The 49432-nt window shown below is 71.6% G+C and carries 46 protein-coding genes; 24 read left to right on the forward strand and 22 right to left on the reverse strand.

What is annotated here, in order from left to right; genetic code table 11:
* Positions 1-43: 43 nt before the first annotated feature.
* Positions 44-3073 (reverse strand): excinuclease ABC subunit UvrA, encoded by a 3030-nt coding sequence (uvrA, locus tag ACFWPS_RS42930; protein ID WP_383716516.1) that lies wholly within the window; start codon positions 3071-3073, stop codon positions 44-46.
* 224 nt (positions 3074-3297) lie between these two features.
* Between uvrA and ACFWPS_RS42935 the strand changes: the two genes are divergently transcribed.
* The 5 genes from ACFWPS_RS42935 (at position 3298) to ACFWPS_RS42955 (ending at position 7606) form a co-directional block, all read left to right on the forward strand.
* Positions 3298-3987: a maleylpyruvate isomerase family mycothiol-dependent enzyme gene (locus ACFWPS_RS42935; RefSeq protein ID WP_383716519.1), complete on the forward strand. Its 690-nt coding sequence runs from the start codon at positions 3298-3300 to the stop codon at positions 3985-3987.
* Positions 3988-4042: 55 nt separating this feature from the next.
* Entirely contained in the window at positions 4043-4699 is a 657-nt protein-coding gene (locus tag ACFWPS_RS42940; protein ID WP_089100942.1) for an MBL fold metallo-hydrolase, read from the forward strand.
* Positions 4700-5040: 341 nt separating this feature from the next.
* Complete coding sequence (locus ACFWPS_RS42945) at positions 5041-5925, forward strand: ABC transporter substrate-binding protein (RefSeq protein WP_383716521.1); 885 nt, start codon at positions 5041-5043, stop codon at positions 5923-5925.
* Positions 5922-6857 (forward strand): amino acid ABC transporter permease, encoded by a 936-nt coding sequence (locus ACFWPS_RS42950; RefSeq protein WP_383716524.1) that lies wholly within the window; start codon positions 5922-5924, stop codon positions 6855-6857. The genes ACFWPS_RS42945 and ACFWPS_RS42950 overlap by 4 nt, the downstream gene beginning before the upstream one ends.
* Positions 6854-7606, forward strand: a complete 753-nt coding sequence (locus ACFWPS_RS42955; protein ID WP_383716527.1) for an amino acid ABC transporter ATP-binding protein — start codon at positions 6854-6856, stop codon at positions 7604-7606. The genes ACFWPS_RS42950 and ACFWPS_RS42955 overlap by 4 nt, the downstream gene beginning before the upstream one ends.
* Before the next feature lie 4 nt (positions 7607-7610).
* Here the strand turns inward: ACFWPS_RS42955 and aroQ are convergent, their stop codons facing one another.
* The gene (gene aroQ / locus ACFWPS_RS42960) at positions 7611-8084 is read right to left on the reverse strand and encodes a type II 3-dehydroquinate dehydratase (RefSeq protein ID WP_383716530.1); all 474 of its coding nucleotides are present in this window, start codon (positions 8082-8084) and stop codon (positions 7611-7613) included.
* A gap of 158 nt (positions 8085-8242) precedes the next feature.
* Between aroQ and ACFWPS_RS42965 the strand changes: the two genes are divergently transcribed.
* Positions 8243-9547: an MFS transporter gene (locus ACFWPS_RS42965; RefSeq protein WP_383716533.1), complete on the forward strand. Its 1305-nt coding sequence runs from the start codon at positions 8243-8245 to the stop codon at positions 9545-9547.
* A gap of 15 nt (positions 9548-9562) precedes the next feature.
* On the opposite strand, the gene ACFWPS_RS42970 is transcribed toward ACFWPS_RS42965, so the two are convergent.
* The 7 genes from ACFWPS_RS42970 to ACFWPS_RS43000 form a co-directional block, all read right to left on the reverse strand.
* Positions 9563-10663, reverse strand: a complete 1101-nt coding sequence (locus ACFWPS_RS42970; protein WP_383716536.1) for a calcium:proton antiporter — start codon at positions 10661-10663, stop codon at positions 9563-9565.
* Positions 10664-10773: 110 nt separating this feature from the next.
* The gene (locus ACFWPS_RS42975) at positions 10774-11076 is read right to left on the reverse strand and encodes a hypothetical protein (RefSeq protein WP_383716539.1); all 303 of its coding nucleotides are present in this window, start codon (positions 11074-11076) and stop codon (positions 10774-10776) included.
* 130 nt (positions 11077-11206) lie between these two features.
* A complete protein-coding gene (locus tag ACFWPS_RS42980; RefSeq protein ID WP_383716542.1) occupies positions 11207-12208 on the reverse strand; it encodes a TerC family protein in 1002 nt (333 codons plus the stop codon).
* A 222-nt stretch (positions 12209-12430) separates the two neighbouring features.
* Entirely contained in the window at positions 12431-14521 is a 2091-nt protein-coding gene (locus ACFWPS_RS42985) for a TerD family protein (RefSeq protein ID WP_383716545.1), read from the reverse strand.
* Between the two features lie 49 nt (positions 14522-14570).
* On the reverse strand, positions 14571-15149 hold the full coding sequence (locus tag ACFWPS_RS42990; RefSeq protein ID WP_383716548.1) for a TerD family protein: 579 nt from the start codon (positions 15147-15149) through the stop codon (positions 14571-14573).
* A gap of 157 nt (positions 15150-15306) precedes the next feature.
* Complete coding sequence (gene uvrB / locus ACFWPS_RS42995; RefSeq protein ID WP_383716551.1) at positions 15307-17445, reverse strand: excinuclease ABC subunit UvrB; 2139 nt, start codon at positions 17443-17445, stop codon at positions 15307-15309.
* A 40-nt stretch (positions 17446-17485) separates the two neighbouring features.
* On the reverse strand, positions 17486-18352 hold the full coding sequence (locus ACFWPS_RS43000) for an MHYT domain-containing protein (protein WP_383716554.1): 867 nt from the start codon (positions 18350-18352) through the stop codon (positions 17486-17488).
* A 277-nt stretch (positions 18353-18629) separates the two neighbouring features.
* Here ACFWPS_RS43000 and ACFWPS_RS43005 point away from each other — a divergent pair, with 277 nt between their 5' ends.
* Positions 18630-19499 (forward strand): glycerophosphodiester phosphodiesterase, encoded by an 870-nt coding sequence (locus ACFWPS_RS43005; protein ID WP_383716557.1) that lies wholly within the window; start codon positions 18630-18632, stop codon positions 19497-19499.
* Between the two features lie 50 nt (positions 19500-19549).
* The gene (locus tag ACFWPS_RS43010; protein WP_383716560.1) at positions 19550-20104 is read left to right on the forward strand and encodes a methylated-DNA--[protein]-cysteine S-methyltransferase; all 555 of its coding nucleotides are present in this window, start codon (positions 19550-19552) and stop codon (positions 20102-20104) included.
* 89 nt (positions 20105-20193) lie between these two features.
* On the opposite strand, the gene ACFWPS_RS43015 is transcribed toward ACFWPS_RS43010, so the two are convergent.
* Entirely contained in the window at positions 20194-20622 is a 429-nt protein-coding gene (locus tag ACFWPS_RS43015; RefSeq protein WP_383716562.1) for a VOC family protein, read from the reverse strand.
* A gap of 97 nt (positions 20623-20719) precedes the next feature.
* On the opposite strand from ACFWPS_RS43015, the gene ACFWPS_RS43020 reads away from it, so the two are divergent.
* Both ACFWPS_RS43020 and ACFWPS_RS43025 read left to right on the forward strand, forming a co-directional pair.
* Positions 20720-21628, forward strand: a complete 909-nt coding sequence (locus ACFWPS_RS43020) for a pseudouridine-5'-phosphate glycosidase (RefSeq protein ID WP_383716564.1) — start codon at positions 20720-20722, stop codon at positions 21626-21628.
* Between the two features lie 224 nt (positions 21629-21852).
* Positions 21853-22743: a carbohydrate kinase family protein gene (locus ACFWPS_RS43025; protein ID WP_383716630.1), complete on the forward strand. Its 891-nt coding sequence runs from the start codon at positions 21853-21855 to the stop codon at positions 22741-22743.
* 127 nt (positions 22744-22870) lie between these two features.
* On the opposite strand, the gene ACFWPS_RS43030 is transcribed toward ACFWPS_RS43025, so the two are convergent.
* On the reverse strand, positions 22871-23665 hold the full coding sequence (locus ACFWPS_RS43030; protein ID WP_383716567.1) for a methyltransferase domain-containing protein: 795 nt from the start codon (positions 23663-23665) through the stop codon (positions 22871-22873).
* 290 nt (positions 23666-23955) lie between these two features.
* Between ACFWPS_RS43030 and ACFWPS_RS43035 the strand changes: the two genes are divergently transcribed.
* A complete protein-coding gene (locus ACFWPS_RS43035; protein ID WP_383716569.1) occupies positions 23956-25083 on the forward strand; it encodes a magnesium and cobalt transport protein CorA in 1128 nt (375 codons plus the stop codon).
* Positions 25084-25106: 23 nt separating this feature from the next.
* On the opposite strand, the gene ACFWPS_RS43040 is transcribed toward ACFWPS_RS43035, so the two are convergent.
* Both ACFWPS_RS43040 and ACFWPS_RS43045 read right to left on the reverse strand, forming a co-directional pair.
* The gene (locus ACFWPS_RS43040) at positions 25107-25520 is read right to left on the reverse strand and encodes a PPOX class F420-dependent oxidoreductase (protein WP_383716571.1); all 414 of its coding nucleotides are present in this window, start codon (positions 25518-25520) and stop codon (positions 25107-25109) included.
* A 113-nt stretch (positions 25521-25633) separates the two neighbouring features.
* Entirely contained in the window at positions 25634-26266 is a 633-nt protein-coding gene (locus ACFWPS_RS43045; RefSeq protein ID WP_383716574.1) for a uridine kinase, read from the reverse strand.
* 179 nt (positions 26267-26445) lie between these two features.
* Between ACFWPS_RS43045 and ACFWPS_RS43050 the strand changes: the two genes are divergently transcribed.
* The 6 genes from ACFWPS_RS43050 to ACFWPS_RS43075 all read left to right on the forward strand — a co-directional run bounded on the left by ACFWPS_RS43050 (position 26446) and on the right by ACFWPS_RS43075 (position 33906).
* Positions 26446-27147 (forward strand): DUF2293 domain-containing protein, encoded by a 702-nt coding sequence (locus ACFWPS_RS43050; protein ID WP_383716576.1) that lies wholly within the window; start codon positions 26446-26448, stop codon positions 27145-27147.
* A 202-nt stretch (positions 27148-27349) separates the two neighbouring features.
* Positions 27350-27829 carry a DUF1772 domain-containing protein gene (locus ACFWPS_RS43055; protein WP_383716632.1) on the forward strand — a complete coding sequence of 160 codons (480 nt, stop codon included), beginning with the start codon at positions 27350-27352 and terminating at the stop codon, positions 27827-27829.
* 212 nt (positions 27830-28041) lie between these two features.
* Positions 28042-29529: a glutamate synthase subunit beta gene (locus ACFWPS_RS43060; RefSeq protein ID WP_383716579.1), complete on the forward strand. Its 1488-nt coding sequence runs from the start codon at positions 28042-28044 to the stop codon at positions 29527-29529.
* Between the two features lie 494 nt (positions 29530-30023).
* Positions 30024-32144: a PEP/pyruvate-binding domain-containing protein gene (locus ACFWPS_RS43065; protein WP_383716582.1), complete on the forward strand. Its 2121-nt coding sequence runs from the start codon at positions 30024-30026 to the stop codon at positions 32142-32144.
* Positions 32144-33079: a hypothetical protein gene (locus tag ACFWPS_RS43070; protein ID WP_383716586.1), complete on the forward strand. Its 936-nt coding sequence runs from the start codon at positions 32144-32146 to the stop codon at positions 33077-33079. Before ACFWPS_RS43065 ends, ACFWPS_RS43070 begins: the two co-directional genes overlap by 1 nt.
* Positions 33080-33201: 122 nt before the next feature.
* On the forward strand, positions 33202-33906 hold the full coding sequence (locus ACFWPS_RS43075) for a dual specificity protein phosphatase family protein (RefSeq protein ID WP_383716589.1): 705 nt from the start codon (positions 33202-33204) through the stop codon (positions 33904-33906).
* 151 nt (positions 33907-34057) lie between these two features.
* On the opposite strand, the gene ACFWPS_RS43080 is transcribed toward ACFWPS_RS43075, so the two are convergent.
* Entirely contained in the window at positions 34058-34333 is a 276-nt protein-coding gene (locus ACFWPS_RS43080) for a DUF397 domain-containing protein (protein ID WP_089100964.1), read from the reverse strand.
* The gene (locus tag ACFWPS_RS43085; protein WP_383716591.1) at positions 34334-35194 is read right to left on the reverse strand and encodes a helix-turn-helix domain-containing protein; all 861 of its coding nucleotides are present in this window, start codon (positions 35192-35194) and stop codon (positions 34334-34336) included. It lies immediately after the preceding gene.
* Positions 35195-35604: 410 nt separating this feature from the next.
* Here ACFWPS_RS43085 and ACFWPS_RS43090 point away from each other — a divergent pair, with 410 nt between their 5' ends.
* From ACFWPS_RS43090 to ACFWPS_RS43100, 3 genes are all read left to right on the forward strand, one after another.
* Positions 35605-36315 carry an ATP-binding protein gene (locus ACFWPS_RS43090; RefSeq protein WP_383716594.1) on the forward strand — a complete coding sequence of 237 codons (711 nt, stop codon included), beginning with the start codon at positions 35605-35607 and terminating at the stop codon, positions 36313-36315.
* On the forward strand, positions 36312-36749 hold the full coding sequence (locus tag ACFWPS_RS43095) for a hypothetical protein (RefSeq protein WP_383716597.1): 438 nt from the start codon (positions 36312-36314) through the stop codon (positions 36747-36749). The genes ACFWPS_RS43090 and ACFWPS_RS43095 overlap by 4 nt, the downstream gene beginning before the upstream one ends.
* A gap of 274 nt (positions 36750-37023) precedes the next feature.
* Positions 37024-38898: an ABC transporter ATP-binding protein gene (locus ACFWPS_RS43100; protein WP_383716635.1), complete on the forward strand. Its 1875-nt coding sequence runs from the start codon at positions 37024-37026 to the stop codon at positions 38896-38898.
* 7 nt (positions 38899-38905) lie between these two features.
* Here the strand turns inward: ACFWPS_RS43100 and ACFWPS_RS43105 are convergent, their stop codons facing one another.
* Together ACFWPS_RS43105 and ACFWPS_RS43110 are read right to left on the reverse strand one after the other, a co-directional pair.
* On the reverse strand, positions 38906-39085 hold the full coding sequence (locus ACFWPS_RS43105; RefSeq protein WP_383716600.1) for a hypothetical protein: 180 nt from the start codon (positions 39083-39085) through the stop codon (positions 38906-38908).
* A gap of 154 nt (positions 39086-39239) precedes the next feature.
* A complete protein-coding gene (locus ACFWPS_RS43110) occupies positions 39240-39884 on the reverse strand; it encodes a DUF899 domain-containing protein (protein WP_383716603.1) in 645 nt (214 codons plus the stop codon).
* A 258-nt stretch (positions 39885-40142) separates the two neighbouring features.
* Here ACFWPS_RS43110 and ACFWPS_RS43115 point away from each other — a divergent pair, with 258 nt between their 5' ends.
* Complete coding sequence (locus ACFWPS_RS43115; protein WP_383716606.1) at positions 40143-41099, forward strand: endonuclease/exonuclease/phosphatase family protein; 957 nt, start codon at positions 40143-40145, stop codon at positions 41097-41099.
* Positions 41100-41200: 101 nt separating this feature from the next.
* Here ACFWPS_RS43115 and ACFWPS_RS43120 read toward each other — a convergent pair whose 3' ends face one another.
* The 3 genes from ACFWPS_RS43120 to ACFWPS_RS43130 all read right to left on the reverse strand — a co-directional run bounded on the left by ACFWPS_RS43120 (position 41201) and on the right by ACFWPS_RS43130 (position 45188).
* The gene (locus ACFWPS_RS43120) at positions 41201-43057 is read right to left on the reverse strand and encodes an FUSC family protein (protein ID WP_383716609.1); all 1857 of its coding nucleotides are present in this window, start codon (positions 43055-43057) and stop codon (positions 41201-41203) included.
* Positions 43058-43625: 568 nt separating this feature from the next.
* Positions 43626-44357: a hypothetical protein gene (locus ACFWPS_RS43125; protein ID WP_383716611.1), complete on the reverse strand. Its 732-nt coding sequence runs from the start codon at positions 44355-44357 to the stop codon at positions 43626-43628.
* Between the two features lie 63 nt (positions 44358-44420).
* Complete coding sequence (locus tag ACFWPS_RS43130) at positions 44421-45188, reverse strand: nucleotidyltransferase domain-containing protein (RefSeq protein ID WP_383716614.1); 768 nt, start codon at positions 45186-45188, stop codon at positions 44421-44423.
* A gap of 185 nt (positions 45189-45373) precedes the next feature.
* On the opposite strand from ACFWPS_RS43130, the gene ACFWPS_RS43135 reads away from it, so the two are divergent.
* Together ACFWPS_RS43135 and ACFWPS_RS43140 are read left to right on the forward strand one after the other, a co-directional pair.
* A complete protein-coding gene (locus ACFWPS_RS43135; RefSeq protein ID WP_383716616.1) occupies positions 45374-45787 on the forward strand; it encodes a RidA family protein in 414 nt (137 codons plus the stop codon).
* Entirely contained in the window at positions 45784-46236 is a 453-nt protein-coding gene (locus tag ACFWPS_RS43140) for a GNAT family N-acetyltransferase (RefSeq protein WP_383716618.1), read from the forward strand. The genes ACFWPS_RS43135 and ACFWPS_RS43140 overlap by 4 nt, the downstream gene beginning before the upstream one ends.
* A gap of 36 nt (positions 46237-46272) precedes the next feature.
* Here ACFWPS_RS43140 and ACFWPS_RS43145 read toward each other — a convergent pair whose 3' ends face one another.
* Complete coding sequence (locus ACFWPS_RS43145) at positions 46273-47001, reverse strand: aspartate/glutamate racemase family protein (protein WP_383716621.1); 729 nt, start codon at positions 46999-47001, stop codon at positions 46273-46275.
* 5 nt (positions 47002-47006) lie between these two features.
* Positions 47007-48476: an NCS1 family nucleobase:cation symporter-1 gene (locus tag ACFWPS_RS43150; RefSeq protein WP_383716624.1), complete on the reverse strand. Its 1470-nt coding sequence runs from the start codon at positions 48474-48476 to the stop codon at positions 47007-47009.
* A gap of 200 nt (positions 48477-48676) precedes the next feature.
* Between ACFWPS_RS43150 and ACFWPS_RS43155 the strand changes: the two genes are divergently transcribed.
* A complete protein-coding gene (locus ACFWPS_RS43155) occupies positions 48677-49345 on the forward strand; it encodes a GntR family transcriptional regulator (protein ID WP_383716627.1) in 669 nt (222 codons plus the stop codon).
* Positions 49346-49432: the final 87 nt, after the last annotated feature.

Here is a 49432-nt window from a genome sequence, read left to right on the forward strand (position 1 = left end):
ACGCCGCTCGTTCTGGATCTGCCGGAGCAGGTGCCTCGGGGCCTCAGGCCTTGCGGGCCCGCGTCGTCTTCTTCGCGGGCGTCGCCTTCTTCGTGGCCCCGGCCGCCTTCTTCGTGGCCGTGTTGTTGGCGGTCGTGGCGGTCGCCGTCTTCCTCGCCGTCGACTTGGCCGCGACCGTCTTCTTCGCCGCTGTCCGGCGCGGTGCCTTCACCGAGCTGGCGTCGCTGATGCGGTCGGCGCCGAGGATCTCGCGCAGGAACTTGCCGGTGTGGCTGGCCGGGATGCCCGCCACCTCCTCGGGCGTGCCCTCCGCGACGACGAGTCCGCCGCCGGCGCCGCCCTCCGGACCCATGTCGACGACCCAGTCCGCGGTCTTGATCACGTCGAGGTTGTGCTCGATGACGATGACCGTGTTGCCCTTGTCGACAAGGCCCCCGAGGACCTTCAGCAGCTTGCTGATGTCCTCGAAGTGCAGACCGGTGGTCGGCTCGTCGAGGACGTAGACCGTGCGCCCGGTGGAGCGCTTCTGCAGTTCGCTGGCGAGCTTCACACGCTGCGCCTCGCCGCCGGACAGGGTGGTGGCGGACTGGCCGAGGCGGACGTAGCCGAGGCCGACGTCCTTCAGCGTGTTCAGGTGGCGGGCGATCGACGGGACGGCCTCGAAGAACCCCGTGGCCTCCTCGATCGGCATGTTCAGGACCTCGGAGATGGACTTGCCCTTGTAGTGGACCTCCAGGGTCTCCCGGTTGTACCGGGCGCCGTGGCAGACCTCGCACGGGACGTAGACGTCCGGGAGGAAGTTCATCTCGATCTTGATGGTGCCGTCGCCCGCGCAGTTCTCGCAGCGGCCGCCCTTGACGTTGAAGGAGAAGCGGCCCGGCAGGTAGCCGCGGACCTTCGCCTCGGTGGTCTCGGCGAACAGCTTGCGGATGTGGTCGAAGACGCCGGTGTACGTCGCCGGGTTCGAGCGCGGGGTGCGGCCGATGGGCGACTGGTCGACGTGCACGACCTTGTCCACGAGGTCGTCGCCGTCCACGCGCGTGTGCCGGCCGGGGACGTTCCGCGCGCCGTTCAGCTCGCGGGCCAGGTGCGTGTACAGGATGTCGTTGACCAGCGTCGACTTGCCGGAGCCGGACACGCCCGTGACTGCCGTGAACACGCCCAGCGGGAAGGACACGTCGATGTCCTGGAGGTTGTTCTCCCGGGCGCCGTGCACGGTGAGCCGGCGAGACGGGTCCTGCGGGCGTCGGATGTCGGGCAGCGGGATCGACTTCCTGCCGGACAGGTACTGGCCGGTCTGCGACTCGTCGTTGGCGAGCAGCCCCTTCAGGGAGCCGCTGTGCACGACCTTGCCGCCGTGCTCGCCGGCGCCGGGGCCGATGTCGACCACCCAGTCGGCGACCTTGATGGTGTCCTCGTCGTGCTCGACGACGATGAGCGTGTTGCCCATGTCGCGCAGCCGGACCAGGGTCTCGATCAGCCGGTGATTGTCGCGCTGGTGGAGGCCGATCGACGGCTCGTCGAGGACGTACAGGACGCCGACGAGACCGGAGCCGATCTGGGTGGCCAGGCGGATGCGCTGGGCCTCGCCGCCGGAGAGGGTGCCGGCCGCGCGGTTCAGCGAGAGGTAGTCCAGGCCGACGTCGACCAGGAACCGCAGTCGCTCATTGACCTCCTTCAGCACCCGCTCGGCGATCTTCTTGTCGCGATCGTTGAGCTTGAGCTCGCCCAGGAACTCCGCGCAGTCGCTGATGGACATCGCGGAGACCTCGGCGATCGACTTCTCCATGATCGTGACCGCGAGGACGATCGGCTTGAGGCGGGTGCCCTGGCAGGTCGGGCAGGGCACCTCGCGCATGTAGCCCTCGAAGCGCTCGCGGCTGGCGTCGCTCTCGGACTCGCTGTGCCGGCGCTTGATGAACGGCACGGCGCCCTCGAAGGGCGTGGTGTACACGCGCTCGCGTCCGTACCGGTTGCGGTAGCGGACCTCGATCTGCGTCTTGTGGCCGTAGAGCAGGGCCTTCCTGGCGCGCTGCGGCAGCCCGGCGAACGGGATGTCGGTGCGGAAGCCCAGCGCGTCCGCGAGGGCGCCGATCAGACGGCCGAAGTAGTCCTTGGTGTGGCCGTGCGACCAGGGGTGGATGGCGCCCTCGTCGAGCGACTTGTCCTCGTCCGGGACGATCAGCTCCGGGTCGACCTCCATGCGCGTGCCGATGCCGGTGCACTCGGGGCAGGCGCCGAAGGGCGAGTTGAAGGAGAAGGAGCGGGGCTCCAGCTCCTCGAAGGACAGGTCGTCGTACGGGCAGTACAGGTGCTCCGAGTACATGCGCTCGCGCTCGGGGTCGTCCTCGGGGAGGTCGACGAAGTCGAGCACGACCATGCCGCCGGACAGGCCGAGCGCGGTCTCCACGGAGTCGGTGAGACGGCGCTTCGCGGTGTCCTTCACCGTGAGACGGTCGACGACCACCTCGATGGTGTGCTTCTCCTGCTTCTTCAGCGCCGGCGGGTCGGAGAGCTGGACGGTCTCGCCGTCCACGCGCGCGCGTGAGTAGCCCTTGGTCTGGAGGTCGGCGAAGAGGTCGACGAACTCGCCCTTGCGCTCGCGCACCAGCGGCGAGAGCACCTGGAAACGGCTCCCCTCCGGGAGCTCCAGGACCTTGTCCACGATGGCCTGCGGCGACTGGCGCGAGATCGGCCGGCCGCACTCGGGGCAGTGCGGCTTGCCGATGCGCGCGAAGAGCAGCCGCAGGTAGTCGTAGACCTCGGTGATGGTGCCGACCGTCGAGCGCGGGTTGCGCGAGGTCGACTTCTGGTCGATGGACACCGCCGGGGACAGGCCCTCGATGAAGTCCACGTCCGGCTTGTCCATCTGCCCGAGGAACTGGCGGGCGTACGAGGAGAGCGACTCCACGTAGCGCCGCTGGCCCTCGGCGAAGATCGTGTCGAAGGCCAGGGAGGACTTGCCCGACCCGGACAGGCCCGTGAAGACGATGAGCGAGTCACGAGGCAGGTCGAGCGAGACATTCTTGAGGTTGTGCTCGCGCGCGCCACGGACGATGAGACGGTCGGCCACAGCCGGTCCGCACCTTTCTTGAGAGAAGTGACAGGGGCAGGGCCCCGTGCTTCTTCAGACTAGGGGGAGCCACTGACAACGCCGGTCGGATTCCTGGATGCATCAACAATCCCGGACCATCCAGCATGCCCGACGCCGCCACCGACGATATAGCACGCGCATTCGATTTACGGAGCTCGTGCGAAACCTTCACCCGAAGGTGTGGCGGGGCTACTGTCAGCCCCATGATTGATCACGCTCATGACCTGGCGTCTGTACACGAAGCGACCGAACGGCTCCTCACCGCAGTCGCCGTACTGGACAACGCGGCCGGCGTGCGACCGTCACGGCTGCCGGGCTGGACGGTCGGCCATGTCCTGGCCCACCTCGCCCGTAACGCGGAGGCGCTCGCCAACGTCCTGGACGGACGTCCCATGTACGCCTCCGCCGAGGCACGGGACGCCGACATCGAGCGTGACGCACCGCGCGCGCTCGGCGTACAGCTCGACGACCTGCGCGAGAGCCACGCCGGATTCCGGGCCCGGGCGGCCGAGCCCGCGGACTGGACGCGCACGGTGGAGCTGCGCAACGGGGTCACCGACAGCGCGGCCCAGGTGCCGTTCCGCCGCTGGGCCGAGGTCGAGCTGCACCATGTCGACCTCGGGATCGGGTACGAGCTGGAGGACCTGCCGGAGGAGTTCACGGAGCGGGAGATCGACTTTCTCGCGGAACGCTTCGGCGGGCACCAGGAGATCCCGTCGACCGGTCTGCGCAGCGACAGCGGCCGGGTCTGGACGACGGGCGGCGGCGCGCCAGGGGGTCCGGTGGCCGTCGAGGGGTCCGCCGCCGACCTGCTGGGCTGGCTCGCCGGCCGCCGCGACGGCTCGGCCCTGGTCGTGAAGGGCGGCGCCCTGCCCGCGCTTCCGCCGCTGTAGCGCGCGTGCAGCGCACGGCACATCGGCGCCCACTCCCCGCTATAGGCTGATCGCCATGACGTACAGCGGAGAGGTGACGGTCGGCGGACCGGCGGACGTGCACGAGCTCAAGGACCTGATGATCACCAAGATCGCGGTCGGGCCGATGGACAACAACGCCTATCTGCTGCGCTGCCGCGCCACCGACGAGCAACTGCTGATCGACGCGGCCAACGACGCGGAGACACTCCTCGGCATGATCGGTGACGACGGCATCGCGTCCGTCGTCACCACGCATCAGCACGGCGACCACTGGCAGGCGCTGGCCGAGGTCGTCGCCGCCACCGGTGCGCGGACGTACGCGGGCCGGGAGGACGCCCCGGGCATCCCGGTCACCACCGACGTCCTCGTCGGCGACGGCGACGTGATCCGGGTCGGCCGTGTCGAACTGACCGCCCGCCATCTGGTCGGCCACACCCCGGGCTCCATCGCCCTGGTCTACGACGACCCGCACGGCCATCCGCACGTCTTCACCGGGGACTGTCTCTTCCCTGGCGGCGTCGGCAACACGCGCAAGGACCCGAAGGCCTTCGCCAGCCTGATCCACGACGTGGAGACGAGGATCTTCGACGTCCTGCCGGACGAGACCTGGGTGTACCCGGGGCACGGCAACGACACCACGCTGGGCACGGAGCGCCCGCACCTGCCGGAGTGGCACGCGCGCGGGTGGTGAGCGCGGGCGCGAATGATGAGCACAGGCGTGGGTGGTGAGCGCAGGCGCGCGTGCCTTCACGCGCGCCCCGTGTGAACGGTTCGCACGCGCCGGCCTCCAGCGCACGCTCCCCGCGCGCGCCGTCACGCAGTCAACTGGTGGCAGCCCCGCACAGGATGACGGCTCCTGCGCGGTACGGGCCGCCGGTCCTCATTCCCCGCCCTCGACCGGCGGCCCCGGCCTGTCCGCTCCCCCCCCCCCCCCGCGCGTGCCGTTCACAAGACCGCAACACCCGTTCCCAGCATGCGGACAGATACCCACTTGACCTGGACAAACACGGCGTTCGCTGTCACTCTCCCGCCATGCACCCTGCCCCGAGCGCGCTGCGTCGCGCTGCCGCCGCCGCCACCATAGCCCTGCTCGCCACCGCCGTCGGCTGTGCTCCGCAGCCGGAGGAGAAGGCGTCCGGCACGTCCTCCTCGTCGGCCGGAACCACCTGCGCCAAGGGCGAACTGGCCACCAAGACCTCCGGCAAGCTGACGATCGCGACGGACGAACCGGCGTACGAGCCGTGGTTCAAGGACGACAAGCCGGCCAACGGCAAGGGCTTCGAGTCGGCGGTCGCTTATGCCGTGGCGAAGCAGCTGGGGTACGACCAGAGCGCGGTCGTCTGGCAGAGCGTGCCGTTCAACAAGGCGTTCGCGCCCGGTGTGAAGACCTTCGACTTCGACATCAACCAGGTGTCCATCAGCACCGAGCGCAAGAAGGCCGTGAACTTCTCGTCCGGCTACTACGACGTGCGCCAGGCGGTCATCGCGCTCAAGGGCAGCAAGGCCGCGAAGGCGACGAGCATCGCGGATCTCAAGGGCCTCAAGCTGGGCGCCCAGGTCGGCACGACCAGCCTCGACTACATCACCGACGTGGTGAAGCCGTCGCAGGAGCCCGCCGTGTACGCCAAGAACGACCAGGCCAAGTCGGCGCTGAAGAACGGCCAGGTCGACGCGATCGTCACCGACCTGCCGACCGCCTTCTACATCACGGCGGCCGAGGTGACGGACGCGAAGATCGTGGGTCAGTTCGAGAACCAGGGCGGCACGCCCGAGCAGTTCGGCCTGGTCCTCGACAAGGGCAGTGCGCTCACCTCGTGCGTGAGCGGCGCGGTCGACGCGCTGCGCAAGGACGGCACGCTGGCGAAGCTGGAGAAGCAGTGGCTCTCCGACGCCGTCGACGCCCCGGTGCTCAAGTGACCGTCACGAAGGACGAGTCCGGCCAGGAGGACGCGGACGACAAGGGTGACATGTCGGCCGGCGCCCCGCAGGGCGCCCCCGACGACGGCTACACCCCGTCCGCACGACGGCTGGAGCGGGAGCGCTACCGGCGTACCCGCGCCCGCCGCGCCACCGCGATCGCCGCGCTCTCGACGCTGGTCACGGCGGCCGTGCTCTACCTGGTCGTGGTCAGCGCGCCCGGCTGGCCGCGCACCAAGGAGACCTTCTTCAACGGGCAGTACGCGCGCGAGGCGTTGCCGAAGGTCCTCGAGGGGCTGTGGCTGAACGTCCGGCTCCTGGTCGTCTGCGGTGCCGCCGTACTGGTCCTCGGCATGCTGATCGCCATCGCGCGCACGCTGCGCGGACCGGTGTTCTTCCCGCTGCGGGCGCTGGCGGCCGCGTACACCGACTTCTTCCGCGGGCTGCCACTGATCATCAACCTGATGATCGTGGTCCTGGGGGTCCCGGCGCTGCGGCTCCAGGGCGTCACGGTGGACCCGGTGCTGCTGGGCGGTACGGCGCTGACGCTGACGTACTCCGCTTACGTCGCCGAGGTGTTCCGCGCCGGCATCGAGTCCGTCCACCCCTCGCAGCGCGCGGCGGCCCGCTCGCTCGGCCTCACCAACCGGCAGGCGCTCCGCTACGTCGTACTCCCCCAGGCGGTACGGCGCCAGGTGCCGCCGCTGCTGAACGACCTGGTGTCGCTCCAGAAGGACACCGGTCTGGTGTCGATCGGCGGCGCGATCGACGCCGTACGGGCGGCGGACATCATCGTCGGCCGCAGCCTCAACTACACGCCGTACATCATCGCGGGGCTGGTCTTCGTCGCGCTGACCATCCCGATGACCCGCTTCACGGACTGGGTGACGGCCCGCATGGACCGGCAGCGCGCCCAGGGAGGATCCATATGAGCGACGCGCCTGTCCTGCGCATGGAGTCCGTCCGCAAGGCGTTCGGGGATTCCGTCGTACTGCGGGACGTCGACCTGGAGGTCGCCCCGCACACGGTGACGGCGCTGATCGGCGCCTCCGGGTCCGGCAAGTCGACGTTGCTGCGCTGCGCCAACCTCCTGGAGGAGATCGACGACGGCGCGATCTGGCTGGACGGCGAGGAGATCACCGACCCGCGCGCCGACCAGGACGCGGTGCGCCGCCGTATCGGGGTGGTCTTCCAGGCGTACAACCTCTTCCCGCACATGACCGTGCTGGACAACATCACCCTGGCGCCGCGGCGGGTGCACGGCGCCTCCCGCACGGAGGCCGAGGAGCGGGCCAGGGAGCTGCTGGAGCGCCTCGGACTGGGCGACAAGGCGGGTGCCTACCCCGACCGGCTGAGCGGCGGTCAGCAGCAGCGGGTGGCGATCGTGCGCGCCCTGGCGGTGCGGCCCCGGCTGCTGCTGCTCGACGAGATCACCGCCGCCCTCGACCCGGAACTGGTGGGCGAGGTGCTCACCGTGGTCCGTGATCTGAAGGGCGAGGGAATGACCATGGTGCTGGCGACGCACGAGATGGGCTTCGCCCGGGACGTCGCCGACCAGATCTGCTTCCTCGACGGCGGCGTCGTACTCGAACACGGCACGGCCGAGCAGGTGTTCGGCGACCCGCAGCAGGAGCGCACCCGGCGTTTCCTGCGGCGGATCGTGGAGGCCGGACGGCTCTGAGGCGCTACGCGTCCGCGGTCGCGGCGCCGACCAGCGCCGCCACCCGCTCCACGCCGAACACATAGCCCTGCACGCCGCATCCGGCGATCACTCCGTCGGCGCGCAGGGAGACGTAGGAGTGGTGCCGGAACGACTCGCGCTTGTGAATGTTGGAGATGTGGACCTCCAACACGGGCAGCCCGTCACAGGTGTTGAGGGCATCCAGGATCGCGACCGAGGTGTGCGAGTAGGCGCCCGGGTTGATGACGATCCCGCAGTGGTTGAGGCGTGCCTCGTGGATCCAGTCGACCAGTTCGCCCTCGTGGTTGGACTGCCGGAAGTCCACCGAGCCGCCGTGCGCGGCCGCCGCCTTGACGCACAGGGCCTCGACGTCGGCGAGTGTGTCGGAGCCGTAGATCTCGGGCTGGCGCTGACCGAGCAGGTTCAGGTTGGGCCCGTTGAGGATCATGATCGGGGCGTTGGCCAGGGTGCGGGGCACGATTCCTCCGGTCCGTGGGAAATCCATGGGAAAGGCGAACGGCCCGGGAAGGACCGCTGCTCAGTCCGGTGTATCACGGTGCGCGGCGGCTCCCGTGCGGGGCGTCTCACCTCCGTGCGCCCCCGTAACTCTCGATCACCCTGGGTAGTTGACGGAGCATGCATGATGCACGCACCGTAAGGGCCCCCTCGATGCTGCGGCTGGCGGCCGCCTCGCTCGCCGGGACCGCGATCGAGTTCTACGACTTCTTCGCCTACGGGACGGCCGCGGCGCTCGTCCTGGGACCGTTGTTCTTCCCGACGTTCTCGCCGCTCGCCGGGACGCTGGCGGCGTTCGGGACGTTCGGTGTGGGGTTCGTGGCCCGGCCGCTGGGCTCGGTGCTGTTCGGGCACCTCGGGGACCGGCGCGGCCGGCGTCCGGTCCTCGTCGCGTCCCTGCTGCTGACCGGTGCCTCGACGGTCGCCGTCGGGTGCGTGCCGACGTACGGCTCGATCGGCACGGCCGCTCCCGTACTGCTGCTGGTGCTGCGCTTCCTGCAGGGGCTGGGGGTCGGCGGGGAGTGGGGCGGAGCAGTCCTGCTGACCGCGGAGCACGCGCCCGCCGGACGGCGCGCCCTGTGGTCGAGCTTTCCGCAGATCGGTCCGGCCATCGGCTTTCTCCTCGCCAACGGCGTGATGCTGGCCCTGTCGGCGTCCCTGACGGACGCCCAGTTCGCGCAGTGGGGTTGGCGGGTGCCGTTCTGGGCGGCCGGGGCGCTGGCGCTGGGCGGGCTGTGGCTGCGTTCGTCACTCGCCGAGAGTCCGCAGTTCCTGGAGATCGACGATCCCGCGCGCATGCCGTTCGCCGAGGTCGTACGGCACCACTGGCGGCTGGTGCTGCTGACTGCGGGGGCGCTCGCGATCGGGTACGCGGTGTTCTACGCGGTGACGACCTGGTCGCTGGCGTACGGGACGGAGCGGCTCGGGGTGAGCCGTACCGTCATGCTGACCTGCATCATGGCCGCCGTAGTGGTGAAGGGGTCGCTCACGCCCGTGATGGCCCTGCTGGGCGACCGCTACGGGCGGAAGCCGCTGTGCCTGGCGGGGTGCACGGCCTCGGCGCTGTGGATGTTCCCGATGGTCGCGCTGCTCGCCACCGGTCAGCCGCTGCTCATGTTCCTCGGGTTCACCGGTGCCCTGGTCGCCTTCATCACCATGTTCGCGGTGATCGCCGCCTATCTGCCGGAGCTCTACGAGCCCCGGGTGCGTTGCACCGGTGCCGCCGTCGGCTACAACCTCGGCGGGGTCCTCGGGGGCGCGCTGACGCCGATCGTGGCGACGGCGCTGGCGGAGCACAGTGGCCGTGTGCCGTGGGCCGTGGGGGCGTATCTGACCGCGATCGCGCTGCTGAGCCTGGGGTGCTTCGCGCTGCTGCCGGAGACGCGTCCGGTGCCGGTGGCGGTGGTCGAGCCGGTCGCCGGGTGAGGGCTTCCGGACCGGCTACGGGTTGATCGCCAGTTCCAGGTAGGCGGCGAACAGCACCAGGTGGACGCCGCCCTGCAGCGGTGTGGCCCGGCCCGGCACCACGGTCAGGGAGCTGACCACCACGGTCAGCGCGAGCAGCAGCATGTGGGTGGCGCTCAGGCCGAGGACGAGGGGGCCGGAGAGCCAGACGGAGGCGAGGGCCACAGCGGGGATGGTCAGGCCGATGCTGGCCATGGCCGAACCGAGCGCCAGGTTGAGGCTGGTCTGCACGCGGTCACGGCGGGCCGAGCGCAGGGCGGCGATGGTCTCGGGGAGCAGCACCAGCAGGGCGATGACCACACCGACGACGGCCTGGTGCAGTCCGGCCGCCGCGACACCGGACTCGATCGTCGGCGACACGCCCTTGGCCAGTCCGACGACCCCGACGAGAGCGAGCCCCAGCAGGCCGAGGCTGGTCCAGGCGGCGCGCGCGGTCGGGGCCGCGGCGTGGTCGTCGGCGGTGATCACCTCGCCCTGCCGGGTGATCGGCAGGAAGTAGTCGCGGTGCCGCACGGTCTGGGTCGCCACGAACAGGCCGTACAGGATCAGTGACGACAGGGCCGCGAACGTCAGTTGCACGCCGGAGAACTCCGGGCCCGGTCTGCTGGTGGTGAAGGTCGGCAGCACCAGGCTGAGCGTTGCCAGGGTGGCCACGGTCGCCAGCGCGGCGCCGGTGCCCTCGGGGTTGAAGACCGCGGTGCCGTGGCGGAGCGAGGCGACGAGGAGACAGAGGCCGACGATGCCGTTGCAGGTGATCATCACGGCGGCGAAGACGGTGTCCCGGGCCAGGGTGGAGCTCTTGGGGCCGCCGTCGGCCATGAGGGTGACGATCAGGGCGACTTCGATGATCGTGACGGCGATGGCGAGGACCAGCGAGCCGAAGGGTTCGCCGACCCGGTGGGCCACGACCTCGGCGTGGTGGACCGCGGCGAGGACCGATCCGGCGAGGACCACGGTCACCAGCGCGACGACCGTGCCGGGCAGACTGCGGCCCCAGGTGAACAGGAGCAGGACGACCGCGAGCACCGGCACGAGGAGCGTCCACTGGGTGGTGAGCGACCTGAGCCGAGTGATCATGCAGCGATGGTGGCAGAGGCGTTGAGGCTTCGCATTCCGGTCCTTTCTGGCTCCGGGGGCCCGCCGCCGGTGCGGCACGGCCCCCGGCTCGTACGGGTGCGGGCGGGCGGTTACGTGAAGTCGGTCAGGTCCACGACGTCACAGTCGGTGAAGGACGGCGGCCGGGTGCACAGGGCGGCCATCTGCTCGGCGAACTTGCTCGTCTCGGGGTCGCTGCTGTTCTGCATGGCCTCCTCGTAGGAGTTGAACTCGATCACGCCGAGGTAGTGGCCGGGCCGGCTCCGGTCCCTGAGGATCAGGCGGCGCGTCGGGCTGTTCTCACGGCCGACGAGCCGGCTGCCCATCTCGTCGGCGAGGGCCTTCATCTCGTCGATGCGGTCGGTCTCGAAGTCGATGATCTGGACGAATGTCACGGTTGCCTCCACCGGGCGGCGGCGCCCCCGGACCGGGGACGTTCCGCCACCCAACGAAGCAGCCTGAGAGGTGGGTCGGCAATGCGCTTCGCACCACTGCGCGGGGTGGTTGTTCCTACGTCCGACGTGGTCAGACGTCGATGCTGTCCTTCGGAGCGCCTTCGCTCCGAGCCTGCGCCGCCTCGGCCGCCGCCTGCTTCCCGGAGGCCCGCAGGCTGGTGATCGTGGTGACGATCAGGACCGCGCAGATCACGCCGAGCGAGACCGGGATGCTGATCTCCGGGACATGGACGCCGGACTCGTGCAGCGCGTGCAGCACCAGCTTGACGCCGATGAAGCCGAGGATGATCGACAGACCGTAGGACAGGTGGACCAGCTTCCTCAGCAGTCCGCCGATGAGGAAGTACAGCTGCCGCAGGCCCATCAGCGCGAAGGCGTTGGCCGTGAAGACGATGTACGGGTCCTGCGTCAGGCCGAAGATCGCGGGGATGGAGTCCAGCGCGAACAGCACGTCCGTCGTACCGATCGCGAGCATCACGACCAGCATCGGGGTCATGACCCGCTTGCCGTTCTGCTGGATCCACAGCTTGGTGCCGTGGTAGCGGTCGGCCACGCCGAACCTGTGCTCCGCGGCCTTGAGCAGCTTGTTCTCCTCGAACTCCGCATCCTCCTCGTCGGCCCGGGCCTCCTGGATCAGCTTCCAGGCGGTCCAGATCAGGAAGGCACCGAAGAGGTAGAAGACCCACGAGAAGCTGGCGAGGATCGCGGCGCCCGCGGCGATGAAGACGGCCCGCAGTACCAGGGCTATGAGGACACCGACGAGCAGCACCCGCTGCTGGTACTGCGAGGGCACGGCGAACTTCGCCATGATCAGGACGAAGACGAAGAGGTTGTCGACACTCAGCGACTTCTCGGTGATGAAGCCCGCGAAGAACTCGCCGGCGGGCTGGCCGCCGCCGAAGACGAGCAGGCCGAGGCCGAAGAGTCCGGCCAGGGCGATCCAGACCACGGTCCAGATGCCGGCTTCCTTCACGGATACGTCATGCGGCTTGCGGCCGATGAAGAAGTCGACCGCGATCAGGGCGGCCAGACCCAGGATGGTAAGGACCCACAGGGTCACGGATACATCCACTGTTTCCTCCGGTTAGTGAACGGCAAAGATTCGGCGTTGCGCTACCGGAGGTCTCTTCCATCCGGGACGGGCCGACGCCCCGGGATCCGATCGGATCCGCATTGACGGGTACGTCGCAGCAGACAGGGAGTACTCCCCTCCGTACGGAAAACACTACCCCAATCACCAAGGGAAGGTAAAGTGCTTGGCAAAATAAAGACCAAATCACCTGGTCGGAGACCTTTACATACGCTTGGCACGGGCTGCCGCGAGCTGGGTGAGCACCTGCTGGAGCACATGGCTGCCTGGTGGTACGAGGCAGGGCTCGTAGGTCCAGGCATGCCCCACCCACGGGTCGGCCAGGTGATCGTCCGGTACCGGGGTGAGTCGCATCAGTGAACGCCACAGCGGATCGAGCAACGGGCCGTAGGCGGCGGCGTCCTCACGATCGGCGACCAGGAGGAGATGGACGCCGACGTCCGGACCTTCGTCCGCGAGATAGCGCAGCTGGTTGACGGCCCGGTCGTCGAAGGCGTGCGGGAAGTCGTTCACGATCAGCAGCTGCCGCGAGGGGTCCAGACCGGGCGGCAGCGCGTCGGACGCACCACCGCGCACCGCCATCTGCACCAGGTCGACGCGCTCGGTGAGCCGCCCCAGCGTGCCCGCCACACCGGCGGCACCCGTCGCGGGCGGCGCGTCCAGCGCACCGGCACCCGTCAGCGGGGCGAGCGCGGACGCGCCGGCACCGGCCGGATCGATGACCTGCACGCCGAACTCCCCTGCCGGATGGACCGCGAGCAGCCGGGCCGCGAGCGCCATCGCCGTACGCAGGGCGAGGTCCCGCAGCTCACCCGCCTCCTCGTACGGAGACCCGTCGGGCACACCGCTGTCGATCCACAGGCCCCGCTCCAGGGGCAGCCGGACCAGCATCGGGATGCGCAGCGGGGCGCTCTCCGGGAGGTGGAGGTCGCCCAGCCGGATGGCCATCGGCGGCTCCGCCGGCACCCGGTAGCCGTGCCAGACCGGGTTGTCCCAGCGGGCGTACGCCGGTGGCAGCGCGGGCTCGACGACCTCGGACTCGGCGGAGAGCTGGGCGAGGTCCCGGTCGAGGGCCGCCCTGGCCTGGTCGACCAGCTGGGCCTGCCGGGCCTGGGCGGCCTCGCGAGCGGCGTCGCCCGCCGAGCCCAGTCGGCTGCGCGGGTCGGAGAGGACCTGGTCGAGCTCCTTCTCCATGCGCGACTCGGCGAAGTCGAGAGCGCTGCGACAGGCGGCGGTGGAGCGGGCCAGGTCCTCGAACATGCCCCAGACCTGGTTGTAGAGCCGCTCGTCCATGGACCAGCCGACCGCGTCACCGGCGACAGGCGGCGCCGGCCCGTCCGCCGGGGTGGGAGCCTCGGGGGCCGGGGGCGCGGACGCCTGGCGGCGCTTCGGATGCGTGTAGTCGATGGGGCCGCCGGTGGGTGTGGCGGCCGCCGGGACGCCCGAACCGACGGCGTCCGAGGGCCCGCCCGGTCCGCCGGAGGCCGAGGCCCCGCCCGGTCCGCCGGAGGCCGGGAGCCGGTCCGATTCGCCGGAAGCCGGGGGCCGGCCGCCGTCGGGCGCCGGGGTCATCCCGGCGGGTCCCTCGGAAGGGGCAGGCCGGCCGGCGCTGTCGCCGGGGGCCTGGACGTCGTACGGAGACCCGGCGGCGGGGGCGGTGCCCCGCGGGTCGGGGCCGGTGACGGAGCCGGCCGTACGACGGGAGCGGTCGGTGTCAGTGGTGCGCGCCGGGACCGAGCGGGCCAGGCCGCGCGCCACCGCGTCCTCGATCGCGCGGGCGAGTTCGGCAGCCTGGGGCAGGCCCTGGTCGGCGAGGAGCGCCGTGAGGCCGTCCGCGTAGCCCTGGCCCACCGCACGGATCTTCCAGACGGCCTGGCGGCGGTAGAGCTCAAGGGCGACGACCGCCGACTCGGCATCCAGGCCGGTGAGGGTGTAGCCGGCGACCTCGGCGCCGTCGAGGCCGGTGACCGCGGCACGCGGTGCGGCGAGGGCGCCGAAGCGGAGCGGACCGCCGGGCGCGGCGGGCAGGGCGATCAGGACGCTGACCCGGTGCACGGTCTCGGGCATGGCGTCGAGGTCCACGGCGAGCCGGTGTTCGGCGGCCGCCTGCCGGGAGACCTCGATCCCGGGCAGTGTGGGCGCGCCCGGATGGGCCACCCCGTCGGCGTCCCGTACCCGGCCGCTCTCGTCCGCGAGGGTGGCCCCGGCCACGACCGGCCTGTCGGCCGAGATCCGGATCTCGATCCGGTTCCGCGAGAGCGGATGGTTCTGCCCACGCACCAGCTCGGCCGTCATTGCCCATGTCCCCCTGTGTGTCGTGTCCTCGGGTGCCGCCGGGCCGCTGCTAGAGGATCGGCACGATCGACGGCACCAGGTCCTGGAAGGTGCGGCCCCTGGCCGGGACGCCCAGGGCCGTCATCGTCCAGCCGGATCCCGACCGGTGCACCTTCGCCATGATCTGGGCGGTGTACTCGCCGCCGCCGTCCAGCGTGTAGCGGGCGAGTTCCTGGCCGGTGGTCTCGTCGACCAGCCGGCAGAAGGCGTTCTGCACTTCCTGGAAGGTCTGGCCGGTGAAGGAGTTGACGGTGAAGATGATCTGGTCGACATGGACCGGGACGCGCGCGAGGTCGACGAGGATGGCCTCGTCGTCGCCGCCCTGGCCCGCGCCGCCGACGAGGTTGTCGCCCGTGTGACGGACCGAGCCGTCGTCGCTCACCAGGTGCCGGAAGAACACGACGTCGACAGGCTGCTTGTCGGCGAACAGCACCGCCGAGGCGTCCAGGTCGATCTCACGGGTGCGCGAACCGAACAGCCCGCGCCGGGGCGCCGCCTTCCAACCAAGACCCATGCGGACCGCGCTCAGGGAGCCGCCGTCCTTCTTCTCCAGGCTGATGGCCTGACCCTTGGTCATGTTGACGGTCACGGCTGCTTCCCCTCGTCGGATGTCCCCGGTTGCCGCGAAGTGCGCGGTTGCCCGAAACCCTATGCAGCGCCACTGACAGCGCCGAACCCCGGCCCGCGCTTTGTGTCGGTCTTGCAACACTTCGCGCCCTTGCCGGGGTCCGGCGGCAACCCGGTGGTCAGGCCAGGCCCGCCTCCCTCATCTGGCGCAGTTCCTTCTTCATCTCGGAGACCTCGTCGCGCAGCCGGGCCGCGATCTCGAACTGCAGATCCGCGGCGGCGGCACGCATACGGTCCGTCATCTCCTCGATCTGCTCGGCGAGTTCGGCCGCCGGACGATCGGTGGGCACCGCTTCCTTCGCCCTGCCCTTGCCGGCCTTCGCGCCCTTGGCCGCCTTGTCACCCAGGGACGGAACGGGAGCCTTGGCGCCCTTGCCGTCCTTCAGCTTGCGGTAGCCCGAGCCGAGCAGCTGTTCGGTGTCGACCTCTTCGCGGGCGATCTGGGCGACGATGTCGTTGATCTTCTTGCGCAGCGGCTGCGGATCGATGCCGTTCGCCGTGTTGTAGGCGACCTGCTTCTCCCGGCGCCGGTTGGTCTCGTCGATGGCCCTCTCCATCGCCGGGGTGATCTTGTCGGCGTACATGTGGACCTCGCCGGAGACATTGCGCGCCGCGCGACCGATGGTCTGGATCAGCGAGGTGCCGGAGCGCAGGAAGCCCTCCTTGTCGGCGTCGAGGATCGCCACCAGGGACACCTCGGGCAGGTCGAGGCCCTCGCGCAGGAGGTTGATGCCGACCAGGACGTCGTACTCGCCGGAGCGCAGCTCGCGCAGCAGCTCGACGCGGCGCAGGGTGTCGACGTCGCTGTGCAGATAGCGCACCTGGATGCCGAGCTCCAGGAAGTAGTCGGTGAGGTCCTCGGCCATCTTCTTGGTGAGCGTGGTGACCAGGACACGCTCGTCCTTCTCGGTGCGCTTGCGGATCTCGTGCACCAGGTCGTCGATCTGGCCCTCGGTGGGCTTGACGACGACCTCCGGGTCGACGAGGCCGGTGGGGCGGATGATCTGCTCGACGACGCCGTCTCCACGGGAGAGCTCGTATGTGCCGGGGGTCGCCGACAGATACACGGCCTGTCCGATCCGCTCCTGGAACTCCTCCCACTTCAGGGGGCGGTTGTCCAGGGCGGAGGGCAGCCGGAAGCCGTGGTCCACGAGGGTGCGCTTGCGGGAGGCGTCGCCCTCGTACATGGCGCCGATCTGCGGCACGGTGACATGCGACTCGTCGATGACGAGCAGGAAGTCGTCCGGGAAGTAGTCGAGCAGGGTGTTCGGCGGCGAGCCGGGCAGGCGGCCGTCGAAGTGCATCGAGTAGTTCTCCACACCGGAGCAGGAGCCGATCTGGCGCAGCATCTCGATGTCGTACGTGGTGCGCATGCGCAGCCGCTGCGCCTCCAGGAGCTTGCCCTGCTTCTCCAGCTCCGCCAGGCGCTCCCCCAGTTCTTTCTCGATGTCGTTGACGGCCCGCTCCATGCGCTCGGGGCCGGCGACGTAGTGGGAGGCCGGGAAGACGTACAGCTGCCGGTCGTCGCTGATGATCTCGCCGGTGAGCGGGTGCAGCGTGGACAGCGCCTCGATCTCGTCGCCGAACATCTCGATCCGAACAGCGAGCTCCTCGTAGACGGGGAAGATCTCGATGGTGTCGCCGCGGACGCGGAAGGTACCGCGGGTGAACGCCATGTCGTTGCGCGTGTACTGGATGTCCACGAAGCGGCGCAGCAGGTCGTCGCGGTCGATCTCGTCGCCGACGCGCAGCGGGACCATCCGGTCGACGTACTCCTGCGGGGTACCGAGGCCGTAGATGCAGGAGACCGAGGCGACCACGATCACGTCGCGCCGGGTGAGGAGCGAGTTGGTCGCGGAGTGGCGCAGCCGCTCGACCTCCTCGTTGATCGAGGAGTCCTTCTCGATGTAGGTGTCCGACTGCGGGACGTACGCCTCGGGCTGATAGTAGTCGTAGTACGAGACGAAGTATTCGACCGCGTTGTTCGGGAGGAGCTCGCGGAACTCGTTGGCCAGCTGGGCTGCCAGCGTCTTGTTCGGCGCCATCACCAGGGTGGGGCGCTGGAGCTTCTCGATCATCCACGCGGTGGTGGCGGACTTGCCGGTGCCGGTCGCACCGAGGAGGACGACGTCCTTTTCGCCGCCTTCGATGCGCTTGGCCAGCTCGGCGATGGCCGCCGGCTGGTCGCCGCTGGGCTGGTACGGGCTGACGACCTCGAAGGGCGCCACCGTGCGTTCGATGTGGGAAACGGGCCGCATGGTCTCCACCGTACGACCCCGGACTGACAACCGGTTCTGATCAGCGGTTCTGCGGGGTGCGCGAGCTGTGGTGGCTCTGCTGGCGGCCGACGCGGAGCTGCGGGCGGCGACCCGGGTGGTGGCTGACCTCGCCGGCCGGGACGCCCGGCTTGTGCTCCACGCGGAGCCGGTCGGGCTTGCCCGTGACCATCAGCGGGTCGAAGATCACCACGACCGCGGCGAGGCAGAGGAAGGCCAGCGGGCCGATCAGCATGGGGGCGAGCAGGGAGGCGGGCGAGTCGCCCGGGGACGTCACGCCGGCGCTGTGCAGGTGGACGGTGAGGGCGGCCATGCCGGTGTAGTGCATGCCGCTGACGGCGAGTCCCATGACGAGGCTCGCTCCGACGCTCCACAGGAAGCCGCGGACCTGCCCGGCCGCCCACAGGGCCGAGGTGGCGGCCACGACCCCTATCACGACCGACGCGGCCACCGTGAACGTGTTGTACTCCAGCGTTCCGTTGAGGCGCAGGCCGGCCATGCCGAGGTAGTGCATCGAGGCGATGCCCAGACCGGTGATGGTGCCGCCCGTGAAGAGCGCGGTTCCGGTGGCGCCCCGGTAGCCGACTATGAAGATCCCGACGCTCACCATGACGATGGCGAGGCCGAGGCTCGCATAGGTGAGGGGCTTGTCGTAGTGGATCGGCGTCTCCTTGACGCTGAACCCCATCATGGCGACGAAGTGCATGGTCCATATGCCGGAGCCGATCGCCGCAGAGCCGAGGGCGAGCCAGGCGGGCCGCCAGGAGTGCGCCACCAGCATCGCCCGGGTCGTGCAGCGCAGCCCGAGGGCGCCACCGAGGCAGGCCATCAGATAGGCCACCAGCGGGGTGACGACCCCATAGCTGAATCCGTCGACCGTGCCCTGCATGCGCGGCTGCCCTTCACCCTTTGCGACCCGGAATATATGCAATGCGCCCCCGTCCCAGGACCGCCCGAGCGGCCAGGGTTGACGCAGAGAGTATGACCCGCGCCGGAATGGTCGAACGATTTTCCGGCAAAGAAACACGCCCTTGCCGCAGTTGTGCGGCAACGGTGAGCGGCCTTGGGTAACTCCATTCAATCTGTGGCCATCCCGTACCCGACCACTGTTGACTCACTGCTGTCACTCTTGTGCTGTCCGTAGTCACTCGACGCGAGGAGTACGCATGCACGCGCGCGCAGTCGCCGCCACGGCCACCGCGCTGCTGGGAGCGTCCGCCCTCTTGAGCCCCGTCCCCGCCGCCCGGGCCGGCGACGCCGCCGAGCCCGCGGTGCTCGCGCACCGGGGTGCCTCCGCCTACGCCCCGGAGAACACGCTGGCCGCCATCGACAAGGCGGCCGCACTGGGCTTCACCTGGGTCGAGAACGACGTCCAGCGCACCAAGGACGGCCGACTCGTCGTCATCCACGACGACAGCCTCCAGCGCACCACCGACGTCGAACAGGTCTTTCCCGGCCGGGCGCCCTGGAAGGTGAAGGACTTCACCGCGGCCGAGATCGCCCGGCTGGACGCGGGCAGCTGGTTCTCCCGTTCGTACAGAGGCACACGCGTGCCGACGCTGGCGCAATACATGCGCCGGGTCGAGCACAACCACGAGAGACTGCTCCTGGAGATCAAGAACCCGGAGCTGTACCCCGGCATCGAGCAGCAGATCCTGAAGCTGCTGGGTGACGAGGGCTGGCTGGACCGCCGACACCTGGGCCGGCTCGTCGTGCAGAGTTTCAGCGCGGACAGCCTGCGCATCGTGCACGATCTCCGGCCCGGCGTGACCACCGGCTACCTCGGCACACCGTCCGTGGCGTCCCTGCACCGGTACGCGGGCTTCGCCGACCTGATCAACCCCTCGGTGGACTCGATCTCCGTCGGCTATGTGAACACCGTGCACTCGGTCGACGGGCCGCACGGCAGGCGGCTGCGCGTCTTCACCTGGACGGTGAACGACGCCGTCACGACCTGGAAGGCCGTCGGCTACGGCGTGGACGGCATCATCACCAACAGACCCGACGTGGTGCGGGCCGCGCTGCGGGCGAGCTGAGCGCGGCCGGGCGGCGGGCGTTGTCAGTGGCGGGCCGTACGGTGGGACGCATGGACAGCGAAGGGCAGTACGGGCAGCGGGTGGTGTGGGCCGTCGTGGGCACCGACATCGGTCCGCTGCTGCTCGCGGCGACCGGCAGTGGCCTGGTCAACGTGGTGTTCCACGCGACCGAGGCGGTACGGGAGCGGACGGTGGAGCGGCTGGCGGCCCGGCTGGGCACCGAGCCCGTCGAGGATCCCGCGGAGCCGGTGCTGGCCGAGGCGATATCCCAGCTGCGGGCGTACTTCGCGGGCCGGCGGCAGGACTTCGACCTGCCGCTGGACTGGTCGCTGATCTCCGGTTTCAACCGGCAGGTGCTGCGCGAACTGGCCGCCGGAGTCCCGTACGGCACGGTGGTCGGGTACGGCGATCTGGCGGGGCGGGTCGGGCAGCCCGGCGCGGCGCAGGCGGTGGGCGCGGCGATGGGCGCCAATCCGCTGCCGGTCGTCGTGCCCTGTCACCGGGTGGTGGAGAGCGACGGCGGGATCGGCGGGTTCGGAGGCGGTCTGGAGACCAAGCGGAAGCTGCTCGCCCTTGAGGGTGTGCTGCCCGAGCCGCTGTTCTGAGGCACGCTCCCGGGGCCCGGGGGCACGCGCCCCGTGCCCGGTCGGGGAGCGCGCCCCGCGCCCGGTCGGGGAGCGCCCCGCCGGCGCGGTCAGCCGTAGTGCCGTGCCTCCACGACGTTGCCGTCGGGATCCCGGAAGTAGAAGTTGCGCGGGGCCTTGCCCCGGGCTCCGAAAGAGTCGTGTCCGATGTCGGTCATGGGGACGGCGTGCTCGGCGAGGCGGGCGCGCAGGGCGTCGAAGGCGCCGGACGGCAGGGACAGACAGACGTGGTTCACGGGGTGGCCCGCGCTGTCGGCGGCGCCGGGGAGTGCGGGCATGCGCTCGGCGAGGGTGAGCGGCGCAAGGTCGATGATGGTCTCCTCGTTGACACGCACGGAGGGGAAGGGCACCTCTCCCGCGGTGAACTCGGCGATCCGCAGCGGCTCCAGGCCGAGCATCCGCTCGTAGAAGCCGGCCGCGACGGCCGGATCGGCGACCCAGAGGACGACGTGGTCCAGACGTACCGGGTGATTCGTCATGCCGCCCAGGCTGGTGGCGTCCCCCACAGGCCGCAAGCGTTTAGCCGGGTGCGGCTTCCGCCAGAGATGAGGGAAGACCGACGGACAGGAGGCAGGCGTGGTGCTGGTGGTGTCTGAAGAGGTCAGAGAGGCTCTCGGCGCGGGTCGTGCGGTGGTCGCCCTGGAGTCCACGATCATCGCGCACGGGCTGCCGCGCCCGCGCAACCTCCAGGTGGCGCTGGAGCTGGAGGACACGGTACGGCGGGCGGGCGCGGTGCCCGCGACCATCGCCGTGCTGGACGGGCGGCCCCATGTCGGCCTGGACAAGGAGCAGTTGGAACGGGTCGCCAACGAGGACGGGATCCGCAAGCTGGGCCACCGCGACCTTCCGCTCGCCGTGGCGGCGGGGGCGAGCGGGGCGACCACCGTGTCGGCGACGGCGCAGCTGGCGGCGCTCGCCGGCCTCCGGGTGTTCGCGACGGGCGGTCTCGGCGGGGTGCACCGCGAGTGGACGGCGACTCAGGACGAGTCCGCCGACCTGGGCCTGCTGGCGCGCACCCGGATCACGGTGGTGTGCGCGGGCGTGAAGTCGATCCTGGACGTGCCGGCCACCCTCCAGCGCCTGGAGACCCTGGGCGTGGCCGTCGCCGGATACGGCACCGACCGCTTCCCCGGCTTCTATCTTTCCGACTCCGGGCATCCGGTGGACTGGACGCTTCAGACCCCGGAGCAGGTCGCGGACGTCATGCGGGCGCAGGACGCGCTCGACGCGGCGGACACGGCGCTGATCGTCGCCAACCCCGTCCCGGAGACGGAGCAGCTAGACCCCGCGCTGCACGCGCGCGTGCTCGCCGACGCGCTGCACGCGTGCGACGCGGAGGGGATCGCCGGTCAGGCGGTCACGCCGTTCCTGCTCGATTATCTGGTCCGGCACACGGACGGCGCCTCGCTGGAGGCCAACCTGGCCGCCGTGCGCGGCAATGTCCGGCTGGCGGCGCGGATCGCCTCGGCGTGGGCCCGGGGGTGACGACCGAGCGGGAGGCACGGCCGGGCGATGCCGCGGCAGCGGACGCGGAGGGGACGCCTGACCGGGAGGGGACACCGCCCGGGAACCGGGCACCGGACGGAGACGAAGCGCCGCACGGGGACGGAGTACCGGACGGGGGCGGGGCGCCGGACGGGGGCGGGGCGCCGGGCTCGGGCGGGGACGGGGTACCGGACGGGGACGGGGCGCCGGGCTCGGGCGGGGCCCTGCTGGTCATCGGGGATGTCGTCACCGACGTCGTCGCGCGATACCGGGGGCCGCTCGCGGCCGGCACCGACACGGGCGCCGCGATCCGGACCCTGCCCGGCGGGGCGGGCGCCAATGTCGCCTGCTGGGCCGCCCACACGGGCTGCGCGGACGTACGGCTGCTGGGGCGGGTGGGCGCGGACGCGGCCCGGTGGCACGAGCAGGAGCTGGTCGCCGCCGGGGTACGGCCCCGGCTCGTGGTGGATCCCGAGGCCCCGACGGGGACAGTGATCTGCCTGGTCGACAACGGTGCCTCGGCCGAGCGTACCTTCCTCACGGAGAGCGGGGCGTCCCTGCGGCTGGAGCCCGCCGACTGGTCGGACGCGCTGCTCGACGGGGTGGCCCGGCTGCATCTCTCCGGCTATCTGCTGTTCTCCGAACCGAGCCGGGCGCTGGTGGCGGTGGCGCTGGCGGCGGCACGCGCGCGTGGCGTGCCGGTGAGCCTGGACCCGGCGTCGGCCGGCTTTCTCATGGCGCTGGGCGTGGACCGCTTTCTGGAGCTCGTCGAGGGGGTGGACGTCCTGCTGCCGAGCCGGGACGAGGCCTGTCTGCTGACGGGGCTGCCCGATCCGGCGGACGCCGCGGCCAAGCTGAGCCGCCAGGTACCGCTGGTGGTGGCCAAGACTGGGGCGGACGGCGCGCTGGTGGCCCGGTCGGGCGGTGTCCTCGCACGCATCCCGGCCGCACCGGCGACGCCCCGGGACACCACGGGCGCCGGTGACGCCTTCACCGGGGCGTTCCTCGCCGCGCTGGTCGCCGGCGCGGACGCCCGGGAGGCGGCGGCGCGGGGCTGCCGGGCGGGCGCGCGAGCGGTGGAACGCGTGGGCGCGAGACCGCCCGCCCGCGACTGACCACGGCACCCGCCAGGAATCGGCACCACCGATCACGGCACCGCGCCCGGAGCCTGCGCGACCGACCGCAGCACCCCGCCCGGAGCGGACGCAACCGACCGCAGCACCGCGCCAGGCGTCGGCGGGCCTACGCCTTTCGGCCCCACGCCGAGATCATCGGGGCGGTGGCGAGGTCCATGCTGCCCGTCGCCACGTTGGCCAGGTGCTGGTCGATTTCCGCGTCGGTGGCCAGGCCGGCCGTGACGAGCCGGTCGCGGATCTGTCGGACGGTGGCGGTCTCCAGGGCGGTGCAGGCGGGCGAGGCGACGGGGAAGTAGGCGTCGGCCTCCACCTGGTGCAGCCCGGCCTCGCGGAGCAGCCGCGGGAGCTTACGGCCGTACGACAGGTCGGCGCCGCGTTCGGTGAGAAGCTTGCGGAAGCCCTGGCGCAGGCGGTTGGCGAGCTGCTGCTCGGGGCCGTACTCGTAGGGACAGGTCAGGGGCTGGAGGGCAGGGTCGGCGTCCTCGATCAGGAGATGTCCGCCGGGACGCAGGGCCTTGATCATGGAGCGCAACGCCCTTTCCCGGTCGGGCACATGGACCAGGACGAGCCGGGCATGCACCAGGTCGAAGCCCTCCCCCGGCGGCTCCTCGGCGCCGACGTCGTGGGTACGGACCTCAACGGGTGCGTGGGCGGCCGTGGCGAGCAGCGAGGTGTCGATGTCCGTGGCGACGACCTGACCGGTCGACCCGACCTTCTCGGCCAGCCAGGACACCACGGAGGTGCCGCCGGCCCCGACCTCCCAGCAGCGCCAGCCTGCTCCGAGACCGAATGCCTCAAGGTGGCGGAAGGTGGTCGGGTCGAAGAGGCTCGCGAAGGCGTCGAAGCGCTGTCCGGCCTCGCTCTGGCGGTTGTCGAGGAGATATCCGTCGGCCTGGGTCATGAAGCGATGATCCCAGTTGCCCGGCTTGTCCGCGGCGGCCTGCGCTGCGCTGCGGCGAGCGTGCCGTCGGCGGACACGGGTAACTCGAATATCTCCGGCGACTCGCGGTCGACCGGCGGTCGACCGGCGGGATCCCGAGTCCGGTATCCGGCTGTCCGCGGTTGTCCACAGGCGGGAACCAACCGGAACTCGCCGTTCCCACAGGCTTACCCGTGTCTCGCACCGGACTGGCAGACTTGCCGGGCAAGGCGGGAAGCGCTGCACGAGTGGATCCACGCAAGGAGATCCGGATGACGATGGCAGGGAATCTGCGGAAGGTCACGGGGCTGGGCAGGGCCGGCGGCCTGCGCAGGGTGGCGCGGCTGGCCCGGCGGTTGCCCCGCGTCGACCTGAACCATCACGCACGGTCCCCGCTGGGCTCCTCGGTGGTCAACTGCGTGACGTACGAGGACGGGGTGCGGGTCCCGGAGTGCAGCGATCTGTTCTCCGCCGTGGAACGGGTCCGCAAGAAGGGCGAGGGGTTCGTCTGGCTGGGGCTGCACGAACCGACGGACAACGAGTTCGCGGGCATCGCCGAACTGTTCGACCTGCACCCGCTGGCCGTGGAGGACGCGGTCGAGGCCCATCAGCGCCCGAAGGTGGAGCGGTACGGCGAGACACTGTTCGCGGTGTTCAAGACGGTCTGCTACGTCGAGCACGAGAAGCTGACGGCGACCAGCGAGGTGGTCGACACCGGCGAGATCATGGTGTTCGTCGGCGAGGACTTCGTGATCACGGTGAGGCACGGCCGGCACGGCTCGCTGGGGCCGCTGCGCGAGGAACTGGAGGCAACGCCGCACCAGCTCGTCAAGGGGCCGGCGGCGGTGCTGCACGCCATCGCGGACCACGTGGTCGACGATTATCTGAGCGTCACGGACTCGGTGCAGGGCGACATCGACCAGGTCGAGGCGGACGTGTTCGCGGAGAACGGCGCGCGGGCCGACCCGGGCCGGATCTACCAGATGAAGCGTGAACTCCTGGAGCTGAAAAGGGCGGTGGTGCCGCTCGCCAGGCCGATGGAGGAGCTGACCACCCGGCCGATACGGGTGATCGACCCGGAGATACAGGCCTACTTCAGGGATGTGCTCGACCACCTGATGCGGGCGAAGGAACAGATCGCGGCCTTCGACGAGTTGCTCAACTCCATTCTCCAGGCGCATCTGGCGCAGGTGACGGTCGCGCAGAACGAGGACATGCGGAAGATCACGGCCTGGGCGGCGGTGATCGCCGTGCCGACGATGGTGTGCGGTGTGTACGGCATGAACTTCGATCACATGCCGGAGCTGCACTGGCGGTTCGGCTATCCGCTCGTCATCGGCGTCATATCCGTCGCATGTCTGGTGCTGTACCGGGGCTTCAGGCGCAACGGCTGGCTCTGAGCCGTTCGCCCGCGAGCGGCACCTCAGGCGGAGAAGGCGACGACCCTGCGCGGCACGACCCTGATGATCAGGCGAGTCTCGTCGTCCTTCTCGGCGGGCGGGTCGATGCCGAGGTACTTGTGGGAGAGCTCGTGCGGGAGCCGCTTGTCCTCGTCCGGGAGGATCTCGGCGGTGCCGCGGATCTCGGCCGAGTGGTAGGGGTTGGCCAGGTCGAAGACCGTGAGGCTGATGCGGGGGTCACGGCGGAGGTTGCGCACCTTCTGGCGGCCACCGGTGGAGGAGAAGAGCACGGTGTCGCCCTCGCGTTTGATCCAGACCACCGAGTTGTGCGGGGCACCGTCGGGGCCGAGGGTGGCGACGCTGGCGAAGTTCCTGGCGTCGAGGAGGTCCCGGAGCGAGTCGTCGAAGGTGACGGGAGTGATCGAGGGGGTCGGCATACGGCCAGACTACTTAGATGCATGCACATATAAAAGTGGTTTGCCGGATCACCCCCGGAAGCCGGCCGCTCCGGACCGGTCGCGGCCGTCCCTCTGCGACGCCACGACGCCGCTCAGCCGCTCCATGCCGGATGCCGCGGGTCGTCGGCGCGGACCAGGACATCGGCCGTACCGGCCGGGTCGGTCTCGGCCTCGTAGCGCTCGAAGGCGGGGAGCGTCCAGTGGTCGGTCTCGGGGGTACGGCGACGCAGGGCGCCCGGGGTCAGGAGGAGGTGGACGGTCAGGTCGAACGGGAACCAGTGCCGCAGCAGGAGCGGTCCGTGCAGCAACAGGAGGCCGCCGGGCGGGAGTTGGACATAGGGGCTGCGAGTGGCTCGGTCGGTGGCCGGGTCCCACAGGTCGGGCAGGACGCGGCCGGTCCCGCCGGGGTCGAGGGGGCCGAAGACCTCGCGCCACAGGGCGTTGGTGTCGAACCAGCCGCCGTAGTACGACTCCGCGTCACCGCGCCCGTACTCCAGGCGCAGCGAGGCGGGGCGCAGGAAGCCCTCGGTGCCCACGACGAGCGACGACCGGCCCCGTACGCGCAGCGCCTCACCGACGCGCTCCGCGAGGTCGCCGGGCCGGGCGGCCGGGGCGCCGTCGAAGGCGACGCGTGGCCAGGCGCTCCCGTCGGCGGGCTTCAGTTCGACCAGCCGCTCGGCGAGGCGCTCGGCGAGCCGGTCCCAGGTGATCGCTTCGAGTCGCACAGGATCATGATGCCGGGTCGGCCGTTCGGGCCCGCAGGGCCGGTCGCGCGGCCGTACAGCGGCGGCGGTGGGCGGTGGGTGTGACGGCCCGCGAGCAGGGCGGGAAGAAGACGCCGGCCGGCTCACAAGGGGGCGCTGACGACGTGAGATCAGCCCCCGGGAAGGGGAAAGTACCGCATATGACCCGCCTCGCAACTCCCCCTCACCACGGTGGACTTCTGGTCGTGCAGCCGCTGCGGCACAAGCGGTGTGCGGCGTGCAGCCGGGGGCCGCTGTCGCTGCTGGTGGTGGAGGACGGGGTGCCGCGGTGCCTGGAGTGTGCCGATCTCGGGCATCTGGTGTTCCTGCCGCGTGGCGATACGGCACTGTCCCGGCGGTCGCGGGAGGAGAGCACGCTGTCGGCGGTGGTGGTCCGGTTCAACCGGCGCAAGAGCCGGTACGAGCGGCAGGGCGTCCTCGTCGAGGAGGCCGCGCTGGCCCGGGCCGAGGCGCGGTGCCTGGCCGACGCCGAGGCGCGGCGGCGGCGCCGGGCACGGGACGCGAAGCGGCGGGCGGCCGAGGACGTGCGGTTCGCGGAGGCGTTCGCGGCGGAGATCCTGCGCCTGTTTCCGGGCTGCCCGGCGGACCGGGCCCGGGCGATCGCGGCGCACGCGTCGGTGCGGGGCAGCGGGCGGGTCGGGCGGACCGCGGCCGGGCGGGCGCTGTCGGAGGGGGCGGTGGTCTCGGCGGTGGTGGCGGGGGTACGGCACGTGGACACGCCGTACGACCAGCTGCTGATGAGCGGGGTGCCGCGGTACGAGGCGCGGCGGCGGATCGCGCGGACGGTGGCGGCGGTGCTTCGGGAGTGGGAGGCCGGGGTGGAGATCCGCTTGACCGGGTGACGGCGGGCAGGGGGTGGGAGTCGGGACGGGGTGGGGAGTCGGGACAGGCGGGGAGTCGGGACAGGCGGGGACCGAGGTGGGCGTGGGGGTGATTCTGGTCGGATGTGTATGTGGACGGGCTTCACAGTCATGGGGAGGGGTGGTCCGTGGGCATTGACCTGAGTGACGAAGGCGTCCAGGGGCGAGAGTGGGTGTGGTGGTCGTGATCGACGGGCCGTATTACGTGCTGGTCCTGCTGGGGGTGCTGGGGACCGGACTGGTGGCGGGGGTGTTCTGCGCGTTCTCGGCCTTCGTGATGCGCGGGCTGGCCTCGTTGCCGCCGGCACAGGGGGTCGCCGCGATGAACGCGATCAACCGGGCGGCCCTGACCGCGGCGTTCATGATGGTGTTCGCGGGGTCGGCGGTGGTGTGCGCGATGATCGCGGTGGTGACGTTCGTGGTGTGGCCGGACGACGGGAAGGCGGAGCTGCTGCTGGGCAGCGGGCTGTATCTGTTCGGTTCGTTCGGGCTGACCGCGATGGCGAACGTGCCCCGGAACGAGGCGCTGGCCAAGCTGGAGCCGGGCACCCCGGAGGCCGTCTCCTACTGGCCCGTGTACGTGCGCGAGTGGACGCTCTGGAACCACGTGCGCACCCTCGTGTCGGCCGCCGCGGCGGTCGTCTACGTACTGGCGCTGTCCTGAGGCAGACGTGAGAGCAGACTGGCCCCCGGCTGGACGTGGGCTGGATCCCGCCTGGTCCCCAGCTGGCCCCCGGCTGGCTTCCCCCTGAGGAAGCCCCCGCCAGAAAGCGCTGTCAGCCACTCTGCGGGCGTCACCGGGGGGACGTATCGTGGCCGAAAGAGTGCCGCCCGATGAAGCACGGCCTGGGGCAACCGCACGCGAGGAAGACGACCATGGCCGATCCCAAGGGGTTCATGACCACGCCGCGCGAGGAGTGGCCGCGGCGGCCCGTCGAGGAGCGGGTCCGGGACTGGGACGAGGTGTACGTCCCGGGGGCGCTGCTGCCGATCATCAGCAAGCAGGCGGACCGCTGCATGGACTGCGGGGTGCCGTTCTGCCACGACGCGTGTCCGCTGGGGAACCTGATCCCCGAGTGGAACGACCTGGTGTCACGGGAGGACTGGCGGCGGGCGAGCGACCGGCTGCACGCCACGAACAACTTCCCCGAGTTCACGGGACGGTTGTGCCCGGCGCCGTGCGAGGCGGGGTGCGTGCTCGCGATCAACCAGCCCGCCGTCACCATCAAGAACGTCGAGTGCGCCATCGCGGACCATGCCTGGGCGGAGGGGTTCGCGTCGCCGCGGCCGCCGGAGCGGCTTTCCGGGCGGACCGTCGCGGTGATCGGGTCGGGGCCGACCGGGCTCGCGGCGGCGCAGCAGCTGACCCGGGCCGGTCACACGGTCGCCGTGTACGAGAAGGACGACCGGCTCGGCGGGCTGATGCGGTACGGCATCCCCGAGTTCAAGATGGAGAAGCACCACCTGGACCGGCGGCTGGGCCAGATGCGGGCCGAGGGGACGAAGTTCCGTACGTCGGTGACGGTCGGGCGGGACATGCGGGCGACGGAGCTGCGGGCCCGGTACGACGCGGTGGTGATCGCGACCGGGGCGACGGCGTGGCGGGAACTTTCGGTGCCGGGCCGGGAGTTGGACGGGATACACCAGGCGATGGAGTATCTGCCGCTGGCCAACCGGGTGTGCGAGGGGGATCTGACCGAGTCGCCGATGTCGGCGGCCGGGAAGCACGTGGTGATCGTGGGCGGGGGTGACACGGGGGCGGACTGTCTGGGGACCGCGCTGCGGGAGCGGGCCGCGTCGGTGACCCAGCTGGACATCTACGCACAGCCGGGCTCCGAGCGGGACGAGGACATCGAGCCGTGGCCGACGTATCCGAAGATCTACCGGCTGTCGGCGGCGCACGAGGAGGCGCGGGACCTGGAGACGGCGCCCTCGGCGGACGCCGACGCGCGGTTGTTCGCGGCGTCGACGCTTCGCTTCACGGGCGACGGGAGCGGGCATGTGCGGTCGCTGCATCTGGTGGAGGTGGACGAGGCGCGGCTGCCGGTGCCGGGGACCGGGCGGACGCTCCCCGCCGACCTGGTGCTGCTCGCGCTCGGTTTCTCCGGGCCCGACCGGGAGGACGGGCTCATCGACCAGCTGGGGGTGGCGACGGCACCGCGCGGGACCGTGTCCCGGGACGCGGGGTTCGCCACGAACGTGCCCGGCGTGTTCGCGGCCGGGGACGCGGCGCGCGGGCAGTCACTGATCGTGTGGGCGATCGCGGAGGGGCGGGCGGTGGCGGCGGCCGTCGACCGCTATCTGACGGGGAGTTCGCAACTGCCGTCGCCGATAACGCCGTACGACCGGCCGATGACGGTGTAGCCGGCGCTGACGAGTCCGGGGGCCGGGGTGCGGCAAGCAGGGTGGCGGTCGCAGGCGTAGGCCTGGGCGGTGTGGGTTCTCGGCCCTGGGGAGGAGGCGCGGCGTACTGCTGGGGGACGAGTCGGTCGGGGTGTTCTCCTTCCGGCTCACGAAATCCCTTCGCAGTCGGCCGGAAAGTGGACTGCGAACGGCATGCGGTTCAACGGCGGTGGGATGATTGGGCGCAGGAGACGTGTCGCGGTCGGCCCGGAGGGCGGCGGCCGTGAGCGCCCCCATCCTTCGTTCCGTCGTCAGGCGCAGGGCCACCCCCGCGCGTCCCCCCTGTTGACGGCCGGTCCTGGAGGGTGTTGATGACGACGCTCGACGAACGTCATGGGCTGGTCGAGGCGTAGGGTCCCGTCGCCGTTCCGCTGGACCAGCCGCTCGCCGCACTTCCCCTGCGTGCCGGTTCCAAGGCCGCCAACCTCGCACGGGCCGCGGGTGCCGAGCTGCCGGTGCTCCCCGGATTCGTCGTCCCCGACGGCGCCCAGGGCGCGCACGGCGATCCGGCCGCCCTGTGGCCGGCCTGGCGGGAGCTCTCCGAGGGCGGTGCCCGGCCGTTGGTCGTACGGTCCTCCTCGCCCCAGGAGGACACCGAGGCCTCGTCGCTGGCAGGGCAGTTCGCGTCCGTTCTCGACGTGCGCGGCTGGGCGGACTTCGGTACTGCGGTACGGGCCGTGCTCGACTCGGCGCGCCGGCCCGACGGAACCGTCGCGCCCATGGCGGTGCTGGTCCAGCCGATGCTGGCCTCGCGCGTCGGCGGGGTGATGTTCGGGGCCGATCCCGTTGCGGGGCGCGCCGACCGGATGCTGGTGAGTGCGGTGCGTGGTGGGCCGGACCGGCTGGTCGGCGGTGAACAGGCAGGGAGCAGTTACTGGTTGAGCAGGCACGGGCGGCTGCTGCGGGCCGAGCCGGCGGAGGCCGACGCGCTGCTCACGCGTGGCGAACTGCTGCGGCTGGAGCGGCTCGCGCAGCGGGCCCGGCGGGTGTTCGGGGGGCCGCAGGACATCGAGTTCGGGTTCGACGGGGACGGGCGGCTGTGGCTGTTCCAGAGCCGCCCGATCACGGCGATGGCGGCCCGGCCGGCGCGCGGGGCGCGGCTGCTCGGGCCCGGACCGGTCGCGGAGACGCTGCCGGGGCAGCTCCTGCCGCTGGAGGCGGACCTGTGGGTCACGCCCATGGCCCGCGGGCTCGCCGCCGCGCTGGACATCGGGGGCAGTGCGTCGCGCCGGCGGCTGCGCCGGGTGCCGGTGGTGACGACCGTCGGCGGACGCGCCGCCGCCGACCTGCGCCTGCTCGGGGCGGCCCCGCCCGCCCATCGGTGGCTCGCCCTGTTGAACCCGGCGCCCGGGGCGCGCCGGCTCGCGGCGGCCTGGCGGCTGGGCCGGCTGTCCGCGGCGCTGCCCGGCCTGGCCACGGACCTGGTGGCCGACGTCGACCGGTATCTGGCCGAGGTCCCGGCACCGGCGCGGCTGCCCGCCTCCGGCCTCGTCGCAGAGCTGCGCTGGACGCGCGCGGTCCTCGTCTCGCTGCACGCGCAGGAGGCACTCGCGGGCGCCCTCCTGCCCGAGCCCGCGAAGAGCCGTACCGCGGCGGGCGCGGCCCTGGCGGCCCTCACGGAGACCCGGGCCGGGGGTGTACCGGACGGGCGGGCGGCCGTGGTGGCCCCGGTGGTCCTGGCGCTCACCGCGCCGGGCCTGCTGCGGGGCCCGGGGCCGGGTCTGCCGACCCAACGGACGCTCCCGCCCGAAGGTGCCGGGCACGAACCATCCGCAGAAGCCGCCGCCCCCACACACCGAACGCCCGCACCCACCGTCACCCCCACACACCGACCACCCGCACAAACCGCCGCCCCCGCGCACCAACCACCTGCACAAACCGCCGGCCACAAGCACCGGCCAGCGACCGAAACCGCTCCGCACTCCTCCCGGTCGAGCCACGCCTACCCGCCCAGCCCCGGCTCCCCCGCCCTCCCCCCTCGTGAAGCCCTCCGGCTCCGGGTCCGGTGGGTTCAGGAGCTGCAGGTCCGGCTGGTGCGGGAGGCGGCCCGGCGGGTGGGGCTGGGCGTGGAGCGGGCCGGGCTGCTGCGGTGGCCGGAGCTGGTCGCCGTACTCGAAGGCGCCGCGCTTCCCGTCGATGTCCACGCGCGCGTGCCGGGGCCCGAGTCGCCGCCTCTCCCGGACGCCTTCCGGCTGGCGGGCGGGGAGGTCGTCGCCGAGCGCAACGGAAGCGGTGCCGCGCGTGGCGTGTCGGGCGGGCGCGCGGTCGGGACGGTCTGGGACGGGTCCGGGAACGGGGACGGGAACGGGGACGGGTCCGGGTCCGGGTCCGCGTCCCGGCCGGCCGACGCCGTGCTCGTCGTACGGACCCTTGATCCCGCCCTCGCCCCGCTGCTGCCCGGTCTGACCGCGCTGGTCGCGCAGACCGGCAGTCCGCTGTCGCATCTCGCCGTGCTGGCACGGGAGTTCGGGGTGCCGGCCGTGGTCGGTGCCGCGGACGCGGCACGGCGGTTCCCGCCCGGTTCGCGGATCGCCGTCGACGGGACCGCTGGTGACGTACGGGCCGGAGGCGAGTGATGCGGCGGATCGCCTATGTGTTCGGCGGGCTGGCCGCGGCGGGGGCGGGGACGTACACGGTCGTCTACCTGTACCGGTGGCAGTGGCAGCGGGCCGTCCTGTGCGGCGTGCTGCTGCTGGTCGTGGAGGTGATGCTGCTCGGCATCGTGCTGCTGGGACGGCTGACCCGGATCGAGGAGCGGCTGCGGGACGGCGAGCTGCGGCAGCGGGAGTCGGCGGTACGCCAGGAGGAGGTGCTGGCACGGTTGCGGGAGTCGGCGCCCGTGCACAGCGCCGCCGCCCGCTTCCGCTGGCTGGAGGAGACCGCGGACCGGACGTATGTCTTCGTGCCCGTCCTCATGGTGACCGGCGTCCTGCTGTCGGGGCTCGCCTGGCTGGTGCAGCGGATCGCGTCCGCGACGGCCCGGCCCGTCGAACGGCGGCTCGCGGGACGGCTGGCCGTCCTCGCCGCACCCGGGCCCGGGCCCGACAGCACAAGCCGTGACACAGAAGATCTGGAGGACCTCCCCGCACTCCCCACGGCCGCCCGGGGCCGCACCGTTCGCCTGGCCGTCGGTGCTGTCGTCGGCGCCGCTCTGCTCGGCGCGCTGGTCGTCGGTCTCGCCGACCTCACCCAGACGCGCGAGCAGCACGAGAACGACAACGAGGCGACCTCCGTCCTCGTCCAGGTCGACACGCGCGGCGCCGGCATGACGGGCGAGCGGCGTGCGCTGGCCGCCGAGCAGGTGTGGGAGCGGTGCCGGGACTCCACCTCCGTGCCGTTGCGGCACGCGGCACTGGGCGACCTGGGAGGCGGCATGTTCGCCGGGGTCGTCCGGCCCGCGCTCACCGAGCACGACCGTATGCGGCTGCGCGGCTGCCTGGAGGACACCACCCTCGACCGCGCCCACCTCACGGTCGTCGGCATCGGGGACGCGGATGCCGACGACGACTGACCCACCGACGTGGACCACGCCCCACCCACCGACGTGAACACGGACAACTCGCCCGTCCGAACCCCGGGTTACGATGCCGAAGCGCCCCCGTCCCCGAGTCTCCCGAGTCCCCCGGGTCGCCCATGGCCTTCGCCCTCCCACGCTCGCCCCGGCGCGCCCCGCCCGGACGCGCCCTGCCCCGACGCGTGCTGACGATGGTCCTCGTCACCGTCCTCGGCCATGTCGCCCTGTGGGGTACCGGCACGCTGGGCGTGCTGGCCCTCTCGTACTGGGCGCGCCAGGAGACCCCGCCGCCCGCGGGGGCCCGGGCCGTGCAGGGCATCCGGCACTTCCAGCCGGTGGACGCGGAGGAGCGGTTGTGGCGGGGCTCGGCGCCCTCGCCGGCGGGCTACCGGGCGCTGGCCGGTATGGGGTTCACGACGGTGGTCGACCTGCGTGCGGAGGACCTGGGCGCGGACCCGTCGGCCGCGCCCGAGAGGGTCGGCCTGTCCGTCGTACGGCTGCCCGTGCGCGACGGGCAGACGCCGCGGCCCGTGCAGGTACGGCGGTTCCTGGAGGTGGTCGCGGACGCGCCGGGGCGGGTGTTCGTGCACTGCGGCGCCGGGGTCGGGCGGACCGGGACGATGGCGGCCGCGTATCTCGTGCAGAGCGGGGAGGAGTCGCCGGCGGCGGCGGTCCGGCGCAATCTCGCGGTCGGACCGCCGTCGATCGAGCAGATCTACTACGGGCTGAGCCTCGGCCGGGACCGGCTGCGGCAGCCGCCGTTCCCGGTGGTGGCCGTCAGCCGGCTGGTGGACGCGCCCCGGCGGATGTGGTCCTGGCTGTGACCCCCGCACTCTGACGGCGGCTCACGGCTTGTACACCACCACCCCGGGGCCTTGCCGGTGTCGATCACGAGGCACTCTGTAAGCGTCTGCCGTGGTCGATGATCAATTCAGCACCATTACAAAGAGGTTGAACAAGGAAAAAGAAGCAGGTTCAGGAGAGCAGGAAGTCGGCCTCCCCCGCCTTGGCGCCCTCGATGAAGGCCGTCATCTCGTCCGTGGTGTAGATCAGCGCCGGCCCGTCCGGGTCGGTCGACTGGCGGACGGCGATCCGGCCGTCGGCCAGCTTCATCGCCTCCAGGCAGTTGCCCCCGTTGCCGCCGCTCCACGGCTTGTGCCAGCCCTCGCTGCCCAGTTCCCGGGCAGGCATGCCGTTGTAGATCCGCTCGGTGCGGTTCCGCGGCCCGGACTGGGGCTTTATTCGATCCATTCACAGCTCCTTGCGGAGATCCCGGAGGATCTCCTTCGTGCGTTGTGCCGTAGCGGCCTGCGCCGCCATGCGGTCCATGACCTCCAGGTGGGTCGCCACCTCGGTGCGCGCGTCCAGGTAGACGGCGCCGGTCAGGTACTCGCTGTAGACCATGTCCGGCAGTTCGGGCATGGCGAATCGGAACAGCACGAAGGGCCCGTACGTCCCCGGGTGCGGCCCGCTGGAGAACGGGGCTACCTGGAGCGTCACATTGGGCAGCTTCGTGACCTCGAGCAGTCGGTCGATCTGCGCGCGCATCACCTCCGGACCGCCGACCGGGCGGCGCAGGGCGGTCTCGTCCATCACCGCCCAGAAGCGGGGGGCATCGGTACGGGTGAGCAGTTGCTGGCGTTCCATGCGCAGGGCGACATGGCGCTCGATCTCCTCCGGCTCCGTCTGGCCGACGGCGCCCGACTTCAGCACCCCGCGCGCGTAGTCCTCGGTCTGCAGCAGCCCGGGCACGAAGTGCGGCTCGTAGGAGCGGATCAGGCTCGCCGCACCCTCCAGGCTGACGTACATGGAGAACCAGCTCGGCAGGATGTCGTGGAACCGCTGCCACCAGCCGGGCCTGTTGGCCTCCTCGGCGAGCCGGACGAAGAGGTCGGCCTCGTCGGCGGTCACTCCGTAGGCCTTCAGGAGCAGTTGGAGGTACGGGATCTTGAGGGCGACCTCGGCCATCTCCATACGGCGGACGGTGGCGGGCGCCACGCGGAGCACACGGGCGGCCTCCTCGCGCTTGAGCCCTGCGCGTTCCCGCAGGTCGAGGAGGCGCCGACCGAGGACCACCTGGCCCACCGTCGGCGCGGACCGCGGCTCGCTCACGCTCCACCTCCACGAAGTTCCCTGGCCGGGCCGCCCGTCGGGCTCGCCGGCCTCCTGGCCGCCACACACGCACACGGCCGCGCAGATGCACGGCCATGCGCATACACCGTCACGCACATACAGGTGTCACCCGGCATGCTGACAGCCCAGCGGCGCCATTCGAAGACTCATTCGAAGATCCGACAGAATGACCGAATTGGCCGGTGAGACCGAATTTACCGAACAGCCGGAACAATTCCGTTCGGTCATATCAGTCGCATTGGCCGGATCGGTCCGCCGGATCCTCACTGATCCCAACTGGCGCCGCTCGACATGCTGTTGCGAGCAGTGTGCCACGGCCCTTCACCGCGTCACACAGCACTCTGCATTTTTCAGAGTGACACTTGCCAAGTGTTCACGGCGGGGAGATAGTGGCAAGCGTGATTCCGTCCGCGCCCTTAGGAACAGACGCCGCCGAAGACCGTCTCGGTCTCGGTGCTGATGGGGGTCCTCCCGTGCGAACTCCTTCGAGCGTGGGGGAGGCAGCCGAGCCTGGTGAGGGCACTGCCACGCGCCGGTTCCGGTTCGAGCTGGCCGCTCATCCGGGTTCCCCCGCCCAGGCGAGACGCCTGGTGCGTGCCCGGCTGACCGGCTGGTCGGTCTGCGCGGACACCTGTGACACCGCCGCCCTCGTGATATCCGAACTGGTCACCAACGCGATCGTGCACACCGCGAGCAGTCGCGTCGTGTGCGAGTTGCACGACCACGACGACACGGTGCGCATCGCCGTGCACGACGAGGGCTGTTCGCCCGATGAGCCCCACCCGTCCCCACAGCGCCCGGAGGAGGAGCACGGGAGGGGGTTGCTCCTCGTCGACGCACTGTGTCAGGCCTGGGGGGCTCAGGAGCACGGGCCCGGGCTGCTGGTCTGGGCGGAGCTGCCGCGCCAGACCGATGCCGCCCGGGGGGACACCGCCGAGCCGCGCAACGACCTGGGCTGGGGTGCTCGCCCCGCTCCGGGGCCGTCGCACGGCTCGTCCCACGGGCCCGCGCACACTCCGGTGCACCCCCCGTCGTCGGGCTCCGGCGCGGAGGGGCAGTCCGGGGCGCTGGGGCCGGTGCCCCGGCGGAGGCAGCCATGACCGGCGCGCCCGGCTCCGGCCAGTCGCTGGGCCTCGACACCCTGGTCCGTCTGAAGCGCGACCGTCGGTCGTCCCTCGCGGGCGGCGCCGGCGAGTCGTTCCCCGTGCCCGAGGGCATGACCGTGCCGCTGGGCCGCGACGCCGTCGCCGTACCGGCGCGGCTCGGGCCGCTGGTGGTACCGCGGCTGCCGCGGGTGGGGTGCGTGTACGCCGATGGCACGCACTGGTGGTGGATCGTCCCGTCGGACTCCGACGACGCCCTCACCTGGCCCGCCCCGGCCCACTACAGCCCGGGCGCCCCGCTCCCCGGCACCGCCCGCCTGATCCACCGCCCCGACGGCACGGTGCCGTACACCCCGCCGATTCCGCTGTACCTCGCCCTGTGCCGGGTGACGGGGACGACGCCGGAGTGGTCCCGCCCCCTCAGCGCGTGACGCTGCGCGGCTTCGGCCGACAGGGGGGGTGCGGCCGACCGGCGCAGACGTCGGTCGGCCCGGAGCCGCCTCGGTCCGCACCCCCCGCGCACTCCCCCGCGCCCCGCGAGCCTCGTCGCGCGCCCTGCCCGGTGGCGGCTCCGCCCGCGATAGTGGCCGTTTGTCCACGGCCACGGCCCCGGGGAGGATCGCGGTGAGGAAGAGGCGGGACACGGCAGCGCCCGAGGTGTCGGAGTCGGAGCAGCTGCTGTTCGGGGGACCGCTCCGCTACGACATGGGCTGGAGCCAGCACGGGAACGCCTTCCTGGAGCTGGACTTCCGCGCCATGATGACCCGGTTGCCCGGCATGCTCGCGTCCAGTCTGCGGCTGGCCCGGCAGGCGGACGCCCGGGCCACGCGGATCGTACTGGCCTCGCAGGTGGGCGTCGGGGTGGCCCAGGCGGTGAGCCTGCTCGCCGTGAACAGCGTGCTGGGCCGGCTGATCGGCACGGGCACCATCGAGGAACGGCTGCGCAGCGCCGCCCCCGCCCTGGTGATCATGGCGGCCGTCATGTTCGTGGCCGCCCTGCTGCGTGCGGCGTCCACGTACGCCACCGGCCGTCTGGAGCCCAAGGTCGAGCGGGTGGCGACCGAGATGTACCTGGAGCGGGCCGCGGCCGTCGAACTCGCCGCGATCGAGGACCACGCCTTCCACAAACTGCTGGACACCGCGCAGTACGGCGCCTCCTCGGCCCGCCGCATGATCAGTTACGGCACCCGTGTGGTGAACGCGATGATCTCGCTGATCACCGCGGCCGGTGTGCTGACCGTGCTGCATCCGGCCCTGCTCCCGCTGCTGATCACGATGACGATCCCGAGCGGCTGGGGCGCCCTGACCAACGCCCGGCGCCGCTACGAGTCGTTCCACACCTGGGTGCAGCACGCCCGCGCCGGCCACCTGATCAGCGCCCTGCTCACCGAGCCGGAGGCGGCACCGGAGATCCGGGTGCACGGAGTCGGCCCGTTCCTGCTGCGGCACTACCGGGCGATGTCGGAGACGGCCGAGGCGGAGCAGGCCCGGCTGGCCCGGCTCGCGGCCCGTACCGGCCTGATCGCGGCGGCCTGGACCGGCCTCGCGACCGTCGCCACGTACGCGACGCTGGGCGGGCTGCTGCTGAGCGGGGCGATGGCCCTGTCGGTGGCCGGTACGGCGGTGATCGCGATCCGCTCCGGCTCGGCGAGCCTCAACACCCTCGTGCTGGAGATCAACACGCTGCACGAGGAGGCGCTGTTCGTGGGCGACCTGGAGCGGCTGTACGTCGAGGCGGCGGACCGGGCGATCCCGGTGGGCGGCGACCCGCTCCCCGACGACCCGCGGGAGATCCGCTTCGAGAACGTCACCTTCGCCTATCCGAGTGATCACCCGGACGATGCCACCCGCCCGGCCCTGGACGACGTCTCGCTCACCCTTCCCCTCGGCCGGATCATCGCCCTGGTCGGCGAGAACGGCTCCGGCAAGACGACCCTGGTGAAACTGCTGGCCGGGCTGTACCAGCCGGACCGCGGCCGCATCCTGTGGGACGGCGTCGACGCGGCGCGGGCCGACCGGCACCGGCTCGCCGAGCGCATCGCCATGGTCGCCCAGGACTTCAAGCGCTGGCCGTTCACCGCCAAGGTCAACGTGGCCGTCGGCCGCTCGTCGGCACCCCTCACCGACGAACGGCTGGCGGAGTCGGTCGCGGAGGCGGGCGCGGAGGAGGTGGTCGATGATCTGCCGCGCGGCCTGGACACCCTGCTGGCCCGCAACTTCAGCGGCGGGCACGAGCTGTCCGGCGGCCAGTGGCAACGGCTGGGCATCGCACGGGCCGCCTACCGGCGCGGTCACATCCTGATCGTGGACGAGCCGACGGCCGCCCTGGACGCCCGGGCCGAGCTGGAGGTCTTCGAGAAGATCCGCGCACTGGCGGGCAACGGGCAGACCGTCGTACTGATCACGCACCGGCTGGCGTCGGTCCGGCACGCGGATCTGGTGCACGTTCTCGACCAGGGCCGGGTGGTGGAGTCGGGCACCCCCGACGAACTCCTGGCGAGCGGCGGTGTCTACGCGGAGCTGTACGCTCTCCAGGCGGACCAGTTCACAGCGAAGCTGCCGGTCCGCAAGGCCGGTTAGCCCTCGGCTAGATCTCGGCACCGCCGGTGCCGCGCACGATGACCAGGAACGTGTCCGTGGCCAGATCCATCACGACCTCGGCGGGCAGCCCTTCCAGCCGCCGCGCCTGCGCGAACTCCTCCGCAGGCCATGATCCTCGCGGTCCGCCTGCGGGAAAGCGTTCGAGCACGGTTCGCCCGTTCACCATCCTGCACCTCCAGAAATGCGTCCTACCTGTAGGAGTTAACGCTCTGGAGAACGTGAATGGCTCGCCCGGTGACGCTACTGAGACATAGTCGACACACCGTCGGCGCGGACGGTGAGGGTCCGTTGACTTTCGGCCACTTCCGTGACCGGCTGTATCAGTCTTCGTACTCGTCGTGATAGAGGACGCGGTCACTGCCCTCCGCCACCCGGCCGAGGGCCGTCAGGTCGAGCAGGGAGGTGGTCGGGCCGAGTCCGTCGAGGCCGCGGTCGTACACCGAATAGGTGTGGAAGACCCGGTCGTGCTCCCGCAGGAAGCAGCTGATCCCGGGCCGTTCGACCGGTTCGTCGTCCACGACGATGGTCGCCTCGAAGTCGCGGTTGAAGTCGCCGTGGTACGAGGAGTACCAGGGCAGCGTCCAGCCCATCCGCGCCTTGAACGGCAGGATCCTGGTGAACGGCGCCCGGGAGACCACCGCGAACGAGGTGCCGCGCGCCCGCAGATGGGCGAGGTGGCCGACCTGGTCCAGGAAGGCGGCGCAGCCGGGACAGCCTGCCTCCCACTCCGGGGCGAACATGTAGTGGTGGACGACGAGTTGGGCCCGCCCGTCGAAGAGGTCCAGCAGGGAGGCCTTGCCGTCGCCCCCTTCGAAGACGTACTCCGGATCCACCTCGACCATGGGCAGCCGGCGCCGCTCGGCACTCAGCGCGTCCCGCGCCCGCGTGAGCGCCTCCTCCTTGAGCAGTAACTCAGCACGCGCGGCACGCCACCGCTCACGCGAGACGATCTCCGGAAGCGACATGGGCCCTCCTGTACAGCGATCGGTTCCGGGTGGTGACCGCGGGAGGGCGGAGAACTCATCGGTGCGGCCGGAGTTTTTTCAGGCGAGTCACGGCGTTTTTCTCAGGCGAGCCACGGCCGGCGGGAGCGGAGCTCATCGCCCCGACGTACGGCACGGTCCTCGGCCCGGGTGAGCCGGACCGCGCATCCGGTCCCGGCTCTGTCGCGGCGCGGCCCGGACGAGCACGCTGGCCGCACCACCTCCTGGAAGGAGCCCGGCATGCTCCTGGGCACCTGGAACCTCGAAAACCTCTACCGGCCCGGCAGTCCCTACGGCCCCAAGGACAAGTCCGCCTACGAGGCGAAGCTCGCCGCCCTCGCCACCGTGATCGGCGCGCTCGACCCGACCCTGCTCGGCGTCCAGGAGGTCGGCGACCCCGACGCCCTGGCGGACCTGGCCGAACTGCTGGGCCCGAGCTGGCGGTTCGCCCTCTCCTCGCACCCCGACGGCCGGGGCATCCGGGTCGGTTTCCTGGGCCGTACCGAGCTGACGGTGGCCGCCGACACGGCCGCGTTCCCGGCCGGACTGCACCCGGTGCAGACGGACGACTCGGGCGGGACCGCCGCCGGGGCCGGGCGCGGCTTCCTGGCGGTCACGCTCCAGGCCCCGGCCGGACCGGTCACGGTGGCGGTGGCCCACCTCAAGTCCAAGCTGCTGACCTACCCCGGCGACCGTTTCTACCCGCACGACGAGGGCGAACGGGCGCGCTACGGGGCGTACGCCCTCTACCGGCGCGCCGCCGAGGCGACGGCGCTGCGGGCACTGGCGGACGAACTGCTCGCCGGGCAGGGCAAGTCCCGCGACATCGCGGTCCTCGGCGACCTCAACGACGAGGTGCAGGCGGCCACCACCCAGATCCTCCTCGGCCCGCCCGGCTCCGAACTCGGCACCACCGGCTACGACCACGCCGACAAGGGCGACACCGTACGACTGTGGGACACCGCCCCGCGCATACCGGCGGAGCAGCGCTACTCCCGTGTCAACTCCGGGCGACACGAACTAATCGACCACATCCTCCTCAGCCACCGGCTGGTGCACCGGCTGTCGGAGGCGGGCACAGGCCTGCCGGGCACCACCGCACCGCCGGACCTGCCGTCGGTGGGCGAGGATCCGGCGAAACGGCGCGGGGTCGCGGGGTCGGACCATGCGCCGGTGTGGGCACGGTTCACGGACTGAGGCCGGGCGCAGCCCACACCCTGGACGCCAGCCACACCTTGGACGCCGCCCATACCCTGGACGCCGCCCACGCCCCGGGTGCCGACCAGCTGGGCAACTGCCTACGCGGCGACCGGCATCTGCGGCACCACGAGCCCGAACCGCTGCCCGTCCCGCTCCAACTCGGCTGCGAGGTCTTCGAGTTGCCGGGTGTGCCGGGCGGTGAGCCGCCCCGTCTCGTCAAGGTGCACGGCGCACGCGGTGGTGGTGTCCACGAGCCGTTCGAGTACGGCGGCCACGGCGTCCGTGCCCTCGGTGTGCCGGGCGAGGGCGGGCAGTTCGGCGGCGGCGAGGGCGATCGCGGTGCGGGCCTCGGCGAGGGTGCGGTAGGCCTCACGGCGCAGGGCCCAGCGTTCGCCGCGGTCGCCGGACCCGCTCAGCACGTGGTCGAGATAGGCGTGCGCGGCCCGCCCGGCCGACCCGAGGCGGGCCCGTACCCCGCCTCCCCGCTTCCCCGCCATCGGCAGATGGCCGACGATCAGCACGATCGCGCAGGCCAGCAGTGTCTCGCCGATGCGGCTGACGGAAGCCTGCGGTTCGCCGCCGACCATGACCAGGGCGAGCACGAGGACGGTGACGACGGCGGTCTGGGCGCCGAAGTGCCGGGTGGACACCGGGATGACCGCCCCGCAGACGGCCACCAGCACGATGAGCCCTTCGGGCCGGGGCAGTACGGCGGCGAGGCCCGCGAAGACGAGGGCGCCGAGCACGGTTCCCGCGGCCCGGCACAGCACCCGGGAGGCGAGCGGCCCGAGGTCGGGCTTGACGAGGAAGACGGCGGTGGCGGGCAGCCAGTACCAGTGCTGGTGCTCGCCGTACCAGCGGGCGTGGTGCAGGGCCTGTGCGATGGCGCCGCTGGCCCCGAAGCAGAGGGCGACCCGCAGCCCGTACTCCCGCCCGCCGCTGCCGAGCGCGGCCCGTACCAGGTCGAGGGCGGGGCGGCGGCGGGCCGGTGGCCGCTGCTCGCCGCCTCCGGCCCGGTCGAAGGTCTCCGCGGCGCGCAGCAGGGCGTCGTCGAGGGCGCGCAGTGCGGGCGCGGCCCGCGAGGGTGCGGGCAGCGGCCCGGTGCCGCCGTTCGTCCGGACGGCGGCGGCGAGCCGCCGGGGTCCCTCGGCCGCCCGCGCGGATATCGGCTCCCCGGCCCAGGCGAGAGCGGTGGCCGCCTCGGCGAGGGGCAAGGCCGCGGCGTACTGCGCGTGCAGCCGGCGTTCGGCGGCGGAACTGGCGTACCGCCGCAGCCGGGGCCCGGTGAGCGCGTCCTGGGCGTGGTCGAGCGCGGCGGTGAGGGCGGCGCGCCTGGGGCCGGCCGCCGCGCCGCCCACCGCGTCGAGCAGGTCGGCGACGGCGTCGTACACGGCGGCGACGGCGTCCCGCTCCCCGTCGAAGCGGAAGTCACCGGCGATCGCGCCTGGGGTCGGCAGGGCGAGCCGCAGCACCAGCAGCCATCCGGCCCCGGCGAGGTAGGCGAGGGCCCGCTGCCAGCCCGCCTCGGCGACCGGCATACCGGCGCCGATGGCGGCGGCGACCAGCAACTGCGTCCCGGCCCCGGAGGCGACGGTCCCGACGGCGCTCATGCCACCGGCGACCAGCCCGAGTCCGGTGAGCAGCAGGGTCAGGGGTACGGCGGTGAGGTGCTCCCCGCCGTACGTCCCGACGAGCAGCCCGAGCGAACCGGCCGCCGCGGGCACCCCGAGCCGCCGTACGGCGGACCGCCGGCTGCCCGGGCGGTCGTTGATCCCGGCGAGCATGGCGGCGATGGCGGCGACGACGCCGAGGGAGGTGCGGTGCAGCAGGACGGCGGTGAGCAGCAACGGCCCGGCGGCCAGCGCCCCTCGCGTCACCGCGCTCCAGGACACGGGCCCGCGCTGGGCGCGCAGGGCGTGGGCGAGCCAGGGCGGCAGGGCGATACGACGGGACACGGGGCTCCTGTCCGGACGAGGGCGGGGTGTGCCTTCGGGCGACGGTGGCCGGGCTGTTGGCTTGGGTGTCCACAGTAGATCGCGTTCCGGTACGGAAAGGTGCGTTCGCATTTCGCGGGTGTGACAAGTGCCCCGGAGAGCCGCGTTCTTTATGAACGCAATTCCGTGTGGGCCCGATTCGGGGCGGAACGCGAACGGGCCCGAGGGCGTAGCCTGCCCCCGGGCCCTGGAATGCCACCCATCGTCACACGCCGGCACACTTGAGAACCCGGGTCAGTCGTGAGGTCGTCGCGTCCTTCCTTTGGACCACCACGCATCGAGCTGCGCGGGCAGGACTTGAACCTGCATTTCGACGTACTGGGGCCCGGGCCCGGTCGATCCGGCGATCGGCGGCGAATGCTGAGTCTGGAGCGAGAGTCTGAGATTCAACGCGGTCCGCCCGATGTGCACTGCGTCCACCGTGTGAACTGTGTGCACTGTGGGTACGACCGCTCTTCACGACAAGGCTCAGCTTCAGCTTTGCGCTCCTCGCGCACCCCGGCCACGAGGGCCGGGGAGTCTGGAAAGGCTATCCGAAGAGATAGCCGAACACGGCGTCCCCGACCCGCTGGTCGACGACGTCGGCGCCGTTCGCCTCCTCACGGGCGAACTTGACGGCCTGCTGCAACTTCTCGACCCGGTCGAGGAGTTCGTTGACGCGCCGGGCGGGCAGGGCACCCGAGAACTTCACGGTGGTCCAGTACCCCACCGGAATGTCCTCGTAATACACCTCGACCTGGGCCGGATGCTTGTCGGTGGCCTCGGCCTTCACGTGGTTGCGAGGCACCTTCTTGGTGCGCAGGGTCCGCACCGGCTCGGTCTTCCAGGCGTCGGTGGAGGGGTCCTGCACCCACGACTCGGAGGCGTCGAGCACGGGCAGCTTCCGCACGAAGGTGTTGAGATCGACGAGCTGCTTCTCCAGGAACAGCAGGTAGGCGACGGGCACGTCGGTGACCAGCACCCGTCCGTCCACCTTCACATCGGCCCTGGCCTCGCAGTTCGCCCAGTCCTTGGTGGCGGTCACGTCGAAGAGCCGGGTCAGCGTGGCCGAGGTCTCCCGCAGCACGTCCTCGGCCTTGACCTGAACCCGCGTGGACTCGGGAGGCAGTTGCTCACCCTCCTCGTCCTTCGGCTGATACGTCCGCGAGATACCGGCCAGCAACGCGGGCTTCTGCAACCCGTGATGAGCCGACGTCAGGTCCTGATGAGCCTTGGACTTGATGCCCTTCTCGACCGCGATGATCTGATTGAGTTTCGCCACGTGAAGGACGGTAGCAGCGGCAACTGGCCTATTCCCAACCATTATTTCGGGCGGGCGGACACATCACCCGAGGCCGAATAGCAGCTCGGCCTCGGCAACGGCTCCGGCCAACTCCCGGAATTCCGCACGCAATCCGCCGAGGATGTCGTCGACGCCCCGCAGCCCGGCCCGCTCCAGCAGCCGTTTCTCGTTGGTCACCCATTCCCCCCGGGCCGCGAGAACGGCGTGACCGGTCTGGAGGGCGGCCGTGGCGACGGCGCCGGCGACCTCGGTGAGGCGGCCGTTCGGGGCGTGGTTGGCCTTCGCGTAGGCGAGGGTGGCGCGGGCGGCACCGCGCCAGTGTCCGGGGGCGGTGGCACGCAGTCGCCCGGGGTAGGCCGCCGGGCGGGGCAGAGCGCCGCTGAGCACGCGGTTGACCGCCAGCTCGGCGACGACCAGGTAGCTGGGGATCCCGGCGAGATGGAACAGCAACGGCTCCACCCGGAACCGCCCCGCCTCCGCCTCGGCCAGCTCCCGCTCGACGACGTCGAGATCGCGGTAGTGCACGTCCACGCGGCGACCGTCGACGGTCAGCCAGGCCCCGCCGTTGAAGACACCACCGCCCCACCCGCCGACCTCGCAGACCTCGCCCTCCCACCCGAGGGCGCGGAGGTCGGCCGGGTCGAAGGGGCCCCGGTAGTAGACGGCCAGGTCCCAGTCGCTGTCGGGACGGTGGGTGCCCTGGGCACGAGAGCCGCCGAGAGCGACGGCCCGGACCGTGGGGAGGGCGGCGAGGCGGTCGGTGACGGCCGCGAGGAAGGTCCGGTCGGGCTCTGCGTTCGTGGCGGACATGGCTCACAGCATCCCGCCCGGCCGGTTGTCGGTGCCACGCGTTATCGATGAAGCCGCTGGTGGGCGGAGAGTCCGTACGGCGGCGTCCCTGCACTGTGCCGTCCCCGCCGGGAAATTCAGGTGCGGGCGCCCGACGCGGGCGTGGATGATCGCGAGGTTGCCCGCCGTTCACTTCAGGAGCCCCAGTGATCCAGCGCGTCACCGCCCCGGCTCTCTTTCCGCCGCCCGGCTACTCCCACGTCTCCGTCGTCGAGGCCGGTACGAAGCTCGCGTTCCTCGCCGGTTCCGTTCCGCTGGACGACGAGGGGAGGCTCGTCGGGGAGGGGGATCCGCCGCGGCAGGCCGAGTGGGTGATCGCGAACCTGCGGGAGCAGCTCCGCGCGGTCGGAAGCGACTTGGAGCATGTGCTGGCGACCGATGTGTACGTCGTGAGCAGCGAGCCCGCGGTGCTGTCCGGCGTCTGGGAGGTCGTCGAGGCCTCCGGGCTCAGCGCCGGGCCGCACGCGTCGACGCTGATCGGCGTGGCCTGCCTGGGCTACACCGGGCAGCTGGTGGAGATCACGGCCACGGCCGTCGTGCCCGAGGGGCCCCGGGGATGAACGCCGAGGTCGTGCTGCGCCGCGCCGTCGGTCCGGACGCCGCCGGGGTCGCCGACGTCTGGCTGCGGTCGTTCGGCGCCGCCCTGCCCACCGTCGTCCGGCCGCGCTCGGACGACGAGGTGCGCGCGTACATCCGGGACGTCGTGGTGCCGGAGCGGGAGACATGGCTCGCGGAGGCCGGCGGCCGGGTCGTCGGGATGATGGTCCTCGCGGGGGATCTGTTGTCGCAGCTGTATCTGGCCCCCGAGTGGCGGGGCCGTGGCATGGGTGACCGGTTCGTCGCGCTGGCCAAGGAGCGCTCCCCGCAGGGGCTCACGCTCTGGACCTTCCAGGTCAACAAGCCCGCCCACCGCTTCTACGAGCGGCACGGCTTCGTCGCCGTCGAGTACACGGACGGGAGCGGGAACGAGGAGCGAGAGCCGGATGTGCGGTACGTGTGGCGGCCCTGACCCGGGCCCTCGCGCTACGACCACCGGGCCCTCGCGCTACGGCCGCCCCGGTGCGGCCCCCCACACGCGTCGTTTCGCCAGCGGCTTCCGGTAGCTCCCCGCCCGGCTCGTGGTGAGTCCCAGCGTCACCAGCGACTCGGCCAGCTTCACCGCCGCGCCGACCCCGTCGACCACCGGAACCCCGAGCTTCTCCCCCACCACCCGCTGCAGTCCCGTCATCCCGGCACAGCCGAGGACCAGGACCTCGGCGCCGGCGTCCCGGACCCGCTCGGCCGCCGCGAGGAACGCGGCCTCCGTGCGCTCGGGGTCACCGGCGAGGTCGAGGACGCCCAGTCCGGTGCCGGCGACGGCGACGCAGTTGCGGGCCACCCCGGCGGTCTCCAGGCTGTCCTCGATCTGCCCGCGGGACCGGTCCAGGGTGGTGACGACGCCGTAGCGGCGGCCCAGCAGACAGGCCAGGTGGGCCGCGGCCTCGGTGATGTCGACGACGGGTACGTCCACCAGCTCCCGCACGCCCTCGCGCCCGTGCTCGCCGAAGCCGGCCAGGACCACCGCGTGGTAGGGCGGACCGTCGTACGTCCGCAGCGCGTCCAGGACCGCCGCCGCCGACAGGTAGCTGTCGAGCCAGCCCTCCGCCGACTCGGGCCCCCAGTCCGGGGTCAGCCCGGTCACGGCGGTGCCCGGGCCTGCGGCGGCCCGGGCACCTCGTACGATCTCCTCGGTCATCTCCTGCGTGGTGTTGCAGTTGGTGACGACGATCCGCACGTCCTTCAGACCTCCTCGGCCACGGCGACGGGGGCGGGGGCGCGGTCACGGCGGCACAGCGTCAGGTAGAGACCCGCGGCCAGTGCCGTGCCGATGAACCAGGAGTACGGCGCCACGTCGCTGAACGTCTTCACCAGCGCGAGCACGGCCGCGACCGCCGCCGAGGGCAGGAACGCCCACAGGGCCTTGGGGTTGACGCCCTTGCGGTAGTGGTACGGGGAGCCGGGAGTCGCGTCGAAGAGTTCCCGGACGTCCACCCGGCCGCGCTTGACCCAGTAGTAGTCGACCATGATCACGCCGAACAGCGGGCCCAGGAAGGCGCCGAGGCCGCCGAGGAAGTAGTTGACGACGGTGGGGTTGGAGAAGAGGTTCCAGGGGGTGACGACCAGCGCGGCGACGGTGCTGATCATGCCGCCGACCCGGAAGCTGATCTTCTGCGGCCAGACGTTGGCCAGGTCGTACGCCGGTGAGACGAAGTTGGCGACGATGTTGACGCCCATGGTGGCGACCGCGAAGGTCAGCGCCGCCACGACCAGGACCCAGGTGTTGCCGACCTTGGCGACCAGTTCGGCCGGGTCGGTGATGGCCTCGCCGAAGACCTCCAGGGAGCCGGCCGTGACGATCACGGAGACGACCACGAAGGCCGTGGAGTTGATCGGCAGGCCCCAGAAGTTGCCGCGCCGGACGGTGCGGTAGTCCGGGGCGAAGCGCGAGAAGTCGCAGAAGTTGAGCATCAGGGTGCCGTAGGTGGCGAGGATCAGGCCGATCGCGCCGAACCACTGCCGCCACTGCTCGCCGGTGGAGACCGGGTGCGGGGTGGAGGTGAGCGAGATGGTCCAGTGGGCCTTGGCCAGGATCCAGACCGCGAGGGCGATCATGACCAGCCAGATCGCGGGGCCGCAGAAGTCCTGGAACCTGCGGATCGTCTCCATGCCCCGGCTGATGATCGCCGCCTGGATCAGCCAGAGCGAGACGAAGGAGATCCAGCCGAGCGTGTCCAGGCCCAGGAAGGAGCTCTCCGTCAGGGACTTCAGGCCCGGCCAGGCGGCCAGCAGCATCACGTTGACGGCGACGGACGCCAGATAGGTCTGGATGCCGTACCACATGATGGCGATCACGGCTCTGATCAGCGCCGGGATGTTGGCGCCCCAGACGCCGAAGCTGATCCGGCTCACCACCGGGAACGGCACGCCGTGGCGCTGGCCGATCCTCCCCATCCAGTTCATGCCGACGTAGATGAGCACGAATCCGACGAGGAGCGAGGTGAAGACCTGCCAGACGTTCATGCCGAGGACCAGCAGGCCGGCGGCGAAGGTGTAGTTGCCGAGGTTGTGGACGTCGGACATCCACATGGCGAAGAGGTCGAAGACCTTCCAGTTCCGCTGCTCGGCGGGGGCGAGGTCTTCGTTGGTGAGCCGGGGGTCGGGGGCGAACGCGGGTGCGCCGGTGGCTTCGGCGCGGTCGGCGAGGGACACGGGGCCTCCAGGGACTACGGGGCGGGGAGGGAGGAGGACGGCTGCCGGGTGCTGCTGCCGGACGGTGGACATCGGATGCCCGGATGCTGCGCGCGTTTGGTATACCAAACTGCGGTCATGGTGCTCCCGTCAAGCGTTCCGACCGATGTCCGTCCCGTTACGGCTCCGTAAAAGCCCCCCGGGTCGGCGAAAATGACCTCATGGGCTCCCCCACCACGAAGATCGAACCCCTGGGCGCGGTGCGCGAGCGCGTCCTCGCGACCCTGCGGCAGGACATCATCGCGGGGCGCCTCGGCCCCGGTGACCGGCTGGTGGAACGCGAGCTCGCCGAGCGGTTCGGGGTCTCCCGGGTACCGGTCCGGGAGGCGATCCGGGCCCTGGTCGCCGAGGGCTTCGTCCTCTTCGAGTCGGCCCGCCGTACGGTCGTCCGCCGGCTGACCCCGACCGACGTCAAGGAACTCTTCGAACTGCGCGAGGCGTTGGAGGTGTACGCGGCCGGGCTGGCGGCGGCGCGGGCGACCCCGGAGGCGCTGGCCGAGCTGCGGGAGCTGCTCGACCGAGCGGCCACGGCGACCGCGGCGGGCGACGCCGAGACCATCACCGACATCAACACCCGCTTCCACGACCGGATCCTGGCCCTGGCCGGCAACAGCCTGCTCATCTCGGTCATGGAACCGGTCGACGGCCGGCTGCGCTGGCTCACCCGGAGGAACGAGGAGTGGCCCCAGCTCCTCACCGAGCACGGTGAGTTGTACGACGCGATCGCCTCCGGCGACCCGGACCGCGCCCGCGCCCGCGCGCTCGGCCACGTCCAGGCCAACTACCGGTCGACGGTGCGGCACCTGTTCGGCGAGGACACCGGCGCCTAGGTGTACTCGGTCATGACTTTGGTGACAGGCGGCTGATCGGGGGCTGGCCTGCGAGCGCAGTGTGTCGGCGTCGAGTGTTGTAGAAGG

Source organism: Streptomyces sp. NPDC058457 (assembly GCF_042720695.1).
Taxonomy (GTDB): domain Bacteria; phylum Actinomycetota; class Actinomycetes; order Streptomycetales; family Streptomycetaceae; genus Streptomyces.

Bases quoted from the DNA above. Each gene is read 5' to 3' on its own strand.
- ACFWPS_RS43095 (WP_383716597.1), top strand. From the start codon at position 36,312: ATGACCGGCGCGCCCGGCTCCGGCCAGTCGCTGGGCCTCGACACCCTG.
- ACFWPS_RS42935 (WP_383716519.1), top strand. From the start codon at position 3,298: ATGATTGATCACGCTCATGACCTGGCGTCTGTACACGAAGCGACCGAA.
- ACFWPS_RS43115 (WP_383716606.1), top strand. From the start codon at position 40,143: ATGCTCCTGGGCACCTGGAACCTCGAAAACCTCTACCGGCCCGGCAGT.
- ACFWPS_RS42985 (WP_383716545.1), bottom strand. From the start codon at position 14,521: ATGACGGCCGAGCTGGTGCGTGGGCAGAACCATCCGCTCTCGCGGAAC.
- ACFWPS_RS43050 (WP_383716576.1), top strand. From the start codon at position 26,446: ATGACCCGCCTCGCAACTCCCCCTCACCACGGTGGACTTCTGGTCGTG.
- ACFWPS_RS43100 (WP_383716635.1), top strand. From the start codon at position 37,024: ATGGGCTGGAGCCAGCACGGGAACGCCTTCCTGGAGCTGGACTTCCGC.
- ACFWPS_RS43075 (WP_383716589.1), top strand. From the start codon at position 33,202: ATGGCCTTCGCCCTCCCACGCTCGCCCCGGCGCGCCCCGCCCGGACGC.
- ACFWPS_RS43130 (WP_383716614.1), bottom strand. From the start codon at position 45,188: ATGTCCGCCACGAACGCAGAGCCCGACCGGACCTTCCTCGCGGCCGTC.
- ACFWPS_RS43140 (WP_383716618.1), top strand. From the start codon at position 45,784: ATGAACGCCGAGGTCGTGCTGCGCCGCGCCGTCGGTCCGGACGCCGCC.
- ACFWPS_RS43155 (WP_383716627.1), top strand. From the start codon at position 48,677: ATGGGCTCCCCCACCACGAAGATCGAACCCCTGGGCGCGGTGCGCGAG.
- ACFWPS_RS43060 (WP_383716579.1), top strand. From the start codon at position 28,042: ATGGCCGATCCCAAGGGGTTCATGACCACGCCGCGCGAGGAGTGGCCG.
- ACFWPS_RS43005 (WP_383716557.1), top strand. From the start codon at position 18,630: ATGCACGCGCGCGCAGTCGCCGCCACGGCCACCGCGCTGCTGGGAGCG.
- ACFWPS_RS42965 (WP_383716533.1), top strand. From the start codon at position 8,243: ATGCATGATGCACGCACCGTAAGGGCCCCCTCGATGCTGCGGCTGGCG.
- ACFWPS_RS42945 (WP_383716521.1), top strand. From the start codon at position 5,041: ATGCACCCTGCCCCGAGCGCGCTGCGTCGCGCTGCCGCCGCCGCCACC.
- ACFWPS_RS43015 (WP_383716562.1), bottom strand. From the start codon at position 20,622: ATGACGAATCACCCGGTACGTCTGGACCACGTCGTCCTCTGGGTCGCC.
- uvrB (WP_383716551.1), bottom strand. From the start codon at position 17,445: ATGCGGCCCGTTTCCCACATCGAACGCACGGTGGCGCCCTTCGAGGTC.
- ACFWPS_RS43070 (WP_383716586.1), top strand. From the start codon at position 32,144: ATGCGGCGGATCGCCTATGTGTTCGGCGGGCTGGCCGCGGCGGGGGCG.
- ACFWPS_RS42970 (WP_383716536.1), bottom strand. From the start codon at position 10,663: ATGATCACTCGGCTCAGGTCGCTCACCACCCAGTGGACGCTCCTCGTG.
- ACFWPS_RS42940 (WP_089100942.1), top strand. From the start codon at position 4,043: ATGACGTACAGCGGAGAGGTGACGGTCGGCGGACCGGCGGACGTGCAC.
- ACFWPS_RS43000 (WP_383716554.1), bottom strand. From the start codon at position 18,352: ATGCAGGGCACGGTCGACGGATTCAGCTATGGGGTCGTCACCCCGCTG.
- ACFWPS_RS43105 (WP_383716600.1), bottom strand. From the start codon at position 39,085: ATGGTGAACGGGCGAACCGTGCTCGAACGCTTTCCCGCAGGCGGACCG.
- ACFWPS_RS43110 (WP_383716603.1), bottom strand. From the start codon at position 39,884: ATGTCGCTTCCGGAGATCGTCTCGCGTGAGCGGTGGCGTGCCGCGCGT.
- ACFWPS_RS43030 (WP_383716567.1), bottom strand. From the start codon at position 23,665: ATGACCCAGGCCGACGGATATCTCCTCGACAACCGCCAGAGCGAGGCC.
- ACFWPS_RS43080 (WP_089100964.1), bottom strand. From the start codon at position 34,333: ATGGATCGAATAAAGCCCCAGTCCGGGCCGCGGAACCGCACCGAGCGG.
- ACFWPS_RS43010 (WP_383716560.1), top strand. From the start codon at position 19,550: ATGGACAGCGAAGGGCAGTACGGGCAGCGGGTGGTGTGGGCCGTCGTG.
- ACFWPS_RS42955 (WP_383716527.1), top strand. From the start codon at position 6,854: ATGAGCGACGCGCCTGTCCTGCGCATGGAGTCCGTCCGCAAGGCGTTC.
- ACFWPS_RS43040 (WP_383716571.1), bottom strand. From the start codon at position 25,520: ATGCCGACCCCCTCGATCACTCCCGTCACCTTCGACGACTCGCTCCGG.
- ACFWPS_RS43035 (WP_383716569.1), top strand. From the start codon at position 23,956: ATGACGATGGCAGGGAATCTGCGGAAGGTCACGGGGCTGGGCAGGGCC.